The sequence below is a fragment of the Flavobacterium maritimum genome (assembly GCF_040049085.1).
Classification (GTDB): Bacteria; Bacteroidota; Bacteroidia; order Flavobacteriales; family Flavobacteriaceae; genus Flavobacterium; species Flavobacterium maritimum.
Genome location: NZ_JBDLZY010000008.1, coordinates 57,672 through 103,779, shown reverse-complemented (window position 1 = coordinate 103,779; position 46,108 = coordinate 57,672). Strand labels below are relative to the sequence as shown.

42 protein-coding genes and 2 tRNA genes are annotated in these 46,108 nt (G+C 36.0%); 12 read left to right on the top strand and 32 right to left on the bottom strand.

The window, feature by feature from the left end:
• Both ABEB23_RS17020 and ABEB23_RS17015 read right to left on the bottom strand, forming a co-directional pair.
• A tRNA-Met gene (locus ABEB23_RS17020) sits at positions 1–73 on the bottom strand.
• A 32-nt stretch (positions 74–105) separates the two neighbouring features.
• Positions 106–178 (bottom strand) — tRNA-Met (locus tag ABEB23_RS17015).
• A gap of 117 nt (positions 179–295) precedes the next feature.
• Here ABEB23_RS17015 and era point away from each other — a divergent pair.
• On the top strand, positions 296–1,177 hold the full coding sequence (gene era / locus ABEB23_RS17010; protein ID WP_348813877.1) for a GTPase Era: 882 nt from the start codon (positions 296–298) through the stop codon (positions 1,175–1,177).
• A 246-nt stretch (positions 1,178–1,423) separates the two neighbouring features.
• Here era and ABEB23_RS17005 read toward each other — a convergent pair whose 3' ends face one another.
• Complete coding sequence (locus tag ABEB23_RS17005) at positions 1,424–1,921, bottom strand: hypothetical protein (RefSeq protein WP_348813876.1); 498 nt, start codon at positions 1,919–1,921, stop codon at positions 1,424–1,426.
• Between the two features lie 107 nt (positions 1,922–2,028).
• Here ABEB23_RS17005 and der point away from each other — a divergent pair, with 107 nt between their 5' ends.
• Positions 2,029–3,339, top strand: coding sequence for a ribosome biogenesis GTPase Der (gene der / locus ABEB23_RS17000; protein ID WP_348813875.1), 1,311 nt, complete (start codon positions 2,029–2,031; stop codon positions 3,337–3,339).
• 87 nt (positions 3,340–3,426) lie between these two features.
• Here the strand turns inward: der and ABEB23_RS16995 are convergent, their stop codons facing one another.
• The 10 genes from ABEB23_RS16995 to ABEB23_RS16950 all read right to left on the bottom strand — a co-directional run bounded on the left by ABEB23_RS16995 (position 3,427) and on the right by ABEB23_RS16950 (position 12,780).
• Complete coding sequence (locus ABEB23_RS16995) at positions 3,427–3,633, bottom strand: hypothetical protein (RefSeq protein WP_348813874.1); 207 nt, start codon at positions 3,631–3,633, stop codon at positions 3,427–3,429.
• 122 nt (positions 3,634–3,755) lie between these two features.
• A complete protein-coding gene (locus tag ABEB23_RS16990; RefSeq protein ID WP_348813873.1) occupies positions 3,756–4,925 on the bottom strand; it encodes a chromate transporter in 1,170 nt (389 codons plus the stop codon).
• Positions 4,926–5,014: 89 nt separating this feature from the next.
• Positions 5,015–5,806 carry a DUF2490 domain-containing protein gene (locus ABEB23_RS16985; RefSeq protein WP_348813871.1) on the bottom strand — a complete coding sequence of 264 codons (792 nt, stop codon included), beginning with the start codon at positions 5,804–5,806 and terminating at the stop codon, positions 5,015–5,017.
• Between the two features lie 268 nt (positions 5,807–6,074).
• On the bottom strand, positions 6,075–8,639 hold the full coding sequence (locus tag ABEB23_RS16980) for a TonB-dependent receptor (protein ID WP_348813870.1): 2,565 nt from the start codon (positions 8,637–8,639) through the stop codon (positions 6,075–6,077).
• A gap of 243 nt (positions 8,640–8,882) precedes the next feature.
• Complete coding sequence (locus ABEB23_RS16975; protein ID WP_348813869.1) at positions 8,883–9,296, bottom strand: RrF2 family transcriptional regulator; 414 nt, start codon at positions 9,294–9,296, stop codon at positions 8,883–8,885.
• Positions 9,297–9,494: 198 nt separating this feature from the next.
• Positions 9,495–10,301 carry a TPM domain-containing protein gene (locus ABEB23_RS16970; protein WP_348813868.1) on the bottom strand — a complete coding sequence of 269 codons (807 nt, stop codon included), beginning with the start codon at positions 10,299–10,301 and terminating at the stop codon, positions 9,495–9,497.
• Entirely contained in the window at positions 10,301–10,738 is a 438-nt protein-coding gene (locus ABEB23_RS16965; RefSeq protein WP_348813867.1) for a TPM domain-containing protein, read from the bottom strand. The genes ABEB23_RS16970 and ABEB23_RS16965 overlap by 1 nt, the downstream gene beginning before the upstream one ends.
• 10 nt (positions 10,739–10,748) lie before the next feature.
• Positions 10,749–11,336 (bottom strand): LemA family protein, encoded by a 588-nt coding sequence (locus ABEB23_RS16960; protein WP_348813866.1) that lies wholly within the window; start codon positions 11,334–11,336, stop codon positions 10,749–10,751.
• Between the two features lie 56 nt (positions 11,337–11,392).
• Positions 11,393–11,725, bottom strand: a complete 333-nt coding sequence (locus tag ABEB23_RS16955; protein ID WP_348813865.1) for a MerR family transcriptional regulator — start codon at positions 11,723–11,725, stop codon at positions 11,393–11,395.
• Positions 11,726–11,802: 77 nt separating this feature from the next.
• Positions 11,803–12,780, bottom strand: a complete 978-nt coding sequence (locus tag ABEB23_RS16950) for a M23 family metallopeptidase (RefSeq protein WP_348813864.1) — start codon at positions 12,778–12,780, stop codon at positions 11,803–11,805.
• Between the two features lie 334 nt (positions 12,781–13,114).
• Between ABEB23_RS16950 and alaS the strand changes: the two genes are divergently transcribed.
• From alaS to ABEB23_RS16930, 4 genes are all read left to right on the top strand, one after another.
• The gene (gene alaS, locus ABEB23_RS16945) at positions 13,115–15,745 is read left to right on the top strand and encodes an alanine--tRNA ligase (RefSeq protein WP_348813863.1); all 2,631 of its coding nucleotides are present in this window, start codon (positions 13,115–13,117) and stop codon (positions 15,743–15,745) included.
• Positions 15,746–15,976: 231 nt separating this feature from the next.
• Complete coding sequence (locus tag ABEB23_RS16940) at positions 15,977–16,759, top strand: hypothetical protein (protein WP_348813862.1); 783 nt, start codon at positions 15,977–15,979, stop codon at positions 16,757–16,759.
• A gap of 29 nt (positions 16,760–16,788) precedes the next feature.
• Positions 16,789–17,745 (top strand): GSCFA domain-containing protein, encoded by a 957-nt coding sequence (locus ABEB23_RS16935; RefSeq protein ID WP_348813860.1) that lies wholly within the window; start codon positions 16,789–16,791, stop codon positions 17,743–17,745.
• A gap of 2 nt (positions 17,746–17,747) precedes the next feature.
• Positions 17,748–18,371: a DUF4230 domain-containing protein gene (locus tag ABEB23_RS16930; protein ID WP_348813858.1), complete on the top strand. Its 624-nt coding sequence runs from the start codon at positions 17,748–17,750 to the stop codon at positions 18,369–18,371.
• A gap of 91 nt (positions 18,372–18,462) precedes the next feature.
• Here the strand turns inward: ABEB23_RS16930 and ABEB23_RS16925 are convergent, their stop codons facing one another.
• The 9 genes from ABEB23_RS16925 to ABEB23_RS16885 form a co-directional block, all read right to left on the bottom strand.
• Positions 18,463–20,220, bottom strand: coding sequence for an aromatic amino acid hydroxylase (locus ABEB23_RS16925; RefSeq protein WP_348813856.1), 1,758 nt, complete (start codon positions 20,218–20,220; stop codon positions 18,463–18,465).
• A 70-nt stretch (positions 20,221–20,290) separates the two neighbouring features.
• Positions 20,291–21,067 carry an acetolactate decarboxylase gene (gene budA, locus ABEB23_RS16920; protein ID WP_348813854.1) on the bottom strand — a complete coding sequence of 259 codons (777 nt, stop codon included), beginning with the start codon at positions 21,065–21,067 and terminating at the stop codon, positions 20,291–20,293.
• Between the two features lie 242 nt (positions 21,068–21,309).
• On the bottom strand, positions 21,310–21,699 hold the full coding sequence (locus ABEB23_RS16915) for a group III truncated hemoglobin (protein WP_348813853.1): 390 nt from the start codon (positions 21,697–21,699) through the stop codon (positions 21,310–21,312).
• A gap of 63 nt (positions 21,700–21,762) precedes the next feature.
• Positions 21,763–23,007: a threonine ammonia-lyase IlvA gene (gene ilvA / locus ABEB23_RS16910; RefSeq protein ID WP_348813851.1), complete on the bottom strand. Its 1,245-nt coding sequence runs from the start codon at positions 23,005–23,007 to the stop codon at positions 21,763–21,765.
• Positions 23,008–23,018: 11 nt separating this feature from the next.
• Positions 23,019–23,612, bottom strand: a complete 594-nt coding sequence (gene ilvN, locus ABEB23_RS16905; RefSeq protein ID WP_348813850.1) for an acetolactate synthase small subunit — start codon at positions 23,610–23,612, stop codon at positions 23,019–23,021.
• Positions 23,613–23,623: 11 nt separating this feature from the next.
• Positions 23,624–25,372, bottom strand: coding sequence for a biosynthetic-type acetolactate synthase large subunit (ilvB, locus tag ABEB23_RS16900; RefSeq protein WP_348813849.1), 1,749 nt, complete (start codon positions 25,370–25,372; stop codon positions 23,624–23,626).
• A 373-nt stretch (positions 25,373–25,745) separates the two neighbouring features.
• On the bottom strand, positions 25,746–26,285 hold the full coding sequence (locus ABEB23_RS16895; RefSeq protein WP_348813848.1) for a DUF4136 domain-containing protein: 540 nt from the start codon (positions 26,283–26,285) through the stop codon (positions 25,746–25,748).
• A gap of 78 nt (positions 26,286–26,363) precedes the next feature.
• Positions 26,364–28,346 (bottom strand): urocanate hydratase, encoded by a 1,983-nt coding sequence (gene hutU / locus ABEB23_RS16890; RefSeq protein ID WP_348813847.1) that lies wholly within the window; start codon positions 28,344–28,346, stop codon positions 26,364–26,366.
• Between the two features lie 285 nt (positions 28,347–28,631).
• A complete protein-coding gene (locus tag ABEB23_RS16885; RefSeq protein ID WP_348813846.1) occupies positions 28,632–28,808 on the bottom strand; it encodes a C1orf53 family protein in 177 nt (58 codons plus the stop codon).
• A gap of 118 nt (positions 28,809–28,926) precedes the next feature.
• On the opposite strand from ABEB23_RS16885, the gene ABEB23_RS16880 reads away from it, so the two are divergent.
• The 6 genes from ABEB23_RS16880 to hemL all read left to right on the top strand — a co-directional run bounded on the left by ABEB23_RS16880 (position 28,927) and on the right by hemL (position 34,724).
• Positions 28,927–29,262 carry a hypothetical protein gene (locus ABEB23_RS16880; protein WP_348813845.1) on the top strand — a complete coding sequence of 112 codons (336 nt, stop codon included), beginning with the start codon at positions 28,927–28,929 and terminating at the stop codon, positions 29,260–29,262.
• A 250-nt stretch (positions 29,263–29,512) separates the two neighbouring features.
• Positions 29,513–30,640: a hypothetical protein gene (locus ABEB23_RS16875; protein WP_348813844.1), complete on the top strand. Its 1,128-nt coding sequence runs from the start codon at positions 29,513–29,515 to the stop codon at positions 30,638–30,640.
• A gap of 91 nt (positions 30,641–30,731) precedes the next feature.
• Positions 30,732–31,451: a porin family protein gene (locus ABEB23_RS16870; RefSeq protein WP_348813843.1), complete on the top strand. Its 720-nt coding sequence runs from the start codon at positions 30,732–30,734 to the stop codon at positions 31,449–31,451.
• 197 nt (positions 31,452–31,648) lie between these two features.
• A complete protein-coding gene (locus ABEB23_RS16865; RefSeq protein ID WP_348813842.1) occupies positions 31,649–32,545 on the top strand; it encodes a 1-aminocyclopropane-1-carboxylate deaminase/D-cysteine desulfhydrase in 897 nt (298 codons plus the stop codon).
• Positions 32,538–33,407, top strand: coding sequence for a glucosaminidase domain-containing protein (locus ABEB23_RS16860; protein WP_348813841.1), 870 nt, complete (start codon positions 32,538–32,540; stop codon positions 33,405–33,407). Before ABEB23_RS16865 ends, ABEB23_RS16860 begins: the two co-directional genes overlap by 8 nt.
• Before the next feature lie 30 nt (positions 33,408–33,437).
• Positions 33,438–34,724, top strand: a complete 1,287-nt coding sequence (gene hemL, locus ABEB23_RS16855) for a glutamate-1-semialdehyde 2,1-aminomutase (protein WP_348813840.1) — start codon at positions 33,438–33,440, stop codon at positions 34,722–34,724.
• A 37-nt stretch (positions 34,725–34,761) separates the two neighbouring features.
• On the opposite strand, the gene ABEB23_RS16850 is transcribed toward hemL, so the two are convergent.
• The 10 genes from ABEB23_RS16850 to ABEB23_RS16805 all read right to left on the bottom strand — a co-directional run bounded on the left by ABEB23_RS16850 (position 34,762) and on the right by ABEB23_RS16805 (position 46,093).
• A complete protein-coding gene (locus tag ABEB23_RS16850) occupies positions 34,762–35,196 on the bottom strand; it encodes a DUF4890 domain-containing protein (RefSeq protein ID WP_348813839.1) in 435 nt (144 codons plus the stop codon).
• Between the two features lie 72 nt (positions 35,197–35,268).
• Positions 35,269–36,801, bottom strand: a complete 1,533-nt coding sequence (gene nadB, locus ABEB23_RS16845; protein WP_348813838.1) for an L-aspartate oxidase — start codon at positions 36,799–36,801, stop codon at positions 35,269–35,271.
• The gene (nadA, locus tag ABEB23_RS16840) at positions 36,801–37,730 is read right to left on the bottom strand and encodes a quinolinate synthase NadA (protein WP_348813837.1); all 930 of its coding nucleotides are present in this window, start codon (positions 37,728–37,730) and stop codon (positions 36,801–36,803) included. The genes nadB and nadA overlap by 1 nt, the downstream gene beginning before the upstream one ends.
• Positions 37,731–38,147: 417 nt before the next feature.
• Positions 38,148–39,209 (bottom strand): AI-2E family transporter, encoded by a 1,062-nt coding sequence (locus ABEB23_RS16835; RefSeq protein ID WP_348813836.1) that lies wholly within the window; start codon positions 39,207–39,209, stop codon positions 38,148–38,150.
• A 460-nt stretch (positions 39,210–39,669) separates the two neighbouring features.
• Positions 39,670–42,186 (bottom strand): magnesium-translocating P-type ATPase, encoded by a 2,517-nt coding sequence (gene mgtA / locus ABEB23_RS16830; RefSeq protein ID WP_348813835.1) that lies wholly within the window; start codon positions 42,184–42,186, stop codon positions 39,670–39,672.
• Positions 42,187–42,613: 427 nt separating this feature from the next.
• Positions 42,614–42,946, bottom strand: coding sequence for a hypothetical protein (locus tag ABEB23_RS16825; RefSeq protein WP_348813833.1), 333 nt, complete (start codon positions 42,944–42,946; stop codon positions 42,614–42,616).
• Positions 42,947–43,150: 204 nt separating this feature from the next.
• On the bottom strand, positions 43,151–43,567 hold the full coding sequence (locus tag ABEB23_RS16820; protein ID WP_348813832.1) for a DoxX family protein: 417 nt from the start codon (positions 43,565–43,567) through the stop codon (positions 43,151–43,153).
• Between the two features lie 172 nt (positions 43,568–43,739).
• Positions 43,740–43,913, bottom strand: coding sequence for a hypothetical protein (locus tag ABEB23_RS16815; protein ID WP_348813830.1), 174 nt, complete (start codon positions 43,911–43,913; stop codon positions 43,740–43,742).
• Between the two features lie 142 nt (positions 43,914–44,055).
• Positions 44,056–45,090: a DUF481 domain-containing protein gene (locus tag ABEB23_RS16810; RefSeq protein WP_348813829.1), complete on the bottom strand. Its 1,035-nt coding sequence runs from the start codon at positions 45,088–45,090 to the stop codon at positions 44,056–44,058.
• A 265-nt stretch (positions 45,091–45,355) separates the two neighbouring features.
• The gene (locus ABEB23_RS16805) at positions 45,356–46,093 is read right to left on the bottom strand and encodes a hypothetical protein (RefSeq protein ID WP_348813827.1); all 738 of its coding nucleotides are present in this window, start codon (positions 46,091–46,093) and stop codon (positions 45,356–45,358) included.
• Positions 46,094–46,108 lie beyond the last annotated feature (15 nt).

The following is a 46,108-nucleotide window of genomic DNA, read 5'->3' as shown; positions in this document are numbered from 1 at the left end:
TAGCGGGAACAGGACTCGAACCTGTGACCTTCGGGTTATGAGCCCGACGAGCTGCCTACTGCTCTATCCCGCGATGTGCGTTTGTATTTTCAATAAAATTCTTAGTAGCGGGAACAGGACTCGAACCTGTGACCTTCGGGTTATGAGCCCGACGAGCTGCCTACTGCTCTATCCCGCGATGTTTCGGGTGCAAATATACGACGAAAATCGATACTTTCGACAAAAATTTAAAAAAATGTTTTATTTCGTCTATTCACTTGATATGACTACCTTTGCAGCATAAATTATATTTTAAATGTCACATAAAGCAGGTTTTGTAAACATAATCGGGAATCCAAACGTTGGGAAATCAACACTAATGAATGCGTTTGTTGGTGAAAGATTGTCCATAATCACATCAAAAGCACAAACAACCCGTCATAGAATTCTTGGAATTGTAAATGGGGAAGATTTTCAATTGATCTTGTCGGATACACCCGGAATCATCAAACCCGCTTATGAAATGCAGGAGTCGATGATGAACTTTGTTAAATCAGCTTTTGAAGATGCAGACATTTTAGTTTATATGGTGGAGATTGGTGAGCAAGAGTTGAAAGACGAAGCTTTCTTTAATAAAATTATCCATGCCAAAATCCCTGTTTTGTTATTGTTGAACAAAATTGACAATTCAAATCAGGAGCAATTAGAAGAACAAGTGGCTTTCTGGACTGCTAAAGTGCCAAACGCTGAAATTTTTCCAATATCGGCTTTGCAGAATTTTAATGTGCCGGAAGTCTTTAGCCGAATCATTTCTCTGTTGCCGGAATCACCTGCTTATTATCCAAAGGATCAATTGACAGACAAACCGGAGCGTTTCTTTGTAAATGAGACTATTCGTGAGAAAATATTATTAAACTACAGTAAAGAAATTCCGTATGCGGTTGAAATCGTAACCGAAGAATTTTTTGAAGATGAGAATATTATTCGCATTCGTTCCTTGATTATGGTGGAACGCGATACCCAAAAAGGGATTATCATTGGTCACAAAGGAGCCGCTTTGAAGAAGGTAGGAACTGAGGCCCGTGCCGATTTAGAGAAGTTTTTTGGAAAACAAATTCATATTGAGTTGTATGTTAAAGTGAATAAAAACTGGAGAAGCAATGCCAATATGCTAAAACGCTTCGGTTACAATCAGTAAATTTTGGGCGTGCCCCGAAAAGGGTCAGGCTATCCGTTGCAATCTTTTCTTTTTTAAAGAAAAAAAGAAAAGGATTTCCACGACTATCCTTCACGCATCAGTCATAAACTAAAAAAAATCGTAAAAGCAGCACAAGTTGTCTTTTACGATTTTTTTTTAGCCCCGATAGAAGCGGCATCCTTTTCTTGCTTGGCATCAAGCAAGAAAAGATAAAGCGGATAGCTGGATTAAGCTTCTAATAATAATTTAGGATGCAATCATTTCGTTGAATAAACCTTCTAAATAATCCATCTGGGTATTGCCGTTTTTTCGGATTTGTTTGGCTATAAAATACAATAAAAACCAAACGCAGACCATTAGTGCCATCACTACTATGTCCATAGTTACAGGGTTTTTCAGAATATAATCAGAATACGCAATACCTGAAAAAATCAAAAAGACACCTGCAACCATAAAGTGCAGGAACATAAAGAAGGTCCATAGGGTTGGGTCGGGCCCAAACAAGCCTCTAATATGTGTTTCCGTCTCGCTTTTTTTCTCTAATTCGATGTGTAAATGAGGGGAATAATAGGCTTTTTTAGCTCCTTTTATATTTAACCAAATGTGATAGCCTCTTATTTTTACAAAGTAGTCATTCGATTTGATTTGGGTGTAATGGGCAAATTTAGCACGCAAAGTATCTATGTTCTGATTGACATCTTTGTAAAATCGTAAACGGAGTCTTAATTCATTATCGGTATCCATATTATATATTTTCAGGTGTTAAAAAGGTACAATTTTGCTAATATATCAAAAAAATTGATATTCATGGTATTAAACACTACCTTTGCAAAATATTTGAATTTAGGATTATGAACAACATTGTAGCCATAGTAGGTAGACCAAACGTAGGAAAGTCAACACTTTTTAACCGATTGATACAGAGAAGAGAAGCAATTGTGGATTCGGTTTCGGGAGTTACCCGTGACAGAAACTACGGAAAAAGCGAATGGAACGGAAAAGAGTTTTCTGTAATTGATACTGGGGGATACGTACGTGGATCCGATGACGTTTTTGAAGGCGAAATCCGTAAACAAGTAGAATTGGCTATCGATGAGGCCGATGTAATTATTTTTGTGGTTGATGTTGAAGAAGGGATCACACCAATGGATGATGCGGTTGCAAAATTGTTACGTAAAGTGACTAAGCCCGTTTTATTGGCAGTGAACAAGGTAGATAACGCCATGCGTGAGAAAGATGCGGTTGAGTTTTACAACCTTGGTCTTGGTGAATATTTTACATTTGCGAGTATATCAGGAAGTGGAACAGGGGATTTATTGGATGCCTTGATTGATGCTTTTCCTGAAAAACCAGAGCCAGCTGAAGAAGAAGTGGTTTTGCCTCGTTTTGCCGTTGTAGGTCGTCCGAATGCTGGGAAATCCAGTTTTATCAACGCCTTGATTGGAAAAGACAGATATATAGTTACGGATATAGCAGGAACTACCCGTGATGCCATTGATACTAAATTTGACCGTTTTGGTTTTGAATTCAACTTGGTGGATACAGCCGGAATTCGTCGTAAAGCCAAAGTAAAAGAAGATTTAGAGTTTTATTCTGTAATGCGTTCCGTTCGTGCAATTGAACATGCCGATATATGTATACTAATTATTGACGCAACCCGTGGATTTGAAGGGCAGGACCAAAGTATTTTTTGGCTGGCAGAGAAAAACCGAAAAGGAGTTGTGATTTTGGTAAACAAATGGGATTTGGTTGAAAAAGATACCATGTCTACCAGAGATTACGAAGAGAAAATCAGAAAAGAGTTAATGCCATTTACGGATGTGCCGATTCTTTTTGTTTCTGCTTTGACCAAACAACGTTTGTTAAAAGCTTTGGAAGCGACTGTTCAGGTGTATGAAAACAGACAACAACGTATTCCAACTTCAAAATTCAATGAATACATGTTGAAGGTTATCGAGGCTTATCCGCCACCGGCAACCAAAGGGAAATATGTGAAAATTAAATATTGTATGCAGTTGCCGACACCAACACCACAGTTCGTGTTTTTTGCCAATATGCCACAATACGTAAAAGAACCTTACAAACGTTATCTGGAGAATAAGATTAGAGAAAAATGGGACTTTTCAGGAGTGCCAATCGATATTTATATCAGAGAGAAATAAAAAGAAAATCCCGAGTAATCGGGATTTTTTGGTTTAAAATGTATCTGTAAATGAGGCGTAGTTCTAATTTTCTTCTTCTGAAGTTATCTAATAGTTATTATACCAATCCTTAAAAGTTTTTGTGGTTTTGTAATCATCATGCAGTACTGCATAAACCATAAATAGAATTAAAAGAATACCTATGCCATACAAAAGCATTAATATCGCTATAGGGGCATTAGTTTGAACTAAACCAGCAAAAACAAAAACATAAACGGTGGTAAACCACACCAGTTTAATTGCTATTTTTTTCATGGCGCTATCTTTTTCTATTAAAGTTACATTAGATATATCTAAAAGATAGTTAAGCCATCACTAATAAAAACTTAAAATTAGAGTGATAAGCTCTCGTGATTTAGGATTGGTTTTTAATGAGACTAAAACAGCTTGAGTAAAATCCCCAAAAGAGCTGCTATACCTATGATTTGTGGCTCTTGTAGCTTTTTAGTATAAATCAAAATTAAAACTGTTCCAATAGCAATGAGTGCTGTTGGCAGATCAATAATGGATCGTGTAGCAATTACTATGACAGCCCCAACAAGAGCGCCAATGACCGCAGCCGTGATTCCGTCCACAAAGGCTTTTATACTTTTGTTTTGTGCAATTTTCTTGAAATAGGGAGCAGGAATGACGGTAAACAGGTAACAGGGAAGGAAGGTGGCCAGGGCAGCAACACAAGCGCCGGTAAAACCTGCGGTTAAATAGCCAATAAACCCAACTGTTATAACAACTGGTCCGGGAGTAATCATTGCTACTGCGACAGCATCGACAAATTGATTCTCCGTAAGCCATCTGTACTCATCAACAACACCACCATGTAAAAAAGGGACGATAGCGAGTCCGCTTCCAAAAACAAATGCTCCGGCTTTAGTGAAAAACCAAGCGAGATCTCCTAATTTTCCGAGCTCGACGGTAAAAAAACCTGCTGTGGGTAATAAGAAATAAGAGGCTGTTTTTGGACGCTTTACCCATTCTGGTGGGGCTTTGACAACCATATAGATAAAGCCTAAAACAACAAATAAAAGCACTTCTTCTTTTTGTGTGACTGCCGTTAAAACAACTGATGAGAGATAAAAAACCCAAAGAATCCAATTATTTTTTAGCCCTGAGATTTCAAATTTGCTAATTGATTTGATGGTGAGCTTGTAGGAACTTAAAACAATGATACCAATAACAGCTGCACTTATCCCGTAAAAGACAGCTTGCATCCATGGCAAACCTCCATACTCCTGATAGGCAATGCCTAATAAAACTACCATGATAAATGAGGGTAAAACAAATGCTAATCCGGAAACTGTTGCGCCCAAAACGCCGTAGTGCACATAACCAATGTAGATTCCTAATTGTGCGGCCAATGGACCAGGGGCTAATTGAGAAAGAGCGAGGCCTTCCTTAAAATCGGATTCATTAATCCATTTTTTGTTTTCAACTAAGTCTCGTTGCATATAATTGACCAAAGCAACGGGACCGCCAAAACCTGTTGTGCCCAGTTTAAGAAAATACTTTATTAAGTCAAATAAAGTATAATTTTGTTTTTCTGTACTCATTTTGATATCTGTTTTTGGGTAGTATGCTTTTTAAGAAATAATAGCGTGTTTTCATAATAAACATAAACTAAAAACAGAATAGAGTAACTTTACTTTGGAGCAGGATTCTCCAAAACCTTCTCATTTGTTGGTTTGTCTGACTTCTGAGTTTTTTTTATTTTTATTTTATGAAAAAGTGTAAATCGTATGATGTCCCGATTGAAATAATCAACTCCGCTTGCACGTTGTTGAAAACTGTTTAAATAACCCAACTCGAATGCAATATTTTTGTTGATGCCATAGTGCAAGGCGGCATAAATCCTGTTTTGGTCAAATGTGTTTTTAACAATTTTCTCTCCGGCATTAATCATTATTTCATCTGATAAAATGGCTTTTAAAAACTGATTTTCTTTTTTCCAACAGAAATATTCCGCTTGAATACGGTATCTGAATCTCCAGAAAAAAGTTGTTCCTGATAGCAAACCGTCCTTATTGGCATTGTGAAAAAAACGTTCTTCTATTTGAAATCGTTGACCCAATATAACTTTACCCAGATCTTGTTTCCATATAATATCTTGTTGCCCTCTATATTCCGGTACATTAAAATCATAAGTGATTTCAGGGTCTTGGGTAGCTACAGAGAAATAAGCGAAGCCTGCACCGGCTTCTAATTGCTCGTTGATTTTATACCGTCCTTGTACTCGTACCTCATATAGATTTTGTTCAACAGGATTTATGAAAATCCTATTGTCAAATTCAGAATGTAGAGACCATCTATTGTTTATTGTTAAATGGTTGTAATATCGTGTCCAAAGCAGGCTTTGATGATCTACATTTTTTTCGGTTTGCGCCCGGGAAACGAAGCATCCAAGTAACAAGAAAAGGAATCTAATGGTTTTCATGAAGTTTATTTCAATTTTTGCAAATTTACATAAACTCTATAAAAACTATAGGCTGTATTTTGTTTTTATGTTTCTTAATCCTTTTTTGTCAAGAATGACAAGGTTAATTTCTACTTGTTTTCTTACGTTTTTATTGTTTTTTCATTTATTGAATTTTAATAAATGCTACATTATTGTTTTAAAAAAAAGAAAAATAGAACCCTAAAGAATTAATTGTTAGGGTTCTGTTTTTATTAGTTTTGAATGTATTTTTTACTGTGTGAAAGTATTATAAAGAATATCGAAGTGTAATTCCGAAAGTTCTTTGATCTCCTAACACACCAGCATAGTGTCCAGCATTTCCAGCTGCTGGCAGTAATTGTTCGTAATAATCCTTGTCTAAAAGGTTGCGACCCCAAAAGAAAACTGTCAACCCTTCTGATGCACGGAAACCGATTCTGCCATTGATTAAGGCATACGAGTCAATTACCAGATATTTTGAAGGGGATGCACTTGATGAAAATGATGAACGGGCATAGGAATCAATCGCCACGAAATATTTTCCTAAGTTTCCGAAAAATTTTCCAGAGTCAGAAAATTCACCTCCCAAAGTACCTGCCCATCTTGAAATCCCAGGTAAATCACTTCCCGAAATATCCTTAAATGATACCGCAGAGCCAGTTTCTTCTAAAGGTAAAGGGGCATTTTTAAAGCTAACGTATATTCCTTCGGTATAGGATAACGCTGCGGTGAATGACAGGTGTTCACTAGCTGTGACGCTTGCATCCAATTCAGCACCTCGTACACGTACTTTTTCAGCATTGGCAAGATAACCACGATTTACTCCCAATTCTGGTGATTGTACCTGTGTTTGATAATCTTTGATTTCGGTATTAAAAGCAGTTAAGTTTAGTATCGTTCTGTCAAACGGTGTGGTTTTTACTCCTATTTCAAAGTGGTTTACTTCTTCTGGTTTTATTACAGCTAGTTCTAGTATCGGTTCTCCATTAGCTGTAGGCAGACCTCCTAAGTTGACACCAACCGGTTTGTAACTCTTTGCATAGATAGCAAAGGCATTGATACGGTCTGTGGCTTTATACGCTAATGTTAAATTTCCTGAAAAGTTAGTGTCGTCAACTTTTGCTTCGAAAGCCTGATCGCTATAAACTAATTTTTTCAATGCTATCAAAGCCGGATCGTTTGTTTGTAAACCTCCATAAGTCTTACGGTCATACTCAACTTCTTTATTGTCGTAATTGTATCTTAAACCAGGCAATAGGTGTAAGCGATCGGTAATGGCCCAATCTAATTGGCCGAAAATAGCTCCACTGAAGGTGTTTAGGGTAGATTCTGTTTTGATACCGTATCCGTCAAATAGACCAGGAGTCTGCCATAATGGACTAAGTGTACTTTGAGAAAATCTCCATTGTGCCGAACCTGATTCTTCAATATGATAAGGATCCGTTTTAAGCCCCTGTCCTATAGCAAATATACCTGCGACTCCACTTAAACGGGAAGAGAATTCTCCAGCATAGCGAACTTCTTGAGAGAATTGCTGGTGTTTTGATGTGGCTTGTGACAGTTGTAAGACCGGAAGTCCTGTAAAATCCCTGTCATTAGATGGATCCCAGTTCCAATAACGCCAAGCGGTCGTTGAAGTTAATGTGCCTTCTCCAATTTTTGTTTCTATGTTAAGAGATACCCCACCCAATTCTTGTCCGGAGCGCCAAGGTGTGTCATGATCAATCTTGCGATCAAAGGCATTTAGACTTGGAAGCGTGTAATTAAGATCTGCGATAATTTGATCGAATTGTCTGTAAGGTGCGCGTTTTGTAGGGGCAACACCTGCTACTACTTGTGCATAACCATCTGGGCGTTGACGCGAAAAATCTGCAGCCAAGGTGATGTCTGTATTATCAGTAGGTTTGAAAAGTAATTGTCCTCGAATTCCTTGATTGTTAAGATCATTTACGGCTTTTCCTGTTGCAATCTTGTCAATCAGACCATCACGCTGTGTGCCTGAGAAAGAGAGTCGTCCTGCAATTTTTTTACTAATCGCTCCTGTAATCGAGCTCTTCGCCTGTAGAAACCCATAATTTCCATAGCTAAGCTCGAAGTTCGCACCGGCAGTAAAACTTGGTTTTCGAGTGGTGATGTTAAACGCACCAGCAGTCGTGTTTTTACCAAACAATGTTCCTTGCGGTCCACGGAGCACTTCAATTTGTTCCACATCTATAAAATCGAGAGTTGTAGCAGCTGGACGGGCGTAATAAACACCATCAACATAAAAACCTACACCTGGATCTACTCCGTCATTTGTAAGTCCAAAAGTGGAGCCCAGACCTCGAATATTAATAGTTGTGTTTCTCGGATTTGACGAGTATAGTTGTACAGATGGAACTAATTCCTTCAAACGGTTAACATTAAAGGCACCTACTTGTTCTGCTTGGGCACCAGTCACTACCGAAATAGGGATAGGAACGTTTTGTGCTTTTTCTATACGACGTCTGGAGGTAATAACAACTTCAACCAGCATGTTGTCTTCGGTAAGACTTATGTTTAAAGGCGCATCTGATAGTTCAGTAATAATTACTTCTTTGGATTTGTAACCAACGTATTGTGCAATAAGAGTGAAGGGTAGTTTTTCAGCTGTTTCAATTGTGAAGTTACCGTTGGCGTCTGCAGTAGTATTGTATTTTGTTCCTTTCAAGACAATATTGGCGCCTGCTAAAGGAGAGTTTTGGCTGTCATTTATGATTCCTTTTACGGCAGTTTGTGCATATGAAGAGGAAATGATAAATAATAGTAATAGACTTGAAATCGTTTTTGTATAATTGGTGTAAGTAATTCTCATTATTTTGTATATTATATGTAATTAGTAGAATTTAATTTAAATTTTTTTTACTAACACATGCACATACTTGAAATACCATTATTATATGTTTGTGGTTGGTTCTTTAAGGATGCTCCATCTGTTACAATGAATTTGGATTGGTATGCTTTCATACTTTTTAATTTTGGTTTATATTTTCGGTATTAAATCTGCTGCAAATATATATAAATTCTATTAAAATAGTAGAGTATAGCAAAAAATATTTTATTTTTCTACCAACGAGGCAATAGTAATGCTTTCCATAGCAGCCAAAGTTTTTTCTCGAATGGCTATTAAACCGTGTCTTAATGTACATTCTGACTCGGTTTTACAATCCAAACAGGGCTCGTAAAAATTTAATGAGGCGCAAGGAAGTAATGCAATTGCACCATCAAATAAACGGTGAATGTCTGCTAAAGTGATCGTGTTTTTTGATTTAAGCAGATAATAACCGCCAAATTTGCCTTGTTTACTCCCAACAAAATGTCCCCTTTTCAGATCCAATAAAATTTGTTCCAAAAACTTTTTAGGGATATTGGCTCCTTCAGCAATTTCTATAGTTCTGGCAATATGCCCTTCCTCTTTTTCTGCGAGATAGAGTAGTGCTTTAAGGGCGTATTTGGTTTTATGTGACAGCATTATAAGGTAATTAATTTATTTAGACTGATAATTTTAATTAATTTTTCCTTCAAGATATCAGCAGGAAGGAAAAACAAACTTAAACTATTTTATTCATAATTGAAAGAAACTCTCCATATTGAATATTGATGAGAAATATACGGTCGCTAATGGGTGGTACTGTGAAACAAATTTTTCAAAGTGTTTAAATACTAAAAACTACCAATCTCCACCGGATCCACCGCCAGAGAAACCTCCGCCGCCAAATCCACCGCCGAAGCCGCCTCCACCGCCACCAAATCCACCGCCTGATGAACCGCCAAATCCTCCTCCGCCACTGTTTCTGCCAAGGCTACTCAGAATAATAACATCTAATAAGCTTGGTCCGCCGCCTCTGTGACCTGAGTTGCCACCACTGTTTTTATTTCTTGAAATGAGAACAAGAATAATAACAACAATAACAATAAGAGGTAAAATTGGAAATCCTTTTTCTTTGGTTTGCTTGCGTTCGCCTTTGTATTTCCCTTTAAAAACATCAATTATCGCATCGGTTCCTTTGTCTAAACCTTTGTAATAACTGCCCGCTTTAAATTCTGGAATAATAATGTTTCGGGTGATTTCTCCTCCAATTCCGGCAGTCAGTCGATCTTCTAAACCATAACCGGCAGAAATCCATATTTTTCTTTCGGCTTTTGCCAATAAGATAATAACACCATTGTCATTTTTTTCGGTTCCACCAATGCCCCAGGTATGTCCCCACTTTGGAGTAAGAATACCAATATCTTCCCCTTTAAGGCTTTCGATGGTAATCACCACAATTTGAGTAGTGGTTGAATCAGAATATTTGATGAGTTTTTCTTCTAACTGTGCTTTTTCGGTTGCACTTAAAACATTAGCATAATCGTAAACACTGGTTTGAAATGCAGGTTTTTCAGGAATGTCGAACTGGGCAAAACTGATTTGTGTAAATAAAAAGCAAATTAGTAGCGTAAGGAAAGCCGGGGTATTTTTTTTTTGTAAAAACATTATCCTTTAGATATTTCGTTTGATAATTCATTGGCATCTCCTTCTATCCAAGGAAAATGGTTGCGTAACTGTTCTCCGGCTCTAAGAATACCATCGATAAGACCTTGCTTGAAATTTCCATTTTTAAAATGGGTTCCCATGATTTCTTTTGTGCAATCCCAAAAATCACCTGGAACCACATCATTAATCCCCTTGTCACCGCAAATTACAAAATGATGGTCTTCAACAGCCAAATAAATTAAAACTCCATTTTGAAGTTCGGTTTCATCCATTCTTAATTCATGAAAAACTTCCAAAGCCCTGTCAAAAGGTGCTTTGGAAGTTGTTTTTTCTATATGAACTCTAATTTCGCCAGAAGTATTTTTTTCAGCCGTGCGAATAGCCTCAACAATTTCTTGTTCTTCTTCTTTGGTTAAAAAATCTTCTACTTTTGACATGGTTTTTAAATTAGAATTTTACTTCAACTGGTTTTTCAGCACCTACAGCAGCTTCAAAATATGGTTTTTCTTTAAGTCCATACATTTTTGCGAATATGTTTCTTGGAAAAGTTAGGATATTGTTGTTGTACGGTTTAACAGCTTCATTAAAACGGGTGCGGGCCGTCAAGATTTGATTTTCTGTACTAGCCAATTCGTCTTGTAATTTCAAAAAATTAGCATTGGCTTTCAAATCAGGATAACGTTCTACAGATACTAATAATTTAGACAAAGAACTGGTTACACCACTTTGAGCCGAATTGAATGCGGTTAATTGTTCCGGAGTAATGTTAGTTGGGTCAATCGTTACTGCAGTGGCTTTGGCACGCGCTTCTATAACAGCTGTTAAAGTGCTTTTTTCGAAATCAGCAGCTCCTTTTACGGTATTTACTAAGTTTCCGATAAGGTCATTCCTTCTTTGGTAAGAAGTTTGAACGTTACCCCAACTTTCTTTTACAGCTTGTTCAAGTGTCATTGCTTTATTATAAATTCCAGAAGCCCAGCCGTAAATTCCTAAAATTAGTACTGCTCCGATAATCCAAGGCAAAAATCTTTTCATGTTTGTTTGATTTTAAAGTTTATTTATTGTTTTATTCTAAATCTTAAATCAACAATCTATAGCTGATTTTTAATATTTGTTAATTGTGTTCGTATAGTTTCCAGTTTTCGGATAATCTCAAACTTATCCAGTGTTTTCTTTTGCCCCTCTTTCAGATGGGTTTTGGCGCCTTCAAGGGTAAAACCTCTTTCTTTTACTAAATGATAAATCAATTGTAAATTCTTCACATCTTCCGGGGTGAACATTCTGTTTCCTTTGGCATTCTTCTTTGGTTTCAGAATATCAAATTCATTGTCCCAAAAACGAATCAGCGAAGCATTCACGTCAAATGCTTTCGCAACTTCTCCTATGCTGTAATACCTTTTGTCTTTAGAAAGTTCAATATGCATATTATTTTTTTATTTGAATATTTTTTTAATCTCCGCCTAATCTCTAAAAACTGATCTTTGAAAACTTTTTCAAATGATTAGTCTAATGATTGGTTTTCCTGGTTAGCCAATTGTGCAATAGCCACATATTCGACTGCCGAAATGTTTCCGTAATAAAAATTTAGAGGATTAACTACTTTTCCATCTTTATGTACTTCATAATGTAAATGTGGTCCTTCCGATCTTCCGGTACTTCCCACATATCCTATAATATCCCCTCGTTTTACTCTTTGGCCGGCCCTTGCTTTATATTTGCTCAAATGAGCGTACAAAGTTTCGTAACCAAATCCATGCCGAATAACAATATGGTTTCCAAAACCAGAGGCTGTGTTGTCAGCTTTTGCGACAACTCCGTCGCCTGTTGCATAAATGGGAGTGCCCGTTTTTGCTGTGAAATCCATGCCTTCATGCATTTTTCTTACCTTCGTAAAAGGATCCGCACGATACCCAAAACCTGACGCCATCCGTTTTAAATTTTCGTTTCGTACTGGCTGAATGGCAGGGATGGCTGACAATAATTTATCTTTTGCCTTAGCAAGCTTAAAAATGTCATCCAATGATTTGGATTGTACGGATAATTCTTTACTCAGAACATCGATTCTTTTTGTGGTATTGATAACCAGCTGTGAGTTGTCGTATCCTTCTAAAGCAGCATAACGATTTACACCGCCAATACCTGCTTTTCGTTCCTCATCCGGAATGGCCGATTTGTTGAAGTACACGCGATACAAATTATTGTCCCGGTCTTCAATGGCTTCAACAACAGCGTTTATCTGATCCATTTTTTTATTTAAAATGGCGTAATTCAACTTCAAATTGTCAATTTCACGTGCTTGCAATCGGTCTTTTGGTGTTTCAAAATAAGGTGTATTTAATAAAATAATGAAACTTAAGAAACCAAATAATGCAGAAGCCAGTATAAACAAGGCAACGACACCAATTTTTTTTCTTTTTCTGGTTCTAATTTTTCGATACGCCAGATTTTCGGAATCGTAATAATATTTTACTTTCGACATATTTTAAAATACCCTATTTTTGCACCTTGGAAAAAGGTTAGTCCAACAAATTTAATAAATGTTTCATTTGTTCCATCTTTTTTTCAATAATAAATAAATTAATGAGCCTAATCCAGCTATTCGTTGCAAGTTCTCATTTATAAATCATTTTTTCTAATGAGCCAGCAGGAGCTTCCTTTGGTCGCTCTGCCACCTCAAGAAAAAATAGATGGATAAATTTCGAAGCTTTCCACTGCATCTGGGGCAAAAAAAAAGTTGATTCGTTGGTTTGGTTATTCGTTTATTCGATACAACCAATTAACCAAATTAACAAATAACCGAATAAACAGTAAAAATGAAATCACAAGACGTACGTAAACAATTTCTGGATTTTTTTCAAAGCAAAGGACATTTAATTGTTCCATCTGCACCAATCGTTCTTAAGGATGATCCAACCCTGATGTTTAACAATTCGGGAATGGCCCAGTTTAAAGAATATTTTTTAGGCAATGCCACTCCCAAAAGTGCCAGAATAGCCGATACCCAAAAATGTTTACGCGTATCAGGAAAACACAATGACTTGGAAGAAGTAGGAATTGATACCTATCATCATACCATGTTTGAGATGTTAGGAAACTGGTCTTTTGGTGATTATTTCAAAAAAGAAGCGATTAACTGGGCTTGGGAACTATTGACCGAAGTGTATAAAATTGATAAAGATATTTTATATGTAACCGTTTTTGAAGGAAGCGAAGAAGAAAACGTACCTTTTGATCAGGAAGCTTATGATATTTGGAAAACCTTAATTTCTGAAGACCGAATCCTTTTAGGGAATAAAAAAGACAATTTCTGGGAAATGGGTGATCAAGGACCTTGTGGACCATGTTCAGAAATTCACGTTGACATTCGTTCTGCCGAAGAAAAAGCGTTGATTTCAGGGAAAGATTTAGTGAATAATGATCATCCGCATGTTGTGGAAATCTGGAACAATGTATTCATGGAGTTTAATCGTAAAGCGGACGGTTCTCTTGAAAAATTACCTGCGCAACACGTTGATACCGGAATGGGTTTCGAAAGATTATGTATGGTTTTACAAGGTGTTCAGTCTAATTATGATACAGATGTTTTTACACCGCTAATCAGGGAAATTGAAACGATTACCGGAGCAAAATATACCATCAAAGCGGATAATGAAGAAGAAGAAAAAGTAAATATCGCGATTCGTGTTATTGCTGATCACGTTCGTGCCGTTGCTTTTGCCATTGCTGATGGACAATTGCCTTCTAATACCGGAGCCGGTTATGTGATTCGTAGAATTTTACGTCGTGCGATTCGTTATGGTTTTACATTCTTAAATACAAAAGAGCCTTTTATATACAAGTTGGTAGAAACTTTAAGTACGCAAATGGGAGGTTCATTTCCTGAGATTACTTCGCAAAAAGCACTTTGTTCGATTGTAATTAAAGAAGAAGAAAATTCGTTTTTACGTACTTTGGACCAAGGTCTAGTTTTATTGGACAATATTATTGCTAATTCTAATGAAAGTATAATTTCAGGAAAAAAAGCTTTTGAATTGTATGATACTTACGGTTTTCCAATCGATTTAACGGCTTTGATCTTATCTGAAAAAGGATTGTCTTTAGACGAAGCTGCTTTCGAATCAGAATTGCAAAAACAAAAAGAACGTTCCCGTGCCGCTTCAAAAGTAAAAGCAGGAGATTGGCAAATATTGATTGATGATGAGGAAGAGGAATTTATTGGGTACGACCATGTTGAGGCGGATGTGAAAATTACCCGTTACAGAAAAGTGGAAAGCGCTAAAGACGGTGATATTTATCAATTGGTTTTCAATATGACTCCATTTTATGCTGAAGGCGGTGGACAAGTTGGGGATAGAGGGTATTTCCAAACGTCAAATGGAGATGTTATTTATATTATAGATACCAAAAAAGAAAACAATCTGATTATACATTTTACTAAAGATTTACCAACCAATTTAACTGAAAAGTTTAAAGCGGTAGTAGATTTGACTATCAGAGAAAGATCTGCAGCTAATCACTCGGCAACGCATTTGATGCATCAGGCATTGCGTTCTATTTTAGGAACGCATGTGGAACAAAAAGGATCTCTGGTAAATGCCAGAAGTTTGCGATTTGACTTTTCTCATTTCTCTAAAGTAACTGAGGAAGAATTGCAACAGGTAGAAGATTTTGTGAATGCCAGAATTCAAGAACAATTACCATTAATAGAAAGACGAAATGTTCCTTTTGCCCAAGCAGTGGCAGAAGGTGCTATGGCATTGTTTGGAGAGAAATACGGAGATTCGGTGCGTGCTATAAAATTTGGTGACAGTATGGAGTTGTGTGGTGGAATCCATGTGAATAACACAGCTGATATATGGCATTTTAAAATTGTTAGTGAAGGAGCTGTTGCCGCTGGAATTCGTCGTATTGAAGCAATTACATCTACTGCAGTAAAAGAATATTTTGCCAATCAGGCAGAAAAATTAAAGCAAATAAACAGTGTGTTGAAAAACGCGCAAGATCCTATAAAAGCGGTTGTTTCATTACAGGAAGAAAATGCTAAATTGAAAAAACAGTTGGAGTCTTTATTGAAGGATAAAGCCAAAAACATGAAATCTGATTTAGCGAAAGAATTACAGGAAATCAACGGTGTTCAATTCTTGGCAAAGCAAGTTGATTTGAATCCAGAAGGAGCAAAAGACCTGGCTTACGAATTAGGGAACTTAGGGAAAAACATCTTTTTAGTTTTGGCTACAGCCGAAGAAGGAAAACCAATGTTAACCTGTTATATTTCGAAAGAATTAGTAGCGGATAAAAAATTAAATGCCGGACAAGTAGTTCGTGAATTGGGTAAATTTATCCAAGGAGGAGGTGGTGGACAACCATTTTTTGCTACTGCCGGAGGTAAAAATGCAGATGGAATTCAAGAGGCTTTAGATAAAGCTGTTGAGTTTGTGAAGTAAAACAAATTTATTTTTGATAATATAAACCCTTTTAGAGCATGAGTTCTAAAAGGGTTTGTTGTTTGATAATCTGTTATTCGTAGTGCTGTATTTAGTTTAAAAACAGTAGTTTAACTGAAATAATGGGATTGTAACGATGAATATTGTAGCTTTTGTTTTGTTTTTTTAGGTTTGATTTATATAAAACTAAAAAGGTTTAATAAAGGGTTAATACGATTTGTTTAATTATTTATGAAACAGAAAAAATATATATTTTGGACCTTGTCAATTTTTGTATTGACTCTTTATTCCTGTTCAACGGATAATAACGATAACGTAAAAATTCTCAAAAAGGTAGTTGAGGTTTCAGCCGATGGAACTTCAGCTACCTCTTTGTTTATGTATAATGGTGATGAAATTGTTAGTATTGATGGCGTCAATAAACATACCGATTTCATCTATACTGATGGTTTAATTACAAAGATTGTAACCTTAGATAAGGAAAGTCAAGTGGTTGAAACTATAGAATACAGCTATTTGGAAGGGAGATTAGTCTCGGCCAGGTCTTTGAATAATTATAGAATTAGTTACGTTCATCATTCAGACGGAACCGTTTCTTATGAAAAATGGAGTTTAAATTCGGGCAATGTGGAGCTGAGAATGTATCATGGGACGTTGTATTTTCAAAACGAAAATTTAATAAAAGATGAGCGAATAATAGACAATACTGGAGTAGGTGTTGTCTCTAATTACAGTATAAGTTTTGAATATGATTCGAAAAAAAATCCGTTGTATGCTATTTTGGGATACAACAAATTATTAGACCATAATCAGCGCATCTCCTTAAATAATAGTTTGATAAGTACAGAGATTGTATCGATAACTCGTGAAGATCAGATAATATCCTCAGCTAATTTTTCTAACAGTATTTTTAAATACGATTCAGATGGCTATCCAACGGAACAGGTTTCAGAGAAAGCTCTGTCGGATAATGGAAGTGGGGCTTATCTGAAAACACAATACTTCTACGAATAAATCCTTAAATTTGTGGAAACAAAATTTTTATGCAATTCAGAACCCAAATTTCCATTCCAAAAAGTAATCATCCCTTAGACTATAATTCTAAAATTGTTTCTTTAGGTTCTTGTTTTGCAGAAAATATGGGTGAGAAATTCCAGTATTTTAAATTTCAAAGTGAGGTTAATCCTTTTGGAATCATTTTCAACCCGGTTTCGATTGAGAAAATAATTCAGAAAGTGGTAAATCAGGAACTATTTACTGAAGATGATGTCTTTTTTTATAATGAGCGCTGGCATTGTTTTGACGTGCATTCTGATTTAAGCAATTCAAGTAAAGACGAATTGCTAGCATCATTAAATGCTATTCTTCAATCCACAAATAGCCAAATAGCGCAATCCACTCATCTAATTATTACTTACGGAACGGCTTGGGTGTATCGCAATAGTGAAAGTGAGGCAATAGTTGCCAATTGTCATAAAGTGCCTCAAAAACAGTTTAAGAAAGAATTACTGTCTGTTGAAGCGATAAAGGAAAGTATCGAAAACACAATGCGTTTCATTCAATCGATAAATCCAAATTGTAATTTAATTTTTACCGTTTCGCCTGTACGCCACCTCAAAGACGGTTTCGTTGAAAATCAGTGGAGTAAAGCCAATCTGATTAGTGCGATTCAAGACAAACTGAAATTTGCAAACTGCAAACTGCAAACTGATTACTTTCCTTCCTATGAAATCATGATGGACGAACTTCGGGATTACCGTTTTTATGCCGAGGATATGTTGCATCCTAATCAGGTTGCGATTGATTATATCTGGGAGCGTTTTAAGGAAACCACAATTTCAGAATTAGCTTATTCTGTTATGGATGAAGTGGAAGGTATTCAGAAAAGTTTGTCTCACAAACCATTTAATCCAAATTCAGAAAGTCACTTAAAGTTTGAATCTAAACTGTCAGAAAAAATAACTAAATTAGTGTCACAATATTCATTCATGAAATTTTAATTATGTTAAAAAGAATTTTAATAGGCATTGTAATAATAGTCGCTGCGGTGTTATTATTCAAGTATTGTGATTTCAAAAAAGAGGCGGATGATTCCGATTTAAGTTACAACACGAATCTCATTCAGCAACAAATTGTGAATGTTGGAAAATTGGTTGTTACCGAAGGACATTTTTCTGAAGTCATCACCTATAAAAATCAACAGAAGTACATGATGGATATGATTTCTTTCGAAAAGAAAGCGCTAGTTATTGTCAATGCCGATGTTACTGTTTCTTATGATTTGCATCAAATGAAATATGATATTGACGAGAAAAACAAAACCATAACAATTCTAAGTATTCCAAAAGAGGAAATAAAAATCAGTCCCGATATTCAGTTTTATGATGTCGAACAAAGTCAAATGAATCAATTTACCGGAGATGATTATAACAAAATAAACAAATCGGTGAAGGCTAATTTGGCTAAGAAAATTGAAAAATCATCGTTGAAATCAAATGCGCAAAATCGTCTGATCAGTGAATTGTCAAAAATGTTGATTCTGACTAATACTATGGGTTGGAAATTACGATACGAAGGGCAAGTAATCGAAAGTGAAAAAGACTTTGCCCAGAAAATAAAGCTTTAATGGATTTTTGTTAAAAACCGAGCGCAGTCAAAATTATCTATGATGGTTTCGACTGCGCTCGATTTGCTTAAAATTTATATAGAATAGAACGCTAAGCTTTCTCTTTTTCGAAAATCAATTCCAAGCCTCCATCAATTAAATGAGCTACTTCAAGTCTTTTTTCTTTTAATTCTTCAAGATAAACCATTACTTCCTGCAAGAGTTGAGATTCGTTTCGGTCTTTCAGAAGTTCAGTAATTTCTATAGCTAGTAACCAATCTTTTGGGTGGTCTTCCTTTAGTTTTTGAAAAATAGGTTCTAATGAAGTGGTGATGTCTTTGGTTTCTCTTATTTTTCGAATACTATGGTATAATAGCTCTAAATCATCTCTTTCTGCAGTGTGCTTTGCCTTAATGGTTTTGCTGGAAGGCACATGCGATATCAAATCAAAACTGTTTACATCGGCTGGACCTGAAAAAGCGGAAATCACTTTTTTACCTATTGCCATATCATAATTACCCCATTCCGGTTGAAACAAAATAGTGTCCTTGTGCGTAACGGTACAATTTTTTAAGCTGATTAAAATAATTTCACCATGCAGGTTTCTGGATCCTGTAATGATTTCGCCTTTTACGGTGATGTCACCTTCAAATTCTAAAGTAACACTTTCGGATTCATAAATGTCGTAAGCCTTTAAATCTCTTGGACTCATATCCTCTATAGCGAGATTGATACCTTTCAGTTTTCCGATAGGGCTACCAAAACCTTCTGGGTGTTTAATAGTTCCGTGACCCACTAACTCTTTCTCTCGATAAGCCAAAGCTGTTTTACCGGTAGTTTGAATATAAACGGGTTTTCCTTCATCTTCAATCACATTGGTAAATACACCCGAAATCTGAATTCCGGTACTCAACTCGATTGTTCCTAAAGCATTGGATTGAATCAATTTCTTAATTCCGGATAATCCTCCGGTACGTAAGGCCATTTTATTGGCAAACTCTTCCAAAACCAAACTTAAATAAGAGAAATCAGGTGTGACATAGAGTTGTGGTTGTAGTTTGGTAATGTCAAAACTTTGATTGGCAGCCGAGATATCATAAGGGATTTTCTTCACATTATCAGTCATGCACCAGGCACTTTCTCCAATAGAGGACAACAAGCCGGCCCCATAGATTTTTGGATTTTCGATAGTACCAATCAAACCATATTCCACTGTCCACCAATGTAGATTTCTTATTTGGGACATTTCAGATAATTCGCCCATATTATTTTGTAAATCTTCCACAGCTTTTTCGGCTTTTTCAATTTCCGATTGTGGTGTGTCCTCGGCTTCTTTCAAGATAGAAAGCAGTCGGATGGCTTCATACATTTGGTAATCTTTGTCAGAAGAAATCGCTTTGCAGCCTATTTCACCAAAACGGCGTAAATATTCTGCATATTCAGGATTGGCAATAATAGGAGCATGACCGGCACCTTCGTGAATAATATCCGGCGCGGGAGTGTATTCGATATGTTCTAATTGTCGAATGTCTGAAGCAATTACCAAAACGTTATAAGCCTGGAATTCCATGAAAGCATTGGGCGGAATAAAACCGTCCACAGCAACTGCTGCCCAGCCTATTTCAGAAAGAATACGGTTCATGCCATACATACTTGGAATATGGTCAATTTCAATTCCCGTTTTCTTCAATCCTTCCAAGTAAGAACTATGGGCTACTTTCGAAAGATAGTTTACGTTTTTACGCATCACATAACGCCAAACGGCCTGATTTATGGGTGTGTAATCACTGTAATTTTGAGGTTTTATAAATTGCTTTAAATGCTTCGGTAATCGGTCTAATAAGGGATTACTTTCTATAGTTGTGCTCATAACGAAATCGTTGTAGATTTTTTGTAAAAGTACAATTTTAAGGAGCTATTTACAGCATTTAAATGGGAAATTATTTCTCCACCTTTTCTAAATCTTCCGCTTTTGTTTTGGTTAAATTGAGTTTGTTGAATTCGGGATTGTTAGGAATTTTAAGCTCAAAATCAGAAATCGAGTCAATGGAAATTTCAAAATTCGTACCCGATAAATCCAAAACATGGCCACCGGAAATTTTATCATCCGCAATAAAATGGAAATGATATCCAGGAACATTCAATCCTTTCATATATTCCGGAAAACGGAAGCCTACTAAAGTTCCTTTGGTGTTTTGCAATTCAAAAACGGATTGCTTTTTTACTGCATCAATCATCAAAGGATAGGGTTTAATCTGCTTGGATACAGAGCGGGTTTTGATAGTTTTGAACTGCGCTTTAATCTGATAAGCAAAGTAGATATTATTATTTGGTGTCAAGCTGTCTAAAAGAGAATAAAGGTTTTTCAGTTGCAGATTTTTTGGTGAGACATAGTTTTTATCCGATTTAAAATTAGTCACCACGGCAAAAGGAGTTAGTTGCTCTTTCGTCACAGGATAGGCTTTTCCGTCCGATTTAATTTGGTAGAAGTCGTTGTCCAAACCAATCATTTCACCATCCAGTTCATTAAAAGTTCCAATGCCAAACGAACCTTTTTCCTGGAGCTCTTCCATTTTCAATTCACCGTCATATCCGCCTTCCATTAAAGCGTTGATGGTGGCATATTGGTAAACTTTAGTGTTTTTGTCAGATTGTGTTTTGCACGAATAAAGAGCAATAAGGATAAAAAGCGTAATGAATTTGGTTTTAAGATACATGTGTTGGTTTGGTTTGTGTTTTGGTAGCGCCACAAAAGTAAGACAATAGGTATGTTTTAACTAGAAAAAATGCGAGTAGGTGCATTTTCGTGATTTATTTTAGGAGTTATTTACTTCGTCAGTTTGCTTTGCTAGTTTCCTAGCGGAGCTTGGCGTTTAAAGATTTTTCAAGGTATTTGTAAAATTAAAACCGCAACATTTCTGCTGCGGTTTCTTAATTAAATGGTGTTTCAAGTGGTATTCTATTGACTTCGGTGCATGTTTCTAAAATATTCAATTTTATAATTGAACATTTCCGCCATATTCTTCGCGCGTATTTTGGCTTCTTCCGCCAATGGACCAACAAATAAACTATCCGTGGTTTCGATGAAAATTTGCATCCAGCGGTCAAAGTGTTCTTTGTCAATTGGAAGATGTTTGTGCGGTGGAAACGGGCTTCCGGTATAGCTATGTACTTCGAGTAAGATAGTTTGCCAAAAACGGTACATTTTTTCCAGATGTTCTGGCCAGCGATTGCCTATTTTTTCATTAAATATCGGGCCGATAAATTCGTCTTTTTGCACTTTGGAATAGAAGGTGTCAACAAGTAATTTGATGTCTTCAATAGTTGTAATGTCGGTAAGGATTGCCATAATCAGGTATTAAAAAAAGCCTACACAAAGGTAGGCTATAAATTGGAAATATGCTTTACAGTTTTATCCGATTAATTGGGTAAACAAATCCTGCTTTTCGTTCAGGTATTTGAACTCGAATCCTTTACTTATCATTTTTGTTTTGATGGCCAGAATGTCATTTTTGTTTTTCAGTTCCAGTCCCACAACTGCTGGGCCAACTTCGCGGCTGTTCTTTTTGGTAAACTGAAAATAGGTAATGTCATCTTCTGGGCCCAGAATTTCGTTTACAAATTCCTTTAAGGAACCCGGACGTTGCGGAAACTGAATCATGAAATAATGCATCAGGCCTTCGTATAACAAGGAGCGTTCTTTTATCTCGGCGGTTCTCTCAATATCGTTATTGCTTCCGCTGACAATGCAAACCACTCTTTTACCTTTTATTTTTTCTTTGTAAAAGTCCAAAGCGGCAATGGTCAATGCTCCGGCAGGTTCTACTACCATTGCTTCCTCATTATACAATCGTAAAATAGTAGTACATACTTTGCCTTCGGGAACCAGAATGATATCGTCCAAGTTCTCTTTGCAGATTTCATAGGTGATGTTACCAACTTGTTTTACCGCTGCGCCATCGACAAATTTGTCAATGGTTTCCAATGCTGTATTTTTGCCTTTCGCTATTGAAGTTTTCATCGACGGAGCGCCTTCGGGTTCTACCCCAATGATTTTAGTATTTGGACTCAAATGTTTAAAAACTTCTGATAATCCTGCCGCCAATCCGCCGCCGCCGATAGGCACAAAAACATAATCTATAGGATCGCTACACGATTCTAAAATTTCTAATCCCACTGTGCCTTGGCCTGCAATGACCTTTATGTCATCAAAGGGATGAATGAAAATTTTGTTGTTGTTTTTTGCGTCTTCTACTGCTTTTGCATAAGCATCATCAAAAGTGTCGCCCGTGAGTACAATTTCCACAAATGATTTTCCGAATAATTGTACTTGTTTTACCTTTTGTTTTGGAGTCGTTTTGGGCATGTATATTTTGCCCGCTATTTTTAGCAGGTTACAGGAATAGGCCACTCCTTGAGCGTGGTTTCCCGCACTGGCACATACAATGCCTTGGTTTTTTTCCTGTTCAGTCAGAGAACTTATTTTGTTATAAGCTCCCCTGATTTTGTAGGAACGAACGATTTGTAAATCTTCACGTTTTAATAATACGGTTGATTCGAATTCATCAGAAAGATTTAGATTCTCCGTCAATGGAGTAGGGGAAACCACTCCTTTTAGCTGCTTTTTTGCGGCTAATGATTCATTAAATAGTGTCATTGTTTTTAGTTTTATTGCATTTCAAAAATCATACTTTTACGACTTAAGAATTCATTATTAATTGCTTTTTTTGTTGGGGTATTCTTTTCTATATCTAGCATCTTTTTGCGAATTCCTTCATTCGATTTAATAATGGCAATTCGGGAGCTTTTCACAAACTCAGTAATGCCAAATTTATCCAATTCCAGAAAAAGATTGTTTAATTCTTCGTCTTGTCCGCTGATTTCAAAAACAGAGTAGTCTTCCTGGATTACGACTGCTTTTGCACTATATTTTCTTAATAATCGCTCCACTTTGACTTCTTTCATTATAATAGCAGTTGGAACTTTGTATAACGCTATTTGTTGCCAGATAATTTCATCATTAGTATTGCAATATACTTTGAAAACACTCACTATTTTCTCTATTTGTCGGACTAAGTTTTTTACCACAGCTTCAGTTTCATCTAACACAATCGTAAACCGATATATTTTTTCGATTTCGCTCGGGGAACTATTCAGGCTTTTCAGGTCAATTTTTCTTCTGGAAAGCATGATGGCAATTTTACTGATTAGGCCTACTTGATTTTCAGTATAGACGGTTAATGTATATTCCTTTTTTATCATTTTAGGTTTTTTTAAATTTCTTCTTTACTCAAGATGATTTCAGCTACTCCTTTTCCTTGCATAACCATCGGGAATACATTGTCCTCTTGGATTACTGCTATTTCTAATACAAATGTACTTGGATAATCTAACATTTGTTTTAGGCTTTCTCTTAGTTCTTCTCTTTTGGTAACATGCTTTCCATTTATTTTATACCCTTTGGCGACCTGAACAAAATCGGGACTTTGGATATCTGTAAAAGAATATCGTCTTTCATGAAATAATTCCTGCCATTGTCGTACCATTCCTAAAAAGCTATTATTAAGGATTAAGATTTTTATATTGGGTTTAAACTGCATAATAGTTCCTAATTCCTGGATGTTCATTTGTGCTCCTCCGTCACCCATGATGGCTACAACTTGTCTTTCCGGTGCCCCAAATTTAGCTCCAATTGCTGCTGGAAGTGCATAGCCCATAGTTCCCAGACCACCGCTGGTAATGTTGCTTCTTGGTGTATTTTGTTTGGCATAACGACAACTAACCATTTGGTGTTGCCCCACATCAGTAACAATTACGGCATCTCCCAGGGTGAGTTCGTTAAGAACTTGTATCACTTCTCCCATAGTCAAGCCTCCTTCAGTGGGATGTAAGTCTTTTTCAATCACTACTGTAGTTTCTTTTGCTCTTTTTATTTCAAATTCGGCAAGCCATTCAGGATGTGTTTTTTCTTCTATTAAATGGGTGAGTAAGGGCAATGTTTCTTTGCAATCTCCCCAAACGGAAACCGTAGTTGGAATGTTTTTATCAATTTCGGCGGGGTCAATGTCCAAGTGGATAATTTGTGCCTGTTTGGCATATTTGTCCAGTCGCCCTGTAACCCGATCGTCAAAACGCATTCCTATAGCAATCAGGACATCGCATTCATTGGTTAAATAATTAGGGCCATAATTGCCATGCATTCCAAGCATACCAACGCCTAACGGATGGTCGGTAGGAATGGCACTCATTCCCATGATAGTCCAAGCAGCCGGAAATCCTCCTTTTTCAATGAAGGCTTTAAATTCTTTTTCGGCCTGGCCTAATAGAACGCCTTGTCCAAAAATCACAAACGGTTTTTTTGCCTGATTGATCAGTGCTGCCGCTTTCTCAATGTATTCCATACGAACAGTTGGTTTTGCACGATAACCACTTACTTGAATGCAGGGCTGATAACCATTATAATCAAATAATTGCAGTTGTGCGTTTTTGGTAATATCGATTAGTACGGGTCCAGGACGGCCACTTTTTGCGATAAAGAAAGCTTTTGCCAGAGCTTCTGGGATTTCATTAGCGTCCGTTACCTGATGATTCCATTTTGTTATTGGACTTGTTATGTTGATGATATCGGTCTCCTGGAAAGCATCGGTGCCTAGTAAATGGGCATAAACCTGTCCTGTGATGCAGACCAAAGGTGTGGAGTCGATCATAGCATCCGCCAATCCGGTAACTAAATTGGTGGCGCCAGGACCACTCGTCGCAAAAACAACTCCTGTTTTTCCGCTTACTCTGGCGTAACCCTGTGCGGCATGAATGGCTCCTTGTTCATGACGGACCAATATGTGATTGAGCCGATTTTTAAAATCGTATAAGGCATCGTAAAGCGGCATGATGGCGCCTCCGGGATAACCGAAAATAGTATCGGTTTGTTCAGAAAGTAAGGCGTCAATAACAGCAATACTACCAGTTGTTTTGATGGTTTTGCTGTTTGTTTTTTCTTCTAACGGGAGTTCTAATGTTTTCATTTCATTTTTCTTTAATAGTACTGGATTGGTATAAGTTTTAAATAGTTGTTTTGATTTAAAAAAAAAGCCTTTCTCTGTTTTAGAAGAGAAAGGCTGATAGTAGTTACTATAATCCTGACTCGTCACGGGAAACGAATGTTAATAATTAGAATAATAATTAAAGCTAAATTTTTTATGTATGGTTTTAAATAAAAAAACCTCCCGATTTGGGAGGTTTAATAAATTGTATCTAGTTTACTTATTTATATAACACCTCGCCATCATTGTAGAATTACAATAATGCTAATAGCGATAATAATGTTAGATAAATTTTTCATTGCTTTCTGTTTGAGATGCAAATGTATAGATTATTTGATAAGAACTACAAAAAATATTATTTTTTTGGAAGCGCTGGTGGATATTGTACTAATATTTTAGCAACAAATTCGTTGATTCTTTTTTCCTTGTCTTCCCTATTTTGGGGTAAATAACCGACTCCTTCTCCTTGCCAAACTAATTGGTTTTTCTTGGCGTCAATTAGATCAATGAAAAGTGTTCCTTCTGTTGTGGAGGAAACATAGGTTGGCCCTCCCCAGGCATAAGGACTCCATCCCCATCCCCATCCATAGCCCCATCCGTAATCGTATTGGGAAATATCGATATGTTCTCTTTCTTTGGTAAAAATATTTACCAACAAATCTGGCGTTTCACTTTTGGTCATTCCCTTTTTGCTAAGTTCGTTGTCTATCGCATTAAGAATTCTTTTCTTGTCCAATTCTGAAATTTTGACTTCATCGACACCTTTTTTATGAAAAGCATAGGTTTTATATTGGCTGAAATCTACATTTTTGTCAAAATCGGAATACACACTCACTGAACTGCAGGAGGCAAGCACAAAGAGAAAAAGTAAAGTAAGAGTTTTAATTGCTTTCATTTTCTTTTAATATTAGATGGTTATATAACTCGATTATTATGATGACTTATTTGTTGGATTTTCAGGGATTTCAGTACACTAAAAATCCAATAATTGATCTTCTACTGTATTTGGTAATGTCACTTTCAATAAAGGTTGTGTTTCCATTGCTCTTTTTATGGCAAAAATAGCGCCTTCATTACGAGCCCAGCTTCTTCTTGAAATTCCATTGTTTACGTCCCAGAAAAGCATTGAGGCTAAGCGTTTTGAAGCTTCTTTTGTTCCGTCAAGAACCATACCAAAACCACCATTGATTACTTCTCCCCAGCCAACTCCTCCGCCATTGTGAATCGATACCCAGGTGGCACCACGAAAGCTGTCTCCAATCACATTTTGTATTGCCATATCGGCAGTAAAACGGGAACCGTCATAAATATTGGAAGTTTCTCTGTAAGGAGAATCGGTACCGGAAACATCATGGTGGTCGCGGCCCAGAACAACAGTTCCGATTTCTCCTTTGGCTATAGCCTGATTAAAAACTTCGGCTATTTTAACACGTCCTTCGGCATCGGCATAAAGGATTCGGGCTTGGGAACCTACAACCAGTTTGTTTTCTTGGGCGCCTTTTATCCACTGAATATTATCCTGCATTTGTTGTTGGATTTCGGCTGGTGCTGTTTTCGCCATTTCTTCCAAAACCTGACAGGCAATAGTATCTGTTTTTTGTAAATCTTCTGGCTTTCCGGAAGCACAAACCCAGCGGAAAGGTCCAAAACCGTAATCAAAACACATCGGTCCCATAATGTCTTGAACATAACTCGGATATCTGAAATCAATATGATTTTCTGCCATAACATCTGCTCCGGCGCGAGAAGCCTCCAGTAAAAAAGCATTTCCGTAGTCAAAGAAATAGGTTCCTCTAGCAGTATGTTTATTGATCGCGGCAGTATGACGGCGTAACGTTTCTTGCACTTTCACTTTGAATAAATCAGGATTGTTAGCCATCATTTCGTTGGCTTCCTCAAATGAAATCCCAACAGGGTAATAGCCTCCAGCCCACGGATTGTGTAGGGAAGTTTGGTCTGATCCTAAATCGATATGAATGTTTTCCTGATCAAATTTTTCCCAGACATCCACAACATTACCAAGGTAGGCTATAGAAACAACTTCTTGATTGGCTTGTGCCAAAGCGACTCTTTTTACCAACTCGTCAATGTCTTCTATAACTTCATTTATCCAGCCCTGACTGTGTCGAATGTGAGTAATCTTTGGATTGACTTCGGCACAAACAGTAATACAACCGGCAATATTTCCAGCTTTAGGTTGTGCGCCGCTCATACCACCCAATCCTGAGGTTACGAATAAACCTCCTTTAGGATTGCGTTTTATTTTTCGGAACCCATTCAAAACTGTAATTGTGGTTCCGTGTACAATACCTTGTGGTCCAATGTACATATAACTTCCGGCAGTCATTTGACCATATTGTGAAACACCCAAAGCATTCATCTTTTCCCAATCATCCGGTTTGGAATAATTAGGAATCACCATTCCATTGGTAACGACAACTCTTGGAGCTTCTTTGTGAGAAGGGAATAAGCCCATTGGGTGGCCTGAATACATTGTTAATGTTTGCTCATCGGTCATTTCCGATAAGTATTGCATCGTTAATAAATATTGAGCCCAGTTTTGAAAAACAGCTCCATTCCCGCCATAAGTTATCAATTCGTGTGGGTGTTGTGCCACTGCATAATCAAGATTGTTCTGAATCATCAACATGATTGCTTTGGCTTGCTCAGATTTTCCTGGATACTCTTCGATTGGTCGGGCATACATTCTGTAATCCGGACGAAGACGGTACATGTAAATACGTCCGTAGGTTTCCAGTTCGTCCGAGAATTCTTTTATTAATTCGGCATGATGTTTTGGTTCAAAATAACGCAAAGCGTTTCGAAGTGCCAGTTTTTTTTCTTCTGCTGACAGAATTTCTTTTCTCTTTGGTGCATGATTGATGTTTGCCTCAAACGGTTTTGGTTGAGGTAATATAGATGGAATTCCTTGTTGGATTTGTTCTTGGAAAGTCATGTTTTTTATATTTTAAGATTTTAAGATCGGTGGATTATTGAGTTTATCAACTCAATAAAGCACATCTATTAATCTATTTTGGTTGTATTTATTTTAGATTTTTTCGAACAGTTGAATAATCTAAAAATCGAATAATCATTTTTTAATTAAAATAAAAAACTAGGGATACCGTATATCCGACCTGTGGTAGGATTTATGAATTTTGATTCTGTATTTCTGTAAATGAATGTCCATTAACGGTTTTATATTATTTTAAAATCGCATTTTTTTTCGGTTGAAAACTGCTTACTTTTTAATTTCTCCTGTTTTCTTGTCATATCCATACGGACAGTGACGACAGCCACTTTTGCAGCAATAGCCTCGTTTTAAATGGTATTTTTCGGTAAAGCATTTATAACCTTCGGGCGTATAATAGAAATCTTCACCTTCTATTAATTTATTTTCATTACTTTGTTCTATCATGCTCGCTTTATTCTAGTCTAAAATGTTTTTGCGTACTTTAGATAATGCTGTCTGTGTGATTATGGTTTTCATTAAATAAAGCAGTTTTGCCATTACAAATTTATACATTTTATAGCGAATGTTTCTGATTGTTGCTAAATATTTAATTCCGAGAGGATATCGTGGTTTAGCGGTATTTCCATTTGTGCTTGTGAAATATAAGTTTGATAAAGAAAATAAGGTTTTTGTAAATCACGAGAAAATACACCTTCGTCAGCAACTTGAGCTTTTAGTAATTCCTTTTTTTATATGGTATTTCGTAGAGTTTTTATTTCGCTTCATGCAATATCGGACTATTGATTTAGCTTACAGAAACATCAGTTTTGAGCGGGAAGCTTATGCTAATGAAAACAATTGCGATTATCTGAATGCAAGAGTTTTTTTGTCCTCATTGCGTTATTTGAAAAACAAATAGTCCCCTAAAGTTTTATAATAATAAAAAGGAGTCAGGTGGGCTAGGTTAAAGTCTCTTGTTTAGTCGGTTACTTGGTTTTTTATGGAATAAATAGTAGAAAAAATCTGTTGTTTTTTGGTGATAAAAAAGGGTTATACTGCTGATTTTTATCTGAAAAGTATTATTTTTACATGTAGATATTTATTGCGCATAATTCAAACGTTAAAAGTGATTGAATAAGGTTTATATATGAATACTTAAAGAAATAAAAATGGAAATGAAATTTTACAAATTTATCATTGCAGTTTCTATGTTTCTAGGTGTGCAAGCTTATGGACAAGTGTATAGTGATAAAATAGTCGGAAAAAAGAATGAGGCGGTATTAGACAGTCTTAAAGCACAAGAATATCCCTATTCGCTGCCTATATGGGGAGACAAAGCCACAAAGAAAGGATTTCAATTGCCTTATTCGGCAGGAGTGTCTGTGAATTATTTTTGGCAGGAGTCTGATCTTATTATTAATAATTTGCAGGTAGGGTTTAATAATGGGCCTAAATATAATTTAGACGAAATTATTCGATTTAATGATGCTGTTGCGACTGCCAATGCTGTTAATATTAGGCCAGATATATGGTTACTCCCGTTTTTGAATGTTTATGGTATTATCGGAAAAGCCAAAACCTCCACAAATATAAAAGCGGGTTTATGGGTTCCTGATGCAGAGAATAATTGGACAGAAGTGGCTAATTTCGGATCTAAAGCTGATTTTGATGCGACTACACTCGGAATAGGTTTTACACCTACAATTGGTATTGGAGGTGGCTGGCTTGCTCTTGACATGAATGCAACCTGGACTGATATAAGCGCATTGGAAGAACCTGCTTTTATATTTGTATTTGGACCTAGAATGGGCAAGACTTTTAAATTTAACAAACCGGAAAGTAATATAGCTGTCTGGGTGGGTGGTTTCAGGGTGCATATGAAAAGCGAAACGAGTGGTTCGTTGCTATTAGAGGATGTTTTGCCATTAGATGATGCACAGGCAAAAGTGGATAATGGTTTAGAGAAAGTGGCTGAAAAACAAGTTGCCGTTGATAACTGGTGGAATGGATTAAGTAATGTCGAACAAGCAAATCCGGCTAACATTGCTAAACATTCAGCGGCAGACAGGGCTCTCGAAGCTGCAGGTGGTTTCTTGTCAGCTGTAGATGGCGCTCTTAGTACGGCAGAGACTTCTTCGGTTCAATATTCTTTAGACAAAGCGCCTAAGGATATGTGGAATTTTATAGTTGGAACGCAATATCAGTATAACAAGCATATTATGTTTCGGGCTGAATACGGGTTTTTAGGTACTCGTCAACAATTTATAGGGGGGATACAGTACCGTTTTGGTCTATAAGAAACACTTGGTGTGAAGTCGCCATGATAATCTGAAATACGAATATTAATAAAGATTGATGATCGATTCCCTTTAAAAATATTTTATACCAATGAAATACAGCCTCGTTATAGCCCTACTGTTTTACACCGTTACAGTTAAATCGCAGGTTCTGATTTCCCTGATTTTTGGGGAGAAACTGAATTCGCCCAATATTGAGTTTGGACTGGAAGGAGGAGGAAATTTTTCAACAATTTCAAATCTTGAAGGGGCTAAATCTGATTTGAGTTTCAATCTTGGTTTTTATTTTGACTTTATGCTCAAAAACCCCTCTTGGATAATCAATACGGGGGTTATTGTTAAATCACCAATGGGAGCAGACGGATTAGCCGTTTATTCATTAAATAACGAAGATTTAGATAATGTATTTGAAGGAGGAACTGTTGATCGGGAGATAAGGTATTTCAATGTGCCCATTTTAATAAAATATAAATTTCAAAATAATATTTTTGTAAAAGGAGGGCCTCAGTTGGGTTTGTTGAGTAGAGCTTTTGATGAGTTCAAGAATGAAGTGGATGGGGAAGATGTTGTATATAAAAATAATATAAGAGATCAGATTCATGTTATTGACGCCGGATTAGCTCTTGGCTTGGGATACCATTTAAAAGGTGGAAACGGAATGAACTTTGGGTTACAATATTATTATGGTTTGGTGCCCCTAATGAAAGGAGATTCCAGTCCAAATCAGTTTAATCGTTCTCTTTATTTTACTGCCGGAATCCCAATAGGGAAGGGAGCTGCCGCTAAAAAAGCTTTGCAGGAACAGAAATAAGTACTGCTCTTTGAAAGACTGATAAAAGTATATTTGTCGCTTTTGTAGTTTGATTTAGTATAAGGTTGTTAATTTGGCTTTTAAAATTTTACTGTTTTACAGAAAAAGTAAGCGTTGTTTAATAGCATTTCAGTTTCTTTGCAAATGTTTTTTTAATCATTGTTAACTGCCATTTAATCTTCAAAACACAATAACTTTTGAACCAGTTTGTCACTATAGATTTTCCAAATTCAATTTCGGTTTATATCAAGCGCGAGGATTTGATTCATCCTTTTGTTTCCGGAAATAAATTTAGAAAACTAAAATACAATTTGCTTCAGGCGAAAGAAGAGAATCAGACAACACTGCTTACTTTTGGCGGAGCCTATTCCAACCATATCGCCGCTGTGGCGTATGCCGGTAAAGAAAAAGGTTTTAAAACCATTGGAATTATTCGGGGAGATGAGTTGAGAGAAAAAATTTTGGAAAACCCAACTTTATTATTTGCCCAAAACTGTGGTATGCAATTCGAGTTTGTTACCAGAGAGGCGTATAGGTTAAAAAACGAAGATTCTTTTATTGAAGACTTAAAACAAAAATTCGGGTCTTTTTATTTAGTTCCCGAAGGTGGTACTAATGAATTTGCTATTAAAGGCTGTCAGGAAATCTTGACCGAGGAAGATGCTGCTTTTGATTATGTTTGTTGTGCAGTAGGAACTGGCGGGACTATTTCCGGAATAATAAACAGTATTTTACCACATCAAAAAGTTTTAGGATTTCCTGCATTAAAAGGCGATTTTTTAAAAGAGGAAATTCGTAATTTTGTCCAGAATGAGAATTGGGAGTTAATTACGGATTATCATTTTGGAGGTTACGGAAAAGTAAATTCGGAATTAATTGCTTTCATCAATCGGTTTTATAGGACGACCCAAATTCCTTTGGATCCTATTTATACTGGAAAAATGGTTTTTGGCGTTATAGATTTAATAGAAAGAGATTATTTTCCTGAAAACTCAAAAATTTTACTCATTCACACTGGAGGAATTCAAGGTGTTCAGGGAATGAATATAAAATTAAAAAACAAACAATTACCAACAATCGATATCTATGATTAAAAAAATCCTACTATTATCCATCCTACTGATTTTAGTTAGCTGTACTAGTTCGAAACCGGTAATTATAACTAAAAAAGGAGTTTCCCATAGTCCTAAAAAAGAAGTAGCTAAGACTCCAACAAAATCCGGAGCAAAAACAAAACATCCCAAACAGTCACAAAGTAATTCGACTACTGAAACAATACAATCCACTTCAAAGACTGTTGTGACCAGTGATTTGATTAACGGGTACATTTTTCATTACAAAGAGGTTGCTATGGGTAACATGAAAAATTATGGTATTCCTGCAAGTATTATTTTGGCACAGGGAATCTTGGAGTCAGGGGCAGGATTGGGAGATTTGGCGGTAAGCGCTAACAATCATTTCGGAATAAAATGCCATAAAGATTGGACGGGTGAGAGTGTTACGCATGATGATGACTCTGATCAGGAATGTTTCCGAAAATACAAAGACCCGGCAGAATCTTTCAAAGATCATGCTGTGTTTTTAACTGGAAGAAGCAGATATGCCACTTTATTTGCTTTGCCAAAGGGCGATTATATAGCTTGGGCCAAAGGTTTAAGAGCAGCAGGTTATGCTACAGATCCTAACTATCCAGAAAAATTAATCAACTACATAGAACGTTATAATTTACATCAATACGATAATCAGGTTTTAGGAAAAGAGTATGTTATTAATGCCAATCAAACGACCAGACCTGTAAAAACAGAAATTCAGGACCTTTCTTTATACGAAGTTCAAAAAGGAGATACATTATACTCCATCTCAAAGAAATTCAACTTATTGGTTGATGATTTAAAACAAAAAAATAACCTTGTTGAAAACGCACTTTCTGTTGGTCAGAAACTAAGAGTTAAGTAAAACATTTCAATTATAAATCATAAATTTAAAATGATATACCAAAGAAGCAGTCAGCTTTTTGCTGAAGCGGAAAAAGTAATTCCGGGAGGAGTAAATTCACCAGTAAGAGCATTTAAAGCAGTTGGAGGTACTCCAATTTTTGTTAAAAGTGCCAAAGGAGCTTATTTGTATGATGAAGATGGAAATCGGTTAATCGATTATATCAATTCATGGGGGCCAATGATTTTGGGGCATGCTTTTGAACCGGTTGTTGAAGCGGTAATCGCGAAAGCCAAATTAGGAACTTCTTTCGGAATGCCAACGGAATTAGAAACCCAAATCGCTGCTTTAGCAGTTGCAATGGTTCCGAATATTGACAAAATAAGATTCGTTAATTCGGGAACGGAAGCTTGTATGAGCGCCATCAGGTTGGCTCGTGGTTTTACCAAAAGAGACAAAATTATCAAATTTGCAGGTTGTTATCACGGTCATTCTGATTCGTTTTTGATTCAGGCGGGTAGTGGAGCGGTTACTTTTGGAACTCCAAATAGTCCTGGTGTAACTGCAGGGACGGCAAAAGATACTTTATTGGCAAGATATAATGATCTGGAAAATGTGGCCGCTTTAATTGGAGCTAATAAAAATGAAATTGCTGCTATAATTGTGGAACCTGTTGCTGGAAATATGGGTTGTGTTCCGCCAAATAAAGGATTCTTGGAAGGCCTACGTCAATTGTGTACGGATAACGGAATTCTATTGATTTTTGATGAGGTAATGACCGGATTTCGATTGGCTAGAGGGGGTGTTCAGGAATTGTTTAATATAAAGGCTGATATTGTTTGCTTCGGGAAAGTAATTGGTGGTGGTTTGCCTGTTGGTGCTTTCGCTGCCCGTGCCGAAATCATGAATTATCTGGCTCCATTAGGCCCTGTTTATCAAGCTGGAACTTTATCTGGAAATCCATTGGCTATGGCTGCAGGATTTGCAATGTTGCAGGCTTTGGATAATGACCGTGCTATCTTTCAAAGATTAGAAGAAAAAACAGCTTATTTAGCTGCCGGAATTGATAAAGTGCTAAAAGCAAATAATGTTGTTTTTACCATCAATCGTATTGGTTCTATGGTATCCGTTCATTTTGATGAGGCTCCGGTAGTTGACTTTCAGACGGCCGCTAAAGGGGATAATGAAACATTCAAAAAATTCTTCCACGGATTGTTACAAGAGGGAATTTATATCGCGCCATCGGCCTATGAAACCTGGTTTATTACCGATGCTCTTACATACGAGGATTTGGATTATACGATACAAGCAGTCGATAAAGTGTCTAAAACTTTTTAAGCAAAAAAAACTTCCGATTTATATCGGAAGTTTTTTTTTACTTTTTCATTTCGCATCCTCCTTCATGTCCTCGATGCCCCCCTCTTTGATGATGATTTTCTTTCATCGCATCCCATTTTTCAAGTTGTTCGGCAGTTAAGATAGTTTTCATTTTAGCTTTCATGGCAATTTGCTCATCCAACATCTTGTTTTTCATTGCAAAACGCTCATCACTTGTTGGTTTGTCCTGTTTTGCTTTTTGTTCCGCTTTTATTGCTTCTCTTTTGGCACTTTGTTCAGCAATAACTTGTTTTACCTGCTCTTGTTGTTTTGCATTTAAGTCCAATTCTAATGTCATCTTTTTTAACATCAATTGATTTTTTTGTTCAGGAGTGAATTTTTCCATCTCTTGTCTCGAAGGTCTTTCTTTTTTATCTTGAGCAAAACTGGTCATTCCAAGAACTAATACTAGGGCAACGATTAAATTTTTCATTTCTATATTTTTTTAAGTTACAGAAATAAGACCGCAATAGTAATCAAGGGTTTAAGCGTTAACAAAAGTTTATTATTCTGCGGATTTGAATTTTACAAAACCGCCACGATTTTCTTTACGTTCAATAGATTGCTGAACGATTAAATAGGCAATTGCCATCATATTCAGCAATTCGTAAAAAGCAGCATTGATTCGATGGGTTCTGCCAATTTCTTCCATTTCATTTTGCCAATGCAAAAGTTGTTTTTTTGCCGCTGGTAAATCGGAATCATAGCGAACGATTCCAGCATTTTGACGCATTAAGAGCTGTAATTTGGCTTTCATCGCATTCAGATAGTCCAAATTGATTTCGGGCAGGTCTTTTAACGTCCGATCTGAAATAACAGTATTTTGTTTTTTGTTCGTCAAAGGAGTACTCGATAAATAATTATAAATTTTATCCGAATAAACTAATGCTTCTAACAGGGAATTTGATGCTAATCGATTGGCGCCATGCAATCCGGTTCGGGAGCATTCGCCACAAGCAAATAAATTTTCGATAGAGGTCTTTCCATTTCTGTCCACCACAATTCCGCCACAAAGATAGTGTTGTGCAGGAACAACAGGGATCCAGTCTTTGCTAATATCTATTCCAACGCTCTTACAATGCTCATAGATCATGGGAAAGTGTTTGGTAAAGGCATCTAAATCTAAATGAGTGCAATCCAAATACACACAATCATCGCCTGATTTTTTTAGTTCCAAATCGATGCTTTGCGAAACAATATCTCTGGAAGCTAATTCATTTCGGTTATCATAGTCTTGCATAAAACGATACCCGTTTTTGGTTCGCAAGTAAGCGCCGAAACCACGAACCGCCTCCGAAATTAAAAATTTTGATCCGGTAGAAGTATCGTACAGTGCAGTGGGATGGAATTGGATAAACTCCATTTCCTTGATGGTAGCATTTGCCCGAAAGGCCATAGCAATTCCGTCACCGGTCGCAATAACAGGATTGGTGGTATGTCCGTAAAGATGCCCGATTCCACCTGTTGCCAATAAGGTGATTTCCGATTGGTAAGCGGTAATTTCATTTGTTTTCTGATTCAGAACATAAGCCCCTAAACAGTAGTTGTCTTTCGTAATTAAATCAATTGCAAAATGATGATCTAAGACGGTGATATTTTCTTTTTGATTGACCTGCATTAAAATGGCACGTTCAATTTCGTGTCCGGTCTGGTCTTTATGATGGACCACTCTGTTTTCCGAATGCCCGCCTTCTTTGCCTAAATCAAAATTTCCTTCGGCATTTTTATCAAATTTGGCTCCCCATTCAATAAGTTCATTTAGTCGTTCGGGCCCTTCGGTAACGACCATTTTGACTACGGCTTCATCACACAAACCGTCACCGCAAATAAGGGTGTCTTCAATGTGCTTCTGATAAGAATCTTCATCTTTATCTAAGACAATGGCAATTCCGCCCTGCGCATACTTAGTGTTAGATTCGTCCGCATTAGCTTTGGTTACGATAGTGACTTTTTTATCCGGGAAGCGATCCGCTATTTTTATGGCAAAAGTCAATCCGGCTACTCCTGAACCAATGATTAAGTAATTGGTAGTAATCATTATTTTGATAATTCAAGCATTCGCTCAATAGGAACTAAGGCTCTTTTTCTAATGTTTTCCGGAACAATTATTTCGGGTGTTTCATAAAGTAAGCAATCAAACACTTTTTGAAGGGTATTTATTTTCATATAACCACATTCGCTGCAAGCGCAAGTATTGTCTTCTTGCGATGGTGCCGGAATCAATATTTTATTAGGTACTTCCTGTTGCATTTTATGTAAAATTCCAGCTTCGGTAGCTACAATGAATTTATTGTTTGGATTGATTTTTACATAATCAATCATGCCCGCCGTAGAACCGATGTAATTGGCTGTAGCCAAAATGTGGGTTTCTGATTCAGGATGGGCAATAATTTGGGCATCAGGATTTTCTTTGTGTAACTCAATCAGCTTGTCTAATGAAAAAGCCTCGTGAACCACGCAGGAACCGTCCCAAAGTAGCATGTCTCTTCCAGTTTTACTGATGATGTATTTTCCCAAATTTTTGTCCGGTGCAAAAATGATAGGTGTTTCTTTTGGAATGGATTCGACTATTTTTAAAGCATTTGATGAGGTACATACAATGTCGCTCAAGGCTTTGATTTCGGCAGAACAGTTAACGTAAGTAATGACGATATGATCGGGATGTTGATCAATGAATTTCTTGAATAAATCTGGTGGGCACGATTCAGCTAAGGAACAGCCAGCTTTTAAATCGGGAAGAATTACTTTCTTGGTTGGATTTAAAATCTTGGCAGTTTCGGCCATAAAATGCACACCTGCAAAAAGAATAATATCGGCATCCACTTTCATGGCTTCTTGTGATAATCCTAAACTATCACCCACATAATCTGCAATATCCTGAATATCCGCTTCCTGATAATAATGGGCTAAAATAACCGCATTTTTCTTCTTTTTCAATTCTAATATTTTCTCTTTAAGACTTTTCATTCCCTTATGGTTTGTTTTTTAGTGGTTGAAAGTGAGTGATTCTTTTGGTAAAAATCTCCAGATTTGAATTCACTTTTATAACTAATTTGTTTCAAGGACGTAAAAGTATTTTATTCAAAATTAATAAGGAATGATAATTGTCATTTTTTTTAGTTATTGCTTTAGTCTTTAAACAGCAAAACCGGCCTAATCATTTCTTATTAGGCCGATTTCAATAGTTTTTTAAGAGAGCGTATGCTTTATAAAGGGATGACTGCTTGTTGTATTGAGAAGAAAATCTAATATTTCTGAAGCTACTCCTCTTGTTATAATTTCTTTCTAAATGGCTAGGAGTTCTAAATCTGCGAAGAATAGTTAAACCAAGTCCAGCCAGTTTTTGATTATTGAGTAATTTTAAAGAGTCTTACAAACAAAGTATCATTTTTGTTCTTCTAAATTATCGGAGTTAATCCATCCGATAAATAATTTATAGCCCAACGACATGATGATTGCTCCGGTAAAGAGTCCAATAAAGCCAGAGAAAATGAAGCCGCCTATTACACCTATGAAGATCACCAGCATTGGGACTGGAGCGTCCTTGCCAAGTAATATTGGCTTGAGAATATTGTCTGATAAACCAGCCAATAAAAGCAGTATGGTCCATATAATGGCAGACGTTGTATCTTTGACTGAAAACATATAGATTATAATTGGCAGTGTTATAATTACTAACGGAATTTGAAGTATGCCTAAAACAAGCACCAGTAATGTCCATATTCCCGCATAAGGAATACCTGCGAGTAAGAATATGATTCCGTGTAAAAGAGCCAGTATAAGAGCTACCCCGATAATCCCTTTTACAACATTACCAACTGTCTTGAGGGAAACATCAGCAAATTCATCACCTCTTTCACCAGCTACTTTTCTAAAAAATTTACGCATGGATTCACCTGCTCCGCCTACAATTAATAAAATCCCTGCAATGATAAGTGATATCATAATCTGAATTAGACCACTGGCAGCACCTAATATTCCTTTGCCTAATTTGCTTCCAAGATCGATAAGCTGGTCTTTGTATTTGATAATACTTTCTTCCAGATTATCAGACGCAGAGTGCCAGATTTCATAAAGGTTATTTCCAATGACTGGCCATTCTTTAACCTTTTCGGTAGGAGGAGGGATTGTCAGGGTACCATTGTCATAACTTACTTTGAGTTCTTTAACTTCATCAACAAGAGAACTTATCAGCAAGCCGGTAGGGACGATAACAATGAGGAATATGGAAAGCACGATAAGGGAGGCTGCAAGTTTAGGTCTTTCGCCCATCTTTTTAGATAAACTATTATGGAGCGGATACATTGCCAGAGCCAGTATGAAACTCCATATCATAATATTGATAAAAGGATGCATAATCATGAGGCACCAGGCAATAATTAATAATAGGATAAAGAGCCTGATTGTAATGTCGTAAACAGAATTGTTTGCAGATTGATTTTTCATAAATAGATAGTTTTTATTTGTAAACTTTATTTGTCTTAAGAGTATTCTAGGTTTTCTTAATCATGGAACCATAAACAAGTTTTCAGTACTAGTATGGGTATTTCTTTATTATATGCCAAAAGAAAGCAAGGATGTTTTTTGATTTTTTTCAAAATACAGTGTGTTGTAATAATGAAGATTGATTTTGTGAGTTTGAGCCGTTTGACCACAATTATTACAATAATGTCCTTTGAAATTATTATAGCAGTTCTTACAGGTAATATTCATTTGGAATCATTTACGGGTTCTTATAAAACCTTAGATAACAGTCTTTTCTGGGCTTTATTTGTAGTAAATATATGCGATTTAACGGAGATAAAAAAATGTTTTTTCTTTCAAAAAAATCCGTTTTACGGCTTATAATCTTACTTTTCTGTCTAGGACCTTTTTTAAGTAAAAACAGACTCTTTTTAAAAACAATTTAGGTAGTATGGTATTTTTTAAAAAACCATACTTTTAAGACATCTGCTGTCAGTATATAAATCGTAACAATAAATAACATAATGGAAAGGTTTAACAGTGGCAACGGTGTTAAGCCAATTTGGCTGGCGATAGGCAGATAGGGGAGTCCAATAGTAAGGACTAAAGCGATGGCGCTTAAAATAAAAAGGTACTTTCCGGGTTGGCTTTTGAAAAAGTTTTTGTGTGTTCTGATAATGAAAAGTATAAAAAGTTCAGAAAGCACCGATTCAATAAACCAAGCTGTTTGAAATTCAGATTCTTTAACTTTCAGCAGATACAAAAGCGTGAGAAAAGTAATAAGATCAAAAAATGAACTATGGATGCCAAAAATAATCATATAGTTTCTGATTAATTTTAGATTCCATTTACCAGGTTTTTCCAGTTGTTCTTCATCTACATTGTCTGACGTGACGGTAAGAAAGGGGAAGTCCGTAAGAAAGTTAGTAAGCAATATTTGTTTGGGCAGCATGGGTAAAAAAGGTAATATTAATGAAGCTGCCGCAACGCTGCACATATTGCCAAAAGTAGAACCAGTACTGATGTATAAATATTTTAGTGTGTTTGCAAATGTTTTTCTTCCTTCTTTAATGCCATCCACTAGTACCATTAAATTTTTTTCCATTAATACAAAGTCTGACGCTTCTCGGGCTACATCTACTGCATTTTCTACAGAGATGCCCACATCGGCTGCATTTATAGCCGACACATCATTAATGCCGTCTCCCATGTAAGCAACGGTATACGTTTTTCTTAATGCAAGAATGATACGTTCCTTTTGTTGCGGTTCCACTTCGGCAAAAATGTGAGTCTTTTTTACTAATTGTTTTAATGCCTCAGGACTGGTTTTAAAAAGTTCTTTACCCGTCATTATAACAGGCTTTTTTATGCCAATATTCAAGGCAATTGATTTAGCCACGTTTTGATTGTCGCCAGTTATGATTTTTAAACTAACTTTTAGTTTTGTAAGTTCGGCAATTGTTTCAATAATACCGGATTTAACCGGGTCATTCAGTAGAATGAAGCCTGCAAAAATTAAGTCCGTTTCAATATCTTTGGAAATCGAGCTTGTTTCAATTGTTTTATAACAGATGCCAATGGCTCGTAAACCATTTACTCCAAATTGTTCAAAGTTTTTTTCTAATTCTGATTTGTGTGAGGCAATATCGTCAATGCTTCCATCGCTTAATTTTATTTTAGAACAAATGCTTAGTATTTGTGCAAAAGCGCCTTTGCTGATTAATAGTTTTTCTTTGCCGGTATTAATAGCAATGCTCAATCTTTTTCTGATAAAATCATAAGGCACTTCACCTAATTTTTGAGGGCGAATAGTTGAATCAGTTTTTAATTGTTTTAATGCATCATCAATCGGATTGGAATAACCTGTTTCAAAAAGGGCATTCCAAACGGCAAGTTGTTTTACATATTCATCTTCCTTTCCATATCCATCCACTAATCCTTGTACTTTAATGGTTCCATCTGTGAGGGTACCCGTTTTATCCGTACATAATAAATTGACTTCTCCCAGATTTTGAATAGAAGAAAGTTTTTTTACAATTACTTTTTTGCTTAACATTCGTTTTGCACCGGCACTCATCGCAATGGTTGAAATGGCGGGTAATAATTCAGGAGCCATGCCAACAGTTAATGCCAATGCAAAAAGTGCTGAATCTATAATGTCTTTGTTATTTAATAAATTAACAACCAAGATGAAAAAAGAAAGTATTAGGGTTATTCTCATTAGGAAAAAACCAAAGTCTTTTATCCCTTTTTCGAAAGCGGTTTCAATTGTAGCTGTAGCACTTCGTGCGATAAGGCCAAATATTGTATCGTCGCCTGTTTGAATAACCAAAGCCTTTGCGTTTCCACTTACGATATTGGTTCCTTCCCAAAGACAATTTGTTCTGTCTGCAAGTTCTGTCTGTTCATCCAGTACACCTACTTCTTTTCTGACGGGATAGGATTCTCCTGTTAAACTGGATTCATTGGCATGTAATTCGTTTGCTTCAATAATAATGCAGTCGGCGGGGATCATATCGCCCGCATTCAAAACAATGAGATCACCTGTTACGATATGTTTTGAAATAATTTCCTGTGGTTGTCCGTCCCTGATGACTGTACTCTTTAACGAAATGATGGATTGGAGTTTTTCTACAATCCTACCGGCATTTCTTTCCTGAATAAAACTAAGCAGACCTGTTGATATAACGATGAAAAGAATTATGAATACATCGGATGTGTCACCTAAGAATGCTGAAAGAATAACTGCTCCTATAAGCAGCAACATGAGTGGACTTTTGAATTGGCTTAAAAACAATAAAAAATCTTTTTTAAAAACCGACTTGCTTTTAGGATGGAGCCCTGCTTGAAATAGGATTTTATCAGCCTCGATTTTAGACAAACCTTGCTCAGAACTATTTAGTTTTTGAAACCAATATTGGGGGTCAAAATGCCAAAAATTATTTGTTGTGGTTTGCATGAGGTCTATTTCTATCTTTATTATTAGCCAATCTGTTGATTAATTGATTTATCTTGTAGGATAGTGTTGTATAGTTATTTTGCAATTACTGCCATTGGAAGGCGGCTAAATGTGATTTTGGTCTTTGTAATGAGATTTTTTTATTTTAGAATACTAAGTTACTAAAAAATAATGGTTCTATTTTTAGGTAAGTAATTTACTGATAGTGTTTTGACTGTGTTTTTCTGTTGGTGCTATAAAATATACTGCCGCCGCGTACCGCTACCATGTTGTTTAATTAACACGTAACTTTATAGGTTTAAGAAAAGAGTAGTTGCAAAAAATGGAAGTTTCATTTTTTGGAAGAAAAAAGAATCTATATAAGCTCGATTATAGTTTTGGTAAATCTAAAAATCTAATGATTAGAAAGGCAAAAAAAGGAGCTCTTTTAGTGAATGTAAATTTCAATATCCTTATCAGTAGTAATCACTTGTCCGATTTCATTGAAATTCAATTTTTTATAAATAATATTGAAAACTGAATTCTCAAAATGGGTTTTATAAGCGATTTCTTCATCTTCAAAATGAAAAGTAATAAAGGTTGAAGTATCCATTTTGCTTTTCATTTCGTCATTAAAATAATCATTCTGGTTATTCAATTCAATTCCGAAATATTCAATATTGGTTAAATTATCACCTATTAAATCTTTTACAAAATCGATTATTTTGGTTGAAGGTATCGCTATTTTTGGCGTGCTAAGGATGAGGGCATGTTTAATCATTATTGGGCATTTATTTTTTATAAATATAATGAATAATGGCAAAGTGGAAAAAGAGAAAATTAATTATTTTTGAGTTTTAAGTATTTTAATTAGTTCAATTAATTAGAATTTGTTCTTTTATAAGTTTTCATACCTAAAGCAGAAAAGGTAAATTTATTTTTGTCTGTGCTTATAATTGTGTTCCTGTGTTTAAAACAGCTGTAATTAGGAGGTTACATTATCTGTACTAGCCGATTGTTTAATTCCTTTCGGAAACATAATAGTCAATAGGACGAATATCAGTAAAAAATTAAACTCAACACCATTTCGTCCACCACCAACTACAAACCAACCCTCTTTAAGGTGAACTAAAAAAATTCCTGTTATCAATATTGCAATAGTAATAATTGAGGCCCATTTTACATATTTTTCGAATAGTAAGCAAAAAGCAGCTGCCACATGTGATAATTTGATACACCAAGCCAGAAATACGCCATAGGGAGCAAAGCCTATTTGATTTAAAAATAAATTTCCAAAATCATTGATTCCGTTGTTAAACATTCCGGACAAGCTATGAACCAAGAGAATTATGGCTACCGCCAAGCGAAGTAAAAAAGTGCTGTTAAATGTTTTTAGACTCATTCGGTTTTTTTTTGTATTTATTGTTAAAATGGATACTTAGATTGTGCTTTTATTCGATCGTACAGATTTTAATCCGTTACTGTAAAGATTAGAATTTTTTATTCTTAAAATTACAAAAAACACACTTTTTTATTATTGGAGTGATTTAGTTCTGAAAGGAACGGACGACAATTCAATTGTCATTATCCTCATTTGAATCACTTTCTTCTTCCGGTTGTTTTTTGTAATCATTGTTCAAAAATTGAGTCAATTTTTTTTTGTCCCTTTGATTTTTCTTAATGATAAAGACGATTAAAATAATTAAAAAGACTACCACTATGCTTATAAGTACCCAATTGATTTCCATTGCTTTTTGTTTTTAAATTATACAGATTTTAAATTTTTTATTATAAATATTTTAGAGACTTTTTTATTTAAAAGTATAAAAAATATAGACTCTATTTCCGCTTCCTTGGTTTGCAATTCGGAGGAAGTTTTTTTAAAGACTATTAGAATGTATATCCGATTGAGGTAATTACACCCCAGTCTTTCTTTGCTACCGCACCGCTTGTCGGCTTATTATCCGTGCTGCCGTATAATTGGAGGTTAAAAAATAAGTCTCTTATGATTTCATATTTTGCGGCTAGATCATATTCAAATCGGATACGATTGCTTATGGTAAGGGAAGGATAACATTCAAAATTTCCTGTAATGTCTATTTTGGGATGACGGTATTGGAACCATTTGCATTGCGCGCCGAACAAGGCTTCCATGTTATTTGAAATTACAGTTGTATTAACTGTTTTTTCATGATTCACAACTAAACCGGAAATCCCATATAATCGTACTGAATTGGTTCGCACAAAATCATAACCACCCCCTAAACCGCCTTGCAGCCTTAGATTAAGGTCAAGTTCAGTGTTCTGTTGTCCTTGTGCTGATGCCCTGGCAAACCACTTGTCAGGTAAAAATTTGGTGATTCTAATCCCAACATTATTATTGCGCGAAATATCATCAACGTCTCCATTGTTGGTTAATATGCTACTCCAATTAAAGCGGGTGGAATAATTGGTAGTTCTGTGTGTGGCTTGTAAATTTACGCTATACTGAAAAACATCACTCGCCTTAGTATAGCTCAAGCCCAGATCAACTGAGCCATCGATTTTTTGAAAAAAGGTTTGTTTAATCCGCGTAATCTGTACAATATCCCACAAGGGTTTTGAAATCGTATCAGTTGCTGTTACAATATTGAGCGTGGCAGAAGTATTCGATTTTAACAGACTACCAAAATACCTATAGCCTGAGTTTGTGCGCATTTCAAAATGCTTTGACGAATAAATAGTATTGATCTTATCGAATTCTATGTAGACAGAGAGCATGGCGTCCGTGCTTAAAGTCAGCAGGCCATATTCAAACCTTTTTAACTCTCCGGTAATCCTGTCTCCATTTTTTAAGTAAATGGTGTCATTTTTTTGTGCCTGGACACTGAGAGTGAACCCTAAAAGGAATATAAACCAGACCACCCCATTTTTAAATAATTCCATATCAAATAATCATTTTCATAGACGAAAGCAATTTCAGTAGTTTTATTTAAGTTTAATCCAATCAAAGCCAAATTTGATGACGACTTTGGAAGAATTATATGGTTTGTGTTTGATTAAACCATTCATTAGTGTGTTAAAGTTAATGAATTAGTTTTTAAGTATTTGTGTTTTTTTAGAAGGTTTTTTCGCAAGGACTGTGTTGGAATTTTTTAAGTAAAAATCCTTTCTTTTGCTAGTGTGAGCGGAATGCTCTCATCAATCGATATTATGCAAATATTAGCTGCCTGCAGTAATGATTTTCGAATGTTAGGTTGTTTTTAACTAACCAATTTTCTAAGCTTTCTTCGAATGGTAAAAATACTTCGGTAAGATTCAAATCAGTGGCATTGTTCCAATTTGTATCAAAATCTTCAACAATTTGAAATAAGTCTTTATTCAGCAATTTCATTTCTCTCAGGTAGTTTTGACATTTTTCTTTATCTTCATCAACCACATTGTTCATTAAAGACAAAGAGTGCCCTATGAATTGATGAATATATTTGGATTGTTTGCCATTGGATGAAAACCCTTTTTTAATACAATCCAAATCGTGTTGATTAAATGAAATTCTCTGATTGACAAAGTTATATTCTGAGAATCCCATTTCTTTATAAATGGGATACATCTTTTTGTGGGAACAAAAATTATATAAATGCAAAATCAAATCACTCTCGACCAATAAAATTCCCATTGAATTTTCTCCTTTTATACTGTATATTAATTCAGGATATGGAGATAATCCTAAATAATCCAAATATACGTGTAACAGCTCATGTGTAAATGATTCATAATCGATAGTTGTATTTGGAGTGATTATCGTGGCAAAGGTTCCGTCTGTTTTTCCGCCCCAAGAGTATTCTAATGGATTATAAATAAAATTGAACTGATAATTTGGTTCAAGTTCATTCCAAATTTTTTGATTCTGAGAATTAATATATTTCTCTATTTGATTGGTTATGTCCATTGTACCTTCGAGATT

What these genes read in the sequence shown, in the direction of transcription:
- era (WP_348813877.1), top strand. Translation starts at nt 296, where the DNA reads ATGTCACATAAAGCAGGTTTTGTAAACATAATCGGGAATCCAAACGTT.
- ABEB23_RS17005 (WP_348813876.1), bottom strand. Translation starts at nt 1,921, where the DNA reads ATGGATACCGATAATGAATTAAGACTCCGTTTACGATTTTACAAAGAT.
- der (WP_348813875.1), top strand. Translation starts at nt 2,029, where the DNA reads ATGAACAACATTGTAGCCATAGTAGGTAGACCAAACGTAGGAAAGTCA.
- ABEB23_RS16995 (WP_348813874.1), bottom strand. Translation starts at nt 3,633, where the DNA reads ATGAAAAAAATAGCAATTAAACTGGTGTGGTTTACCACCGTTTATGTT.
- ABEB23_RS16990 (WP_348813873.1), bottom strand. Translation starts at nt 4,925, where the DNA reads ATGAGTACAGAAAAACAAAATTATACTTTATTTGACTTAATAAAGTAT.
- ABEB23_RS16985 (WP_348813871.1), bottom strand. Translation starts at nt 5,806, where the DNA reads ATGAAAACCATTAGATTCCTTTTCTTGTTACTTGGATGCTTCGTTTCC.
- ABEB23_RS16980 (WP_348813870.1), bottom strand. Translation starts at nt 8,639, where the DNA reads ATGAGAATTACTTACACCAATTATACAAAAACGATTTCAAGTCTATTA.
- ABEB23_RS16975 (WP_348813869.1), bottom strand. Translation starts at nt 9,296, where the DNA reads ATGCTGTCACATAAAACCAAATACGCCCTTAAAGCACTACTCTATCTC.
- ABEB23_RS16970 (WP_348813868.1), bottom strand. Translation starts at nt 10,301, where the DNA reads ATGTTTTTACAAAAAAAAAATACCCCGGCTTTCCTTACGCTACTAATT.
- ABEB23_RS16965 (WP_348813867.1), bottom strand. Translation starts at nt 10,738, where the DNA reads ATGTCAAAAGTAGAAGATTTTTTAACCAAAGAAGAAGAACAAGAAATT.
- ABEB23_RS16960 (WP_348813866.1), bottom strand. Translation starts at nt 11,336, where the DNA reads ATGAAAAGATTTTTGCCTTGGATTATCGGAGCAGTACTAATTTTAGGA.
- ABEB23_RS16955 (WP_348813865.1), bottom strand. Translation starts at nt 11,725, where the DNA reads ATGCATATTGAACTTTCTAAAGACAAAAGGTATTACAGCATAGGAGAA.
- ABEB23_RS16950 (WP_348813864.1), bottom strand. Translation starts at nt 12,780, where the DNA reads ATGTCGAAAGTAAAATATTATTACGATTCCGAAAATCTGGCGTATCGA.
- alaS (WP_348813863.1), top strand. Translation starts at nt 13,115, where the DNA reads ATGAAATCACAAGACGTACGTAAACAATTTCTGGATTTTTTTCAAAGC.
- ABEB23_RS16940 (WP_348813862.1), top strand. Translation starts at nt 15,977, where the DNA reads ATGAAACAGAAAAAATATATATTTTGGACCTTGTCAATTTTTGTATTG.
- ABEB23_RS16935 (WP_348813860.1), top strand. Translation starts at nt 16,789, where the DNA reads ATGCAATTCAGAACCCAAATTTCCATTCCAAAAAGTAATCATCCCTTA.
- ABEB23_RS16930 (WP_348813858.1), top strand. Translation starts at nt 17,748, where the DNA reads ATGTTAAAAAGAATTTTAATAGGCATTGTAATAATAGTCGCTGCGGTG.
- ABEB23_RS16925 (WP_348813856.1), bottom strand. Translation starts at nt 20,220, where the DNA reads ATGAGCACAACTATAGAAAGTAATCCCTTATTAGACCGATTACCGAAG.
- budA (WP_348813854.1), bottom strand. Translation starts at nt 21,067, where the DNA reads ATGTATCTTAAAACCAAATTCATTACGCTTTTTATCCTTATTGCTCTT.
- ABEB23_RS16915 (WP_348813853.1), bottom strand. Translation starts at nt 21,699, where the DNA reads ATGGCAATCCTTACCGACATTACAACTATTGAAGACATCAAATTACTT.
- ilvA (WP_348813851.1), bottom strand. Translation starts at nt 23,007, where the DNA reads ATGACACTATTTAATGAATCATTAGCCGCAAAAAAGCAGCTAAAAGGA.
- ilvN (WP_348813850.1), bottom strand. Translation starts at nt 23,612, where the DNA reads ATGATAAAAAAGGAATATACATTAACCGTCTATACTGAAAATCAAGTA.
- ilvB (WP_348813849.1), bottom strand. Translation starts at nt 25,372, where the DNA reads ATGAAAACATTAGAACTCCCGTTAGAAGAAAAAACAAACAGCAAAACC.
- ABEB23_RS16895 (WP_348813848.1), bottom strand. Translation starts at nt 26,285, where the DNA reads ATGAAAGCAATTAAAACTCTTACTTTACTTTTTCTCTTTGTGCTTGCC.
- hutU (WP_348813847.1), bottom strand. Translation starts at nt 28,346, where the DNA reads ATGACTTTCCAAGAACAAATCCAACAAGGAATTCCATCTATATTACCT.
- ABEB23_RS16885 (WP_348813846.1), bottom strand. Translation starts at nt 28,808, where the DNA reads ATGATAGAACAAAGTAATGAAAATAAATTAATAGAAGGTGAAGATTTC.
- ABEB23_RS16880 (WP_348813845.1), top strand. Translation starts at nt 28,927, where the DNA reads ATGTTTCTGATTGTTGCTAAATATTTAATTCCGAGAGGATATCGTGGT.
- ABEB23_RS16875 (WP_348813844.1), top strand. Translation starts at nt 29,513, where the DNA reads ATGGAAATGAAATTTTACAAATTTATCATTGCAGTTTCTATGTTTCTA.
- ABEB23_RS16870 (WP_348813843.1), top strand. Translation starts at nt 30,732, where the DNA reads ATGAAATACAGCCTCGTTATAGCCCTACTGTTTTACACCGTTACAGTT.
- ABEB23_RS16860 (WP_348813841.1), top strand. Translation starts at nt 32,538, where the DNA reads ATGATTAAAAAAATCCTACTATTATCCATCCTACTGATTTTAGTTAGC.
- hemL (WP_348813840.1), top strand. Translation starts at nt 33,438, where the DNA reads ATGATATACCAAAGAAGCAGTCAGCTTTTTGCTGAAGCGGAAAAAGTA.
- ABEB23_RS16850 (WP_348813839.1), bottom strand. Translation starts at nt 35,196, where the DNA reads ATGAAAAATTTAATCGTTGCCCTAGTATTAGTTCTTGGAATGACCAGT.
- nadB (WP_348813838.1), bottom strand. Translation starts at nt 36,801, where the DNA reads ATGATTACTACCAATTACTTAATCATTGGTTCAGGAGTAGCCGGATTG.
- nadA (WP_348813837.1), bottom strand. Translation starts at nt 37,730, where the DNA reads ATGAAAAGTCTTAAAGAGAAAATATTAGAATTGAAAAAGAAGAAAAAT.
- ABEB23_RS16835 (WP_348813836.1), bottom strand. Translation starts at nt 39,209, where the DNA reads ATGAAAAATCAATCTGCAAACAATTCTGTTTACGACATTACAATCAGG.
- mgtA (WP_348813835.1), bottom strand. Translation starts at nt 42,186, where the DNA reads ATGCAAACCACAACAAATAATTTTTGGCATTTTGACCCCCAATATTGG.
- ABEB23_RS16825 (WP_348813833.1), bottom strand. Translation starts at nt 42,946, where the DNA reads ATGATTAAACATGCCCTCATCCTTAGCACGCCAAAAATAGCGATACCT.
- ABEB23_RS16820 (WP_348813832.1), bottom strand. Translation starts at nt 43,567, where the DNA reads ATGAGTCTAAAAACATTTAACAGCACTTTTTTACTTCGCTTGGCGGTA.
- ABEB23_RS16815 (WP_348813830.1), bottom strand. Translation starts at nt 43,913, where the DNA reads ATGGAAATCAATTGGGTACTTATAAGCATAGTGGTAGTCTTTTTAATT.
- ABEB23_RS16810 (WP_348813829.1), bottom strand. Translation starts at nt 45,090, where the DNA reads ATGGAATTATTTAAAAATGGGGTGGTCTGGTTTATATTCCTTTTAGGG.
- ABEB23_RS16805 (WP_348813827.1), bottom strand. Translation starts at nt 46,093, where the DNA reads ATGGACATAACCAATCAAATAGAGAAATATATTAATTCTCAGAATCAA.